A 45071-nucleotide genomic window follows, 5' to 3' on the forward strand; every position below is an offset into this window, starting at 1 on the left:
ATCGAGGAAGGCAAGCGTCTTCTGCGCCTCGGCAGCCTTGCGCTCGATGTTCTGCTTGACGTACTGGTCGCCCACGGCATTGAGCACACGCGTCAACTTGAAAGGGTCGGTGTCCTGCAGCGATACGTTGACGATGCCGGAGTTCTTGCCGCGCTCCTGGAGGACCAGGCTGGTCTGCAATCCGATGGTGGTCGGCAGCTTCGCGTAGCGGTACAGGTTGAACAGCGCGCCCGGCTTGCCGGCGAGCTGGTCGATCTGCAGCGTGATCGGCCCCTCGGGCGTCTCTGCCCTCAGCAGTGTCCCGACGGTGCCCTTGACCTGCTGCATGCCGGGGTAGTCGAGCGTGTATTGGTTGTTCGCCGCGGCGGTCACGGTGAAAAGGCCGCCTTCCATGATGGTCGGCACGTCGAACTGCGAGACGAGGATGCGCTCGGTCCCGGACACATAGCCGTCCAGCCAGAGGAAGCCAGGGTCCGACAGGCCGTTGGCACGGCGTGCCAGCCAGCCGCCGATATAGGGCACGTACCGCGGTCCGGAAGAAATGTAGAGCTTGGTGGCCTCTACCGCCTGGCCCGCGATCATGCGCGAGCGAATGATCTCGATCTCGGCGCTTGCCGGCGTCTTCACGTCGACCAAGCCACCCGCTTCAGCCAGGATGCCCTTGCCGCCGGACTCCGTGTCCTCGACCTGGATCACCATGTTGGACTCGTAGATGGGGCGCTCCAGGAAGGCGTAACTCGCGCCGATCACGAACACGACGAGCGTGATCGCCGCGATCAGCCACTTGTTGGAGACCAGGACCTCGAGGTAGCGCCCGAGGTCCAGGTCTTCCTCGTCCGCCGCGCTTGCCGGGGAGGGATTCGTCTTGGTAATGATTGAGGAAGTCATCAACTGGATACTCTTGAGATGCGTTGGGCCCACTGCCTGGCGCCGGATTCGATAAGCTGGAGCGAGTGCTCGAAGATGCTGCGATCTTCGCGATAAGGATCGGGCACATCCTCGTCGCTGAACTCGCAGAGACGAAACACCTTTCCGGAAGCGAACAGATAGCGCTCCTGAACCGCGCGGCGTTGCTCGCGGTCCATCACCAGGATCAGGTCGGCCCGCTGGCACAGCTCGACGCTGAGTTGCTGGGCGCGGTGCCCGCCGATGTCGATGCCGCGCGCCTCCAGCAGTTCGCACGCGGTGGGGTCCGCAGGCTTGCCGACCAACGCATGCAGGCCGGCCGAGTCGACCTGGACGTCGGGCAGGTCGGCAGCCATCACCGCCTCCGCCATCGGACTGCGGCAGATGTTGCCGGTACACACGACGAGAACGTTCTGGATGGCCACTACCTGCCGCCCCCGGTGCTGCGCGAACCCAGATCGCGATAGGAGGTCGCCGTCGTGGCGGTCGGAAGAATCAGGCTCAGCACGCGGTTCCATTGCACCAGCGGGACCGGGTCGACATAGACCACGTCCTTGGGCCTGAGCGCGAAGCCCTCGGCCATGGCAATCGCCGTCGGCGTGCGGGCGTCGAGGTGGAAGATCGACAAGCCGTTTGTTTCGTTGCGGATCACGTAGATCTGGCGCGGATTGGCGGTCCCGAGATTGACGCCGCCGACTTCGGTCAGCGCGTCGTTCAGGCTGAGCCGGCCGTTGCGCATCATCACGCCCGTCTGCACGTTCACCTCACCCATGACGGTGACCTTGCGTTCATCGCGACTGCGCACCATGACCAGGTCCCCCGACCGGAGCGGGATGCTGGTGGGCGCGATGCCGGCCTCGGCCATGGACATCAGGTCGAGTGTGACGGTTTTGCCGTCCCGGGTCAGGGTCACGGCAGAGCGGTCACCGTTCCCCGACAAACCTCCCGCGCGATTGATCGCCTCTGCAAGCGTCATTGGGATGTCCGTGAAGATCTGCAGGCCCGGCGTGCGCACTTCTCCTTCGATGTAAGCGCGCTTGCTGCGGAAGGCGTTCACCCGCACGCTCAGCTGCGGGCTCTTGAACACCCTCGACAGCCTGTTGATCAGCGTCTGCTCCAGCTCCTGGATCGTCATGCCGTCGGCCTTGATCTGGCCTACGTAGGGGAAGCTCATGTGGCCCGTGTTGGAGACGATGAAGCCCGGAGCCGGCGAGACGCTCGCCTGATCGGCAACCGTCGTGGCGGGGATTCCGCTGAACACGATTTCCGGATGGTCATAGACCACGACGCTCACCACATCGCCAGGACCGATCTTGTAGACCGGCGCCTCCCCCACGAGTGCCCGCACTTCGGGCGGGACGTTATTGCCGACCGCGGCACGCTGTGCCTGGATCAGCTGGGGCGTGATTTCGGTGATTGCGCCGGCAGGCGGCGGATCGATCTCCGAAGTGGAAAAGCCCGAAGGCGATACAGCCTGGGCACCGTCGTTGCTCGCCGAGCGAAAGCCCGGCGCCAAGGGCGCACAAGCCTGTAACAGCAGCCCAGCCGAGGCGAACAAAGTGGCATGTAGTAGGAAACGTTTCAAACCCAACTCCGAGTCATGACCCTGAATGAATACTTTTGCAAACAGTTACGACTGTACATCAGCAACGCGCTAGGCTCAAATCTTTCTTGGCCTACGGCGTTCGGCAGGGTAAACGGGTGTGGCGTCCGATGGGGTAAGCGTGCTCCTACACAGCGCAATTTCAGGCCGGAATTGGAGCTGCAGCTATCGAAAAGATAGCGATAGTCGGAACGAATCAGGCCCCTCAGGGGGTTTCGATCTGTGCGGCACGCTTCCAGGCGGCCGAGGCCTGCTCACTGTCGTCGCGAGCTTCCGCGAGTTCTGCCAGTGCCTGCCAAGCCCGTCGATGCAAAACGGGATCTTGTAACGCCAAGCCGGCGTGAGTGAGCAATTGTTGCGACTTGCCCCAGAGCTGGCGCTTCATACAAGCCATGCCGGCCAGGTACTGCAGGTTGGCGTCGCGGGGATTGTTCCGCTGCGCAGATTCGATGCGCGCCAGCCAATCGGCGTCGACCGAGTCCAGGCCAGCCTCGAGCGCCCGCACCAGCTTGACGCGCAACGATTCGTGCAGGCTGCGAGGTTGCTCGATCATGCGGTCCCAGACCGGGAGCAGCCAGGCGCGCGCCAGGGTCAGGTCGCCGCGCAGCGCCACCATGCGTTGTGCCGCGTGGATGGCGACTTCAGGCATCTCGCGTTCCTCGCCCTCGAGCTCTCCCCAGGCCCGCAGCAGTTGGGTGGGATCATGCGCGCCGGAGAGCAGCTCCGTCGCCAAGCCTCGAATGATGCTCTGTGCGGCGGCGTCGGAGAAGGCGCGATGCTTGGCCAGCAGGCGGGCGGTTTCCAGCGCCTCCTGCGTACGCCCATCCTGGCGCGCAGCCTTGAGCCGCAGGCGCAGGGCAAGCGTGCGGCGCTGCGCACCCTGGGGGAGCTCCTCCAGCCGGGCCAAGGCGGCAGGCGCGTCGCGGTCGTCGAGCGCCCACCGGGCCGCGCGCAACTGCACGCCCTCGCGCGTCTCCGGGCTGGCGAGCACGCCGCGGTCCGCGCTCTCGCTGAGCGCCTGCTGCAGATGCGCGTCGCGCGCGCCCCGGTCCTGCAGCGCCTGGGCGCTCTCCGCAGCGAGCAGGTGCGACAACACGCGTATCTGCTGCGCCTGCGGCAGCCTTGCGTCCAGCGCGGCCAATGCCTGCTCCTGCAAGAGCGCCGCCTGCGCGGCCTTGCGCGAGCGGGAGAAGCGGCCGGCCAGTTGCTGCGCAAGAGCGTCGAGCAGCGCCGCGTGCAGAGAGCGCTCCTTCTGTTGCAGGCGCCATTGGCGAGCCTGCCGCGGCAGGGAGAACAGCGCCGACAGTGCACGCAAGGCCACGTGCAGCAGCCCGAAGGCCCCGAGCAGGATCAGCAGCGTGAGGTTCAGCGAGAGGTCGACTCGCCACGGCGGCCAAAAGACAGTAACGGTACCGTGATTGTTGCCGGCGAACAGCGCCACCGCCGCCGCGATGCCGAACAAGGCAAGGAGCCAGAGTGCTGCGCGCATGCCGGAAGCCTATCGCCCCGCCGCAGCCGTGGTGAGCGCGGCCAGCGTCTCGTCGATGCGCGGCGGCTCGCTGGTCTTGATCTGGGCCTGCAACTGCTGCAACAGCGTGGCGGCCGCCTGCACGCGACGCGAGGCCGGATCGAAGTAGCGGTTGAGGGAGGCCGACACGGTGGCCAACTCATTGCGCGCAGTGTCGAATTGCCGGGACAGGAGGGCCAGTCGCGCGTTGAGCAGTTGCAGCTTCAGGTTCTCGCGCAAGAAGAAGGTCTGGTCGGGCGACAGCAGCACGGCCTCGGGTCGGTCGATGCGGCCCACGCGCAGCAGCGAGCGTGCCTCGTTGCGCACCATCAGCAGGACACGCTGCCACCATGGCGCATCGTTCGGCATCGGCTCGGCTTGCCAGGGGTTGAGGCCGGCGCCGGGCGTGGCCACCGCGTTGAGCGGCGGCAGCCCATCCACCATGCGCACCAGGTCGTCGAGCTTGCGCAGTGTCTCGCCGCTTTCGGCGGTGGCGCCGGCCTGCAGACGATCGATGTCGCGCTGCATCGCGCGCTGCAGAGGCGCCAGCCGCGGCTGCGCGGCGCGTGCGATGCGCAGGTCACCGGCCTTGAGGGCGGCCAGCAGCGGCTGCACGTTGCCCGTGACCTCGGCCTGCTGCAGCGCAAGGCGGACTGCGGCCTCGATGTCGACCACCAGGTTCTCGTCGCGCGAGCGCGACAGGCTCTGCATCAGCTCCTCGAGCTGCGAACGCTGCAGCGCCACTTCGGCGACACGGGTCTCGTTGAGGGCCAGGCGAGCCGCCGTGTCTCGCACCGTCTCCTGCGCCTGCCGCGCCAGGGTACGGGCCTCCAGGGACTGCGCCATGGCGTCGGCGCTCTGCCGGGCCAGTTGCTCCTGCATCCCGCTGACCTTCTGCCAGAGCACCAGTACCGTCGCCAGCGCCAGCACCGCGGACGCGGCCAGGAGTCCAAGCAGAATCTTCGAGAGCGTGGCTGCGGGGAGCGGTGCCGCCTGAAGCTGCGCCGGCACTGGGGCGCGCGCCACCGGTTCCTGCAGGCTTTCGTTCAAGACGGAGGCGTCGCTCATGCGAAGGATTCTATCGACGCGACCAGCGCGTCCAGCACCGGGGAAGAGACGCGCACTGTCCCGAAACCCGCGGCCCGCGCGGCTTCCGCGATGCGCGGATGGGTGGCAACCACCCGCGCGGACGTCCATGCCGTGCCGGGCATCGCGGCGCGCAGACGGGCGATGGCCTCGGCGCTGCTGAAGAGCCAGGTCGCCTCGCCGCGCGCACCCTCCGCAGCCAGTGCCCGCGCGGCCACGTCGAAGGGTGGAGCGATACGACGGTAGGCGACGACAACGTCGCATGCGCCACCAGCCGCGACGATCTCGTGCGCCAGCCAGGCGCGTCCGGCGGGCTGCCCCGCTGCATCGCCGCCGCGCACGATCAGCACACGTGCGCCCGGGCTGACCTGCGCCTGGACCTCTGCCCACAGCGCCTCCGAGTCGAACTGCTCAGCGTCCTCGCCCGGCGCATCGATGGCGGTGGCAGGAACGCCGGCCTGCTGCAGGGCGCGTACGGTACCAGGACCGGTGGCCCAGCAGCGCGCATGCAGGTTGGCAGCGATGGCATGGGCACCGTCGAAGAAATGCTCGGCCGCCGAGGCGCTCACGAACATCAGGGCGGCATAGTCGCCCAAGCGCTGCCGCGCCATTTGAAGGTCCTTGGTATCGGTCACCGGAGCAATCTCGACGAGTGGCAGGGGTTGTGCATCCAGCCCGGCGGCGCGCAGGGCGGCGACCCAGCGCGCCGCCTCGCGAGCCGGGCGCGTGACGATCACTTTCTGCGCCGGCATCTCGTTCAGTGCGCGCCCGCCTGGCGCAGCAGGCGGGCGGCGCCGTCGCCGAGCGCGACCGCCTGCGCGGGATCGGTGACCTCGGCCTGCGCGTGAACCTGGACCAACTGCGCGGCGCCCTCCGGATCGCCCCAGGCCGCATCGATGCGCAGACGATCGCCGTCCTGCCAGCGCGCGTGGGCAGCCAGCGGCATCGAACAGCTGCCGCCCATGGCACGGCTGACAGCCCGCTCGGCAGCAGTGGCCAGCTGGTCGCGCTGGCTGGCGAGCGGCGCCAGCAGCGCTAGCAGGTCGGTGCGGTCGGCGCGCACTTCGATCCCCAGCGCGCCCTGCCCAGCGGCCGGCAGCATGACCTCGGGTTCGAAGACGGCGCGGATGCGATGTTCGAGGCCCAGTCGCTTGAGGCCGGCAGCCGCCAGCACAATCGCGTCGTATTGCCCGTCGTCGAGCTTGCGCAGCCGGGTGTCCAGGTTGCCGCGCAAGGGCTCGATGCGCAGATCGGGACGCAGCGAGCGCAGCAGGACCACGCGCCGAAGGCTGGAGGTGCCGATCACGGCCCCCTGCGGCAAAGCCTCGAGCGACGCGTAGCGCGGGGACACCAGCGCATCTCGCGGGTCCTCGCGCTGCAGCACGCAGGCCAGCGCGAACCCTTCGGGCAGATCCATGGGCACGTCCTTGAGCGAGTGCACCGCGATGTCGGCATGGCCCTCTTCGAGCGCCAGCTCGAGCTCCTTCACGAAGAGGCCCTTGCCACCGACCTTGGAGAGCGAGCGGTCGAGGATCTGGTCGCCGCGCGTGGTCATGCCGAGCAGGCTGACTGCGTGACCTCTTTGCCGAAGCAGGGATTGCACATGCTCGGCCTGCCAAAGGGCCAGGCGACTCTCGCGCGTGGCGATCACGATGTTGCTCAAGGGGACCGTTTCCGTTGCTGTGGGGGACCTTGGGAATGCTAGCATTGTTGCATCGCAGCAACGCAGCGCCGACCCGGTTGAACGAGGAGATCTTTGGCATGAAAAGCAACCCCAGCCCCGCTTCCGCCACGAGGCGCCGCAACAGCGACGAACAACTGCTGATCGACGACATCCGCCTGCTCGGACGCATCCTCGGCGATGTGATCCGCGAGCAGGAGGGCGAGGAGGCCTTCGCGCTGGTGGAGAAGATCCGCACCCTGTCCGTCGCCTTCCGGCGCGACGCCGATCATGCAGCCGACCGCGCGCTCAAGAATCTCCTCAAGGGACTCAGCGCCGCCGAGACGGTGCGCGTGATCCGGGCGTTCACCTACTTCAGCCACTTGGCGAACCTGGCCGAGGACCGGCACCAGATCCGCCGCCGTACCGAGACCGAGCGTACGGGCGAGAGCGCCGCCGGCAGCCTGGAGATGGCGCTCGCGCGCATCCGCAAGGCGGGCATCACGCCGGCAGCGGTCGTGGAGTCGCTGGCCCACAGCTACGTGTCGCCGGTGCTCACAGCCCATCCAACCGAAGTGCAGCGCAAGAGCATCCTCGATGCGGAGCGTGCCATCGCGCAGCTGCTGACCGAGCGCGACGACATCAAGCTGCGCCAGCAGTGCTTCGCCGGCACCCGGGACATGCTGACGCCCATCGCGTTGGGCGAGAACGAAGGCCGCATGCGCGCACGCGTGCTCCAGCTCTGGCAGACGCGGCTGCTGCGCTTCTCCAAGCTCACGGTAGCCGACGAGATCGAGAATGCACTCAGCTATTACGAGGCCACCTTCCTGCGCGAGATCCCTCGTGTCTACGCCGAGCTCGAAAAGGCGTTGGGCCGCAGCGACATTGCGCCTTTCCTGCGCATGGGCCAATGGATCGGCGGGGACCGCGACGGCAATCCCAACGTGACGGCCGAAAGCCTCGAGTACGCGATGCGCCGCCAGGCCGAGCTGGCGCTGCGCTACTACCTGACAGAGGTGCACTACCTCGGCAGCGAGCTGTCGCTGTCTGCCACGCTGGTGGACGTGTCGGTGGAGATGCAGGCGCTCGCAGAGCGCTCGCCCGACCACAACGAGCACCGCCAGGACGAGCCCTACCGGCGGGCGCTCACCGGCATCTACTCGCGCCTTGCCGCCACGCTGCGGGAGCTGACCGGCGGCGAGGCCGCGCGCCACGCGGTCGCGCCGCAGAATCCTTATCAACGTGCCGAGGATTTCCTGGCAGACCTGCGCACCATCGCGCAATCGCTGCTCGACAAGCACGGCGCTGCGCTGGTGGGCCAGCGCCTCGGGCCTCTGATCCGCGCCGTCGAGGTGTTCGGATTTCATCTCGCGACAGTGGATCTGCGCCAGAGCTCCGACAAGCACGAGGCCGTGGTTGCCGAACTGCTCGCCACGGCGCGCATCGAGCCCGACTACGCGGCGCTGGCCGAGGAAGCGAAGCAAGCGTTGCTGTTGCGCCTGCTGGACGACGCGCGCCCGCTGCGCGTGCCGGACGCCGGCTACTCGCCGCTTGCGCAGAGCGAGCTCGCGATCTTCGCAGCAGCGCGCCGGGCTCGCACACGCTACGGCGCGGCGGCGATCCGCCACTACATCATCAGCCATACCGAGACGGTCAGTGATCTGCTCGAGGCGCTGTTGCTGCAGAAGGAAGCAGGGCTGCTGCGCGGGACCTTGAGCCATGGCGTCCCGCCCTCGCCAGCTCCGAACAAGCGGGCGCCTGCCGGCGGAGGGCAGCCCGGCGCCGAAATCGGCAACGCCACCTGCGACCTGATCGTCGTGCCGCTGTTCGAAACCATCGAGGACCTGCGCAATGCCGCGCCCATCGTGCGCGCCTTCTACGCCTTGCCCGGCATCCAGGCACTGATTGCACGCTCGGGCGCCGAGCAGGACGTGATGCTGGGCTACAGCGACAGCAACAAGGACGGCGGTATCTTCACCAGCAACTGGGAGCTCTATCGCGCAGGCACTGCACTCGTCGCGCTGTTCGACGAGCTCAACAAGAAGGCCGGGACGTCCATTCGCCTGCGCATGTTCCATGGCCGCGGCGGCACGGTGGGGCGCGGCGGCGGTCCGAGCTACCAAGCCATCCTGGCACAGCCACCCGGCACGGTGCGCGGCCAGATCCGCCTGACCGAACAAGGCGAGGTCATCGGCTCCAAGTACGCGAACCGCGAGATCGGGCGGCGCAATCTTGAGACGCTGGTTGCCGCCACGCTCGAGGCCACGCTGCTGCCGTCGGCCAAAGCGGCGCCGCCTGCCTTCCTCGCCGCGGCCGACGAGCTCTCGGCCGCCAGCATGGCGGCGTACCGCGCGCTGGTCTACGAGACACCCGGCTTCGGCGACTACTTCTTCAGCGCCACGCCGATCCGCGAAATTGCCGAGCTGAATATCGGTTCGCGGCCGGCCTCGCGCAATCCGAGCCGCCGAATCGAGGACCTGCGCGCCGTACCCTGGAGCTTCAGCTGGGGGCAGTGCCGGCTCACGCTGCCTGGCTGGTACGGCTTCGGCTCCGCGATCGAACGCTTCCTGGCTGCTGCGGGCAGCGCAACGGCCCGCAAGGAGCGGCAGGCACTGCTGCAGCGCATGGTTGCGCAGTGGCCCTTCTTCAGCACCTTGCTTTCGAACATGGACATGGTGCTGGCCAAGAGCGACCTCGCCCTGGCCACGCGCTACGCCGAACTGGTGGAGGACCGCAAGTTGCGCCAGAAGGTGTTCTCGATGATCGAGGCCGAATGGCACCGCACCTCCGACGCCCTGGCGCTGATCACCGGCGCGAAGCAGCGGCTGGAAGGCAACATCGAGATGCAGCGTTCGATCCGCCACCGGTTTCCCTATATCGATCCGCTGCACCACCTCCAGGTGGAACTGATGCGCAGGTGGCGCGCCGGCCAGCAGGACGACGAGCGCCTGCAGCGCGGCATCCACATGTCGATCAACGGCGTCGCGGCCGGCCTGCGCAACACGGGCTGAGCAAGCTGAAATTTTCGGGTCGCCGCACAATGCGCGACTGACATGGACAGCCTAGACCTCCTCAAGACCTTCCGCGAAGTCGCCGCCTACGGCAGCTTCTCCCGTGCGGCCACCCGCCTCGACATGTCCAAGGCCACCGTGAGCAAGTACGTGGCGGAGCTCGAAAGTCGCTTCGGCGTGCGCCTGCTCAATCGCTCGACGCGTTCGGTCAGCCTCACGGACGCCGGCGCGCTGCTGCTCGAGCGCAGCAAGCCGGTCATGGAAATGGTGGAGCTCACCCAGGCCGAACTGCAGGAGCATGCAAGCCAGCCGCGGGGCCGGCTTCGCATCTCGGCGCCCCACGGCATGGGACAAGGCGACCTGCCCAAGCTCCTGGCCCAGTTCATGGGCTACTACCCCGAGGTCAGCCTCAGTCTGCACCTGAGCAACCGCCAGGTCGACATGGCCGAGGAAGCGATCGACCTGGCGCTGCGTGTCGGACCCATCGAGGACGACAATCTCATCGTTCGCAAGCTGACGCTGCTGAAGCTGGTGGTGTGCGCATCGCCCCAATACTGGAAAAAGCGCGGCACGCCGGCGCATCCGGCCGAGCTGGCGCAGCACGATGCGCTGACGCACTCCCGCCTCGGCGTCCATCCGCAGTGGCGCTTCGAGGTCGACGGCCAAGCGCAGGATGTGCCGGTCAAGAGCCGCATGGACGCTTCCGAAGCCGGGCCGCTGATCGAGGCGGCATTGATGGGCTTCGGCGTTCTCTACCTGCCGGCTTTGCTGGTCCAGACTTACGTGGACCGCGGCGAGCTGGTCGCGGTGCTGCAGGACTGCGTGCGCAACGACATGTGGCTGTCGGCCGCCTACCTGCAGCGGCGCCACAACAGTGCTGCCCTGCGCGCGCTACTGGATTTCCTGCAGACCCGCTTCGAGCAAAACTTCGCCTCCGGCAAGCGCCGGACCTCTTGAAGCAACCCAGCACGAGCGGGTGCGCTGCCGTGCATCGAGTCAGGCTGCAGATGCGCCCCGCGATGCAGATCAGGCAGTACCGTCCAGGCATCCCCTGTCTAGAAAAGCGAAGCGGTGATCGGGAGCGCAGCGGCACGCGATTGCGATGCCGATCCACCTTGCACCGGCGTGCGCGTTGCCTCCACGCTGCCCGCCTTCACCAGTGCCCCGACGCGCACGCCCAGCAAGCGCAGCGGCCGCTCCAGCGGTACGCGCTTGAGGCAGCGTCCGGCCGCTTGCCGGATTGTTTTCGCGTCCGAGGTGAACTGCTCGATGGTCTGGTCGCGCGTCGCGGTCTTGAAGTCGTCGTAGCGCAGCTTGATCCCGATCGTTTTGCCCACGTAGCCCTTGCGTTGCAGATCTTCTGCCACCTTCCCGCAGAGATGCGTGAAGATGGCGCCGAGCTCGGCCCGGTCGCGCACTGCGTGCAGGTCACGCTCGAAGGTGGTTTCGCGACTCATCGAGACCGGTTCGCTTTCGGTCACCACCGGCCGCTCGTCGCGCCCCCAGGCCATCTCATGCATCCAGGCGCCGGTGGCCTTGCCGAAATTTTCGATCAGCCAGTTGCGTTCCCGGGCCGCGAGCTCGCCCACGGTGCGGATGCCCAAGCGCTGAAGTTTCTCGTCGGCCTTGGGCCCGATGCCATTGACCTTCCGGCAGGGTAGAGGCCAGATGCGCGTCTCCAGGTCGTGGTCGTAGACCACCGAGACACCGTTCGGCTTGTCGAACTCGCTCGCCATCTTCGCCAGCAGCTTGTTCGGCGCAACGCCGATCGAACAGGTGAGCCCGGTGGCATCGAAGATCGAGCGCTGGATCAGGCGGGCCAATACGCGCCCGCCCTCCCGCTGGCCGCCAGGCACCTGGGTGAAGTCGATGTAGACCTCGTCCACTCCGCGGTCTTCCATCAGCGGCGCAATCTCGGTGATCACCTTCTTGAACATGCGCGAGTAGCGGCGGTACTCGTCGAAATCGACCGGCAGGATGATGGCCTGCGGACACAGCTTCGCAGCCTTCATCAGCCCCATCGCGGAGCCGACACCGAAAGGCCGCGCGGGATAGGTCGCGGTCGTGATCACGCCGCGCCCCACATAGTCCCTGAGCAGCGGGAAGGCCTCGACCGGGATGTCGGCCAGGGTGCTGCCTTGCGGCAACTCACGGAGGGCTTCATCCACCTTGCGCCGGCCGCCTCCGATCACGACGGGGAGCCCCTTGAGTTGCGGATAGCGCAGCAGTTCCACCGAGGCATAGAACGCATCCATGTCGAGGTGGGCAATGCGGCGGATTGGAGCGGCGGTCACGCGCTGGATTTTGCCGTCCCGGGGCGGGCACTGGTGCGCTGGGGGCTTCGATGCCATCATCGGGCCCATGCAAATCGTAGCCACCATGTTCTGGCGCCGGCTCGACCTGCCCGGCCATGACGCCTGCCGCCTCGAGAAGCACGGCGACGGATGGCAGCTCGATGGCGCCGCGGTGTTTCGCGGCGAGAACGGCCAGCCCGCCCGTCTGGACTACCGCGTGCACTGTGACAAGGCCTGGCATGCGAAGTGGGCGCGCGTACGCGGTTGGGCCGGTAGCCTCCCGGTGGACTTCGCGATCGCGCGCGCCGGCAACGGCGAATGGTCGCTCAACGATCAGGTGGTGTCAGGCCTGGCCCACTGCACGGATCTGGATCTGGGCTTCACCCCTGCCACCAACCTGCTCCCATTGCGTCGCTTGAACCTTCGGGTCAGCGAGAGCGCCGAGGCCCCCGCCGCCTGGCTCGATCTTCAGGATGAAGGCCTGAGTGCGCTGGCGCAGCACTACGAACGCCGCAGCGAGCTCGAGTACTGGTACCAGTCTCCGCGCTTCGACTATGAGGGTCTGCTGCTGACAACGCCGGACGGCTTTGTCACGCACTATCCGACACTCTGGCAGCCGGGGGACTGAGCGCAAAGCGGCGGGCTCGCACGTGCACGCCTAGCTGCGTCCTACAGGCAGGCGGCGCCGCCGCCATCTCGCCGGAAAGTTTGCGGCAATGCACGCTTGCCTGCAATCTCTTTCAAGCGCATGGCTGACGCTGCAATTTCCAAACCCGTGCCCCTCACCAACGGCCTCGTGTATGTGAATGCCGGCATGCCCGGCTTCACGCGTGTGCGGCGTGGCCAAAGCTTTCGCTATAGGGACACGGAGGGCCGCTGGTTGAATGACGCCGATGAGCTTGCCCGCATCAGGCAGCTGGCCATTCCCCCCGCCTACACGGACGTCTGGATCTGTCCATTGGCCAATGGGCACCTGCAGGCCACCGGAATGGATGCGCGCGGCCGCAAACAGTACCGCTACCACGCCGAATGGCGCCTGCTGAAGGACGAGACCAAGTTCGAGCGCCTGGAACAATTCGGCCGCGCGTTGCCGAAGATTCGTGCACGGGTGGCGCGCGACCTTCGAGCAGCTGCCAAGGAACGCCTGCCCGGCCGTGCGGCCGTGCTGGCGACGTTGGTTCGCTTGCTCGACATCACCTTCCTTCGAGTGGGCAATGACGAATACGCCAACAGCAACCGCTCCTACGGCCTCACGACCTTGCGCAACCGGCACGTGGATGTTCGCGGCACCTCGCTGAAGCTGCGCTTTCGCGGAAAGAGTGGCGTGCTGCATGAAGCGAAAGTCGATGATCCACGAGTCACGCGCGTGATTCGGAGGTGCCAGCAGTTGCCGGGTCAGGAGCTGTTCCAGTTTCAGGGGCCTGATGGCGAAGCGCATAGTGTCTCGTCCTCTGACGTCAATGACTACTTGCGAGAGGCGGCGCAGGACAATTTCACCGCAAAGGATTTCCGAACCTGGCATGGAACAGTGCAGGCACTGGAACTGACACGCCTTGCGTGCAGCGCCGAAGCGGGCGAATCGACCCCCACGCGCGTCAGCGCCAAGGAGATTCTGGGCGCAGTGGCCTCGCAGCTCGGCAATACGCCAGCAGTCTGCAAGAAGGCCTATATCCATCCTGCCGTGCTGACGCTGGGAACGAAACTGTCCTCAGACTCGGGGGCAATGACCGAGATCTGGAAGGAGCTCGCAAGCGCTCCTCAAAGTGTGGGGCGGCTTCACTCTGCAGAGGCGCGACTGCTTGCTTTCCTCCGGCAGCATCGCCTGGCGGCTCGGCGCGCCGAGAAGGCGATTTACGCGGCGAAGCAAAAAAAGGCTCAGCGCTTGTGAATCAAGAGACCGGCCTGATGCGCCGCGCCATCCAAGTGTTCGCCCGGACCCGTCGAACGGGCTCCCATGCGCAGCCGCAGCGGAGGCGCGAGCGCAAGCACCCGTCCAAAGACGCCGATCGGGAAGAACACCACCACCACCACGAAAACGCCGCCCAGGAGCAGCAGCCAGAAGTTGCCGAAGCGCTCGGAAAGGGCTGATTCGACGCTGCGCACCAGGATCGCCCCGAGGAACGCGCCCATCAGCACCCCGCGGCCCCCTACCGCCACCCAGATCAGCACCTCGGTCGATAGCGAGAAGCCAATCAGCGTGGGCGAGACGAAGCCGAAGAACTTGGCAAACATCGCGCCGGCCAGCGCCGACACCATGGCCGCCAGCACGAAGGCGATGTTCTTGTGCATCGCCACGTCGAAGCCGAGGAAGGCAGCGCGCCGGTCGTTGTCCCGAATCGCCGCCAGCACCGTACCGAAGGGCGTGCGGGAAAGCCAGCGCAGCAGCGCATACACGCCCAGCGCGACCCCGAAGGCCAGCAGGTATTGCGCCGTCGAATCGGGAATGCGTTCGGCCAGGAGAGGCGGCAGTTCGAGCGGCGCGATGCCGAAGAGGCCATTGTTGCCACCGACAAAGTCCCAACGCCCGGTGGCAGTCTCGACGATGACCGCCGCGCAAAGCGTGACGATCCCGAAGTAGGCGCCGGCGAGGCCGCGGCCGTAGAAGAGCATCGATCCGAAGATCGCCGCCGCCAGCCCGCTCGTCGCGAAGGCAAGCAGCAGGCCGTTGAAGGTGCTCGGCGCGATACCCGGCACCATGCCGAGCGAGGTCAGTCCCATCGAGTAGGCGCCGAGGCCGAAGAAGATGGCCTGCCCGAAAGACAGCACGCCCGCATGGCCCCACAGGAAACCAAGGCCCAGCGCGAAGATGCCGTAGGTCATGAACTGGGCAAGCTGCGACTGGGCCCATTCGCCGAGCGCGAGCGGCGCGAGGCCCAGCAGCAGCCAGATGGCCGGCGTCGACCAGGATGCCCAAGGAGAGAAGCGGTTCATCTTGAGCGCCGTCCGAAGAGCCCGTTGGGGAACAGCCGGATGATCACGATGGCCAGAGAAAACACCACGACCTGGGCGAACACCGGATCGCGCAAGGCCGACAGTCCGGTGCTGCCACTGGAGATGAGGCCTGCGCCGATGACCACGCCGAGGAAGCTGCCGGTCCCGCCCACCAGGATCGACAGGAACGAGGGGATGAGGAAGCCCGCGCCCATCTGCGGATCGACGCTCATCAGGGGCGCCATGACGGCGCCTGCGAAGCCGGCCAGCGCCGCACCCGCCATGAAAGTGCTTACGTCGAGCCGCCGTGTGTTGATGCCAAGCGAGGCCGCCATCGCGCGGTTGGCAATCACGCCGCGGATAGTGAGGCCGATGTGGGTGCGATAGAGCAGCACGAACGTCAGCGCCGTCAGCGCGATCGAAGCCGCCATGACGAACAGCCGATAGCCGGGGTAGGCCATGCCCAGGAGGTTCACCGTGGTGGCCAGCGGATCGGCCACGCTCTGCGACCGCGGACCGAAGATGATGACGATCAACTGCTTGAGCATCAGCGACAGACCCCAGGTGGCGAGGATGGAGTCGATGAAGCGCCGGTAGACGAAGCGCACCACCGCCTGCTCGACGATCCAGCCGACCCCCGCCAACACCAGTGGCGCCAGCAGCAGCGCCCACCAGAAGGGCCAGCCGGCGCGTGTCACCGACACGGCTGTGTAGGCGCCGATCAGGAAGAACTCGCCATGCGCCATGTTGATGACGTTCATCAGGCCGAAGATGATCACCAGCCCCAGCGCGACCAGCAGGAGGACCAGGAAGAAGCTGGTGCTGTCGAGGACCAGCGCGAGGATGTCGGTCATGTCGTTGCTCGTCTCTCGGTCAGGCCGACAGGTAGCGGCGAATCACGGGGGCCTCGGCGTGCAGCGTGGCGACATCGGCCTCTTCCGCGATGGTGCCGCTTTCGATGAACAGGCAGCGCCCGGCCATGGCACGCACCAGGTCGAGGTTCTGCTCGACCAGCAGCACCGCCAAGCCCTGCTCGGCCGCGATGCGCCGTATCGTCGCGCCGATCTCCATCACGATGGAGGGCTGGATGCCCTCGGAGGGCTCATCGAGCAGCAGCAGCTCCGGCCGACCGACCAGCGCCCGCATGATGGCCAGCTGCTGCTGCTGGCCGCCGGACAGGGTGCCCGCGCGTTGGCGGCGCCTTTCGGCCAGCACCGGGAAGGTGCTCCAGGCCCAGTCGGGCAACGTCTTCGGCAGCTTCGACTTGCCCAGCACGCCCATCATCAGGTTCTCTTCGACGGAAAAGTCGGCGAAGATGTCGCGGCCTTGCGGAACATAGCCCACGCCAAGCTGCGCCACCTGGAAAGCCGCTCGCTTGGTGAGCTCGCAATCGTGCAGGCGCATGGAGCCGGCGACGTGCGGCAGATGGCCGGTGATGGCCCGCATCAGCGTCGTCTTGCCCATGCCGTTGCGCCCCATCAACGCGGTGACGCTGCCGCGCGCGAGGGTGAGCGTGACATTGCGCAGCACCTGGCTGCCCTTGAGGTATCCGCCGCTGACTCCCGAGGCTTCAAACATGGCTGGCCGCTCCCAGGTACGCTTCGCGGACTTCCGGGTCGTTGCTGACCTCCTGGTAGCTGCCGCGGCGCAGCACCTTGCCGCGCAGCAGCGCGATCACCTCGCACTCCAGGCCGGCGACGAAATGCATGTCGTGCTCGATCGCCAGAATCGTGCGCTTGTGTTCGGTGGCGATGCGCTTGATGAGCGACACGGTCTGCTGCGTCTCGCGGATGGTCATGCCGGCGGTAGGCTCGTCCAGCAGCAGCACGCGGCTGTCGCCGGCCAGCAGCATGCCGATCTCCAGCCACTGCTTCTCGCCATGCGCGAGCTCCTCGGCCGTCAGGGCCGCGCGGTGATACAGGCCGATCACGTCCAGCAGTTCTTCCAGTCGTTGCAGGTGCCGGCCGGCGCCGAGGCGACGCCAGGGCGGCACGCCCACCATCAGCGCGGCCTCCATGTTCTCGGCCACGCTCAGGGCCGGACAGATGCTCGGCGCCTGGAACTTGCGCAGCACGCCGAGGCGCGCGATGCGCGGCGGTGGCAGGCCGGTGATGTCGCGGCCGTCGAACCAGACGGTGCCTGCGGTCGGAGCGAGGTCGCCGCTGATGACGGCCAGCAAGGTGGACTTGCCGCAGCCGTTGGGTCCGACAATGCAGTAGACCTGCCCGGCATCGAGCGACAGGTCCACCCCTTCGAGCGCCCGCACGCCGCCGAAGTGCTTCTGCACGCCGCGGACCTCAAGCAATGCGGACACGCTCAGGCCTTCTTGCACTGCGAAGGCGCGACCACGCGGCCGACATCCTGCAGCAGGTCCAGGCTGCCGCCCTTTGCTACCGAGATCACCGTGTTGAGGTCGACATGGCGGTCGCTGGCGCGAAGCAGCACCTCGCCGTTGCCCGTCGCCAGGGTCTGGCCGAGCATGGCATCGGTCACGCGTTCCTTGTCGGCCGTCTTGGCGCGCTGCACGCCGCCGAAGTAGAAGCGCATCAGGTTGTAGTGCGCATAGAGGTTGTTCGACACGATGGTCTGCGGACCGAAGCGCTCGCGCACCTTCTTCACGAAGTCGGCCGCCTCCGGCTTCTTGAGCGTCGAGGTGAAGCTCGAGACGGTCACGATGTCGTCGGACTCCTGCGTCGACAGTCCGGCGAGGTAGTTCTCGCTGAAGCCGAAGAACAGCACGCGCAGCTTGCGCTTGAGGCCGGCGCCGGCGAACTGCTTGATCAAGGTCACGGCGTCCGCTCCGACGACGCTGACGACCAGCGTGTCGGCGCCAGAGGCCTCGATCTTGCGCAGCGTGCTGGCGTAGTCCTTGATGCCGAAGGGCACGTACTCCTCGCCCAGCACGGTGGCGCCGTTCTTCTGCGCCGACGCGCGCACCGCCTCGTTCATGCGCTTGGGCCAGATGTAGTCGCTGCCGATGAGGTACAGCTTCTTGCCGACGTTCTTGCTCGCGTAGCTGATCAGCGGCTCGACCCAGGCGGCCGGAAGGGCGGAAAAGCAGGTGATGTAGCGGCTGCAGGTGCCGCCTTCGTAGTCGGTGGCATAGAGCAGCGGCACCTTCGCACGCTCGATGGTCGGACGCACGGCATCGCGCTCCGCGCTGGTGAGCGGGCCGAGGATCGCATCGACGCCGTCGCGACGAATCAGCTCCTGCGCGCGCTCGACCGCGGTCTTGGGATCGGTGCGCGTATCGGCCCGCACCAGTTCGACCTTGTGGCCCAGCAGGCCGCCGGCTTCGTTGATTTCATCGATCGCCATCTTGCCGCCCTGGAAGCCTTGTTCGCCCAGCGCTTCGAGGCCCCCTGAGAAGGGTTGCAGGATGCCGATCTTCACGGGGCCGCCGGCAGCGGCGTGGACGAGGCCGGGCAGGCCGAGCGTTCCGGTGGCCAGCGCCGCGGCACCGGCACGAACGAAGATGCGCCGGCGCGGCGAGATGACGAGTGGGGCATGCATGCGAGAAGCTCCAGAGGTTGAACGCTGAAGAGAAGAAACCCGGGCCATGCAGGCGCCGTTCGGATGGACCGCCGGCGCGTCAGGCGAATTCGAATCGATTGCCGACCAGGCCGCCGCCGGAATAGGCGCGTGCCACCTCGGTCGAATCGGTGACCCAGCCGAAACTGGTGGCGATGTCGAAGAGCGAAGACGTCTGCTCGCGCGCCGACGGTGCGGCCACGCAGTCTTCGGGCACGAACACGCGGTAGCCGAGGAAGAAGGCGTCGTGTACCGTCGACCGCACGCAGATGTTGGTGACCACGCCCATCACGACGACGCTGTCGACTTCGAGGTCCTTCAATGTCATGTCGAGGTCGGTGCCGAAGAAACCCGAATAGCGGCGCTTGATGACGTAGTGGTCGTCGGGACGCGCCTTCAGGGCATCCACCACGCGCGCGCCCCAGGTGCCTTCGATGCAATGGCGGGACCGCTTGAGGAACTCGCGGTCGCGATGCACCCCCGGGCGGTGCGCATCGGTGATGAACACGATCGGGCCTCCGGCCTCGCGCGCCGCGTCGATGACTGCGAGCTGTGGTCCGATCAGCTTTTCGTAGCCGGGCAGCACCATGGCGCCGCCTTCCACGCAGAAGTCGTTCTCCATGTCCACCACGAGCACCGCGGTGTTGCGGGCCGTTATGGCCGTCGGCTCTGAAATTCCCTTGGCCGAGAACGCGTCGACCGCTGTGTTCGGAATCATCGTCGGGCGCCTTCCAGTTGGGTGGCAGTCAATTCCAGTTCATGTAGCCTTCGCTACATTTTCATGAAGTGCATACTACATATCGCGCAAACGGGTGACAAGCCCTTTTTGCCCGCACATCGGAGCTGGCCACGGACCCTTGCGGATCGTCATCAGCCCTCTCCCCTGCTTTGACGCCGCGCCGAGAATTTCAGGCCCAGGCACAGCGGCAAAGCAATGGCGGGCAACAGCGCCATTAGCAGGAAGCCGCCGGCTCCGAGGCGTGCATAGAGCATTCCGGTCGACATGGTCAGAAGCGCTGTCACCAGTCCTGGTCCGAGTGCATACATGGCTTGGCCGGTCGCGGCAAGATGCCGAGGCACGGTGGTGCCCATGAGGCGCATACACGCGAGATGCAGAAGCGCAAACGTCAATCCATGCAGGGGCTGTACGAGTGCCAGCGCCCAGGGATCGGTCGAAGACGCCACCACGAGCCATCGCACGACAGCCGCCGTGCACGCGATCGCAGCTGCACCACTCGACCCGAGCGAATCGAGCCATCGAGGTCCGATGAACACGAAGACCAGGACCTCCGCGACAACGGCTTCGGACCACAGGACACTGATCGTGGCCTGGCTCACGCCTGCTGCGTTCCATCGGATGACAGCGAATGCGTCATGCATGGCATGGCTGCCGTAGACCAGGGCCGCGATGAGGAGCATGCGCCGGAACACGACGATCCCCAGCAGTTCCCCGATGGCCGCGAAGGATGATCGTTCAGGGGCGACGCGGGTGTTGTCACCCCGCGCTGGCAGCAGCATGGTGCTTGCTGCTGCGAGCAGAAGGAGTGTCCCATGCATCCATGCGATCGATGTGAGTGCCGTCCAGCCGATGACTTGGCCAGCGACCAGCGTTCCGAACACGAAGGCGGCCGATGCCGCACCTCGTACCCAGCCATATTCGAACCTCGTTGCGGATGAAGCGGCCGACTTCGAAGCATCCAGCGCCAAGGCGTCGGCAAGCGACGTGGTTGGTGTGAGCGCAGCTTCATGGCAGAGCCGGACGACCAGAAAGATCCAGAACCCGCCGACCCAGGGAAGCCCAAGTGCAAGGCAGGCAGCAAGGGCCGCAGCGGCGGCCAGCACGTGACTCAACCGCTCCAAGCGATCTGCCAGGCGCGCTGCAACCGGGCCGGCAATCAGCCGTACGATGGTCCCGAGTCCCAGCAGAAGCCCGATCTGCTCGGGTGACATCCCTCGCGTTTCGAAAAAGCGAGGCCAGAAGGGCGACGCCACCCCGAATGATGCGTACAGCAACACATAGAGAAGGATGAAGGATCGCAACGCGTGAGGCTGGGGCGTTCGCATGGCGCATGTTCGGGTTTCAGGTGCGCATCGTCACAGAACGCGGGGAGCGTCGGGGGCGGGATTACCCAAGCGCCGAGCGCCCCGCCGGATGCGGGTACCCGGCGCGCAGAAGCGCTTGGCGGTGCGGGCCGCGCCCTCTACAATCTGCCTCACTGCAGGAGAGCGGGCCGCTGCGAGGCGGCCCCACCGAAGGCGCAAACTCCCATAAACGCTCAGGTCCGCTCGCAACAACGAGCCTGTACTGCATCAACTGTCAAAGCCGTCTGGAGAGCCATCACACCACGTGATGCACCGAAGGAGCAAACCCGCTGCGGGCGCAGCGGGCGAATCTCTCAGGTACCGAGGACAGGGGGAGCGGCAACTTGGACGCATGGTCCGGTTGCTTTCTTTTCGAGCTTCCGTTTCCGTTGCGTTCGAGCGCTGCAACCTCAAAGGTGCATGAAATGCGCGTGATCGTTCTTGGTGCCGGCCTGCTCGGCGTGACTTCCGCTTACTACCTCCAGCAACTCGGCCACGAAGTGACCGTGGTCGACCGGCAGGCCACACCGGCTGCCGAAACCAGCTTTGCCAATGGCGGCCAGATCTCCGTCAGCCACGCCGAACCCTGGGCCAACCCGAGTGCGCCGCTCAAGGTGCTGCAATGGCTCGGCAAGGAAGATGCGCCGCTCCTGTTCCGCATCCGGGCAGACATGCGCCAGTGGCTCTGGGGCCTGCAGTTCCTGCGCGAATGCACGCCGGCGCGCACGCGCCACAACATCGAGCAGATCGTGCGGCTGGGCACCTACAGCCGCGAAACGCTGCAGCAGTTGCGCCGCGAAACCGGCCTTGCCTATCACCAGCGCACCCAGGGCATCCTGCACTTCTATACGACGCAGAAGGAATTCGATGGGGCGTTGAAGCCGGCTGAGCAGATGCGCGCGCTGGGCTGCGAGCGGCAGGTGATCTCGGCGGACAAGGCGGTGGAGATCGAGCCCGCACTGGCCCACATCCGCTCTCACCTGGCGGGGGCTACCTACACGGCCGAGGACGAATCAGGCGACGCCAACCGCTTTGCGCGCGAACTGGTCAGGCTTGCGTCCGCGGCCGGCGTGAACTTCCTCATGAGCCACACCGTGACCGCGCTGCGCGAATCCGGCGGCAGCATCGACCATGTGGAAGCGACGGACGACGAAGGCCGCTTCCAGCGCATCCGCGGCGATGCCTTCGTGCTGGCGATGGGCTCGCTGAGCCCGCTGTACGCCGCACCGCTCGGCATCAAGCTGCCGATCTACCCGGCCAAGGGCTATTCGGTGACGCTGCCTGTCAAGGACGCATCGAAAGCGCACCAGGTCTCCCTGACCGACGACGAATACAAGCTGGTGTTCTCGCGCTACACCTCCGAGAGCGGCGACCGCCTGCGCATCGCCGGCACGGCTGAGCTCAATGGCTACGACCGCGACCTGAACCGCGTGCGCTGCGAAGCCATCGTGCGGCGCGTCGAAGAACTGTTCCCGGGCGCCGGCGATACCCGCCAGGCCCAGTTCTGGACTGGCCTGCGGCCGGCAACGCCGAGCAACGTGCCGCTGATCGGAAAAACAAAGCTGCCGAACCTGTTCCTCAACACCGGCCATGGCACGCTGGGATGGACGCACGCCTGCGGCTCGGGCAAATCGATCGCGCGCATCGTGAGCGGGCTCGCGCCCGAGGTGGACTTCGCGTTCACCGGGCTGCACGACGGGACGAAAGGCATCCGGCAGCCTGCCTCATCCACCCCTTGGCTGCAGCGCTGACGACCTGCCTGCTGCACGCACGCGGTTCAACACGTGCGTGCAGCTTGACTGCTCTTACTCGATCGCCTTGCCCATGTCCTCGACCACCTTCTTGGCGTCGCCGAAGACCATCATGGTCTTGTCCATGTAGAACAGCTCGTTGTCCAGCCCGGCATAGCCCGCGGCCATGCTGCGCTTGTTCACGATCACCGTCTTGGCCTTGTAGGCCTCCAGGATCGGCATGCCGTAGATCGGCGTGCCCTTGGTGAGCGCGGCCGGGTTCACCACGTCGTTGGCCCCCAGGATGATCGCCACGTCGGCCTGCGCGAACTCGCCGTTGATGTCCTCCATCTCGAACACCTGGTCGTAGGGCACCTCGGCCTCCGCCAGCAGCACGTTCATGTGCCCCGGCATGCGCCCGGCCACCGGGTGGATCGCGTACTTCACCGTCACGCCCTTCTCGGTGAGCTTCTGCGCCAGCTCGTTGACCGCGTGCTGCGCGCGCGCCACCGCCAGCCCATAGCCGGGCACGATGATCACGGTCTCGGCGTTGGAGAGCATGTAGGCCGCGTCGTCGGCGCTGCCGCTCTTGACCGGGCGCTGCTCCTGGGCCGCGCCCGTGGCCGTTGCCGCCTCGCCGCCGAAGCCGCCCAGGATCACGTTGAAGAACGAGCGGTTCATCGCCTTGCACATGATGTAGCTCAGGATCGCCCCCGAGCTGCCCACCAGCGAGCCCGCCACGATCAGCATGGCGTTGTTCAGGCTGAAGCCGATGCCCGCGGCCGCCCAGCCCGAGTAGCTGTTGAGCATCGACACCACCACCGGCATGTCCGCCCCGCCGATCGGGATGATGATCAGCACCCCCATCACGAAGGCCAGCAGCAGCATCAGGAAGAAGGCAGTCCAGCTCTCGGTGGCCATGTACACCAGCCCCAGGCCGATGGTCGCGAGCCCCAGCACCAGGTTGAGCATGTGCTGGCCCTTGAACTGCACCGGCGCACCCTGGAACAGGCGGAACTTGTACTTGCCCGAGAGCTTGCCGAAGGCGATGACCGAGCCGCTGAAGGTGATGGCGCCGATGGCCGCGCCCAGGAACAGCTCCAGCCGGTTGCCCGCCGGAATCGCCCAGCGCGCCAGGCCGTCGACCACGTAGGCACCCTCGGGCGTGTTGCCCCCGATGAGCGCAGCCACCGGAGGCGGCGTGATGCCGAAGGCCCACGGCTCGACCACGGCCGCCACCGCGATGAAGACAGCCGCCAGACCGATCATGCTGTGGAAGAAGGCGACCAGCTCGGGCATCTGGGTCATCTCGACAGTCTTGGCGCGGTAGGCGCCGTAGCCGCCGCCCACCACCAGGCCCAGCAGCACCCAGGCCATGCCCTGGCCCCTGCCGCCGGCGAGCTGCACGATCAGCGCCGCGGTGGTCAGGATGGCGATGGCCATGCCGGCCATGCCGAACATGTTGCCGCGGATCGAGGTGGTCGGATGGCTCAGGCCCTTGAGGGACTGGATGAAGCAGACGCTGGCGACCAGGTACAGCAGCGTGACGACGTTCATCGACATGGTCAGTGGCCCCCCGCCTTGGCCGCTGCAGCAGCCGGGGCCTTCTTGTCCTTCTTCCTGAACATCTCCAGCATGCGCCGGGTGACGAGGAAGCCGCCGAAGACGTTGACCGCTGCCAGGGCCACGGCCAGCACGCCCATGCCCTTGCCCAGCCAGGTGGTGGTGAGCGCGGCCGCGAGCATGGCGCCCACGATGACGATGGCGGAGATGGCGTTGGTCACGGCCATCAGGGGCGTGTGCAGCGCGGGGGTGACGGTCCAGACCACGTGGTAGCCCACGTAGATGGCCAGCACGAAGATGATCAGGTTGATGACGGTATGGGATACCGGGTCCATGGCTTTCTCCTCGTTCGGCTTGTTCTTACTTGCGGGTGAGCTGGCCGTCGCGGCTCATCAGGCAGGCAGCGACGATGTCATCTTCGAGATCGATCTTGAAGCCGCCCTCCTTGGGGAGCACGAGCTTGAGGAAGTCGAGCACGTTGCGCGCGTAGAGCGAGGAGGCGTCGGCGGCCACGAGGGCGGGCAGGTTGGTCTCGCCCACGAGGGTGACGCCGTGCTTGACGACGGTGCGCCCGGGCTCGGTCAGGGGGCAGTTGCCGCCTTGGGGGGCGGCGAGGTCGACGACGACGGAGCCGGGCTTCATGGCCTTGACCATGTCCTCGGTGACGAGCACGGGGGCGGGCCGGCCGGGGATGAGCGCGGTGGTAATGACGACGTCGGCCTGGGCCACGCGCTTGGCGACTTCGGCTTTCTGGCGATCGAGCCAGCTCTGGGGCATGGGGCGGGCATAGCCGCCGACGCCTTCGGCGGCTTCCTTTTCTTCCTGGGTCTCGTAGGGCACGTCGATGAACTTGGCGCCCAGGGACTCGACCTGCTCCTTGACGGAGGGGCGCACGTCCGAGGCCTCGATGACGGCACCCAGGCGCTTGGCAGTGGCGATGGCCTGCAGGCCAGCGACGCCGACGCCCAGGATGACGACGCGCGCGGCCTTGACGGTGCCCGCAGCGGTCATGAGCATGGGAAAGAAGCGCTGGTAGCGGTCGGCGGCGATCATGACGGCCTTGTAGCCGGCGATGTTGGCCTGGGAAGAGAGCACGTCCATGCTCTGGGCGCGGGTGGTGCGGGGGGCGGCTTCCAGCGCAAAGCCGGTGAGGCCGGCCTCCGCGAGCCTTTGCAGGCCCTGGGCATCGAAGGGGTTGAGCATGCCCACCACCACGGTGCCAGGCTTCATGAGCGCAGCCTCGGCGTGCGTGGGTGCACGCACCTTCAGCACGAGCTCGCAGGCAAAGGCGCCAGCGGCATCGGTGATCTCGGCACCGGCACCCTGGTAGGCGGCATCGGTGAGCGACGCAGCAACGCCGGCGCCGGACTGCACACGCACCGTGTGCCCCTGCGCGACAAGCTTCTTGGCCGTCTCCGAAGTCACGGCCACTCGGGTTTCGCCGGGCACAGTCTCGGCCGGCACGCCTATCAGCATGGGGAAGTCTCTCTCGTTGGATCACACGCGGCGATGCATCGCCCGCAGGGCATTGCATCGCTGGCAGAAGGAGCCCACGCCCACGCGGCGGCGGGCAATGAAGCTCAGGCCGTCACGCCGACCTGGTACAGCTCGACGCGCGTGCCGTCGGGATCGGTCACGTAGATGGTCAGGCCGTAGGGCCCGTCATGCAGGTCCTGCTGGAACTCGACATCCGACTTCTTGAGCTTGTCGCGCAAGGCTCGCACGTCGTTGACCTCGAATGCGATGTGGTCGATCTGACGATGCGACGGCGCGCGCCCGGCCACGACGGCCATGCCTTGGTGAAAGGCAGTGAAGGGACGACCGTCCGCAAGCGGCTTCGCCGGCCGAATCGAAAAACCCAGCTGGTCGACATAGAAGCCGACCGAGCGCGGCACGTCCTGCACCATCAGCAGCATGTGGCCGAAGCCGAGCGTGCGCGGGGCCGCCTTCTCTTCGACCCACGCCCGCATCTCCTTCGAATCGGAAATTTCGCAGAAGTATTGCTTCCAGACCTTCTTGGCCGTCTGCTCCCACTCGCCGTTGACGCCCGAGATGCAATCGTCGAGCGCGACCACGTCGTAGTCCCGCAGATAGGCCTCGCGGATGCTGGTCTCCACGCACGCATTGGTGGTAGTGCCCGCCACGAACAGGGTGCGAGTGCCCAGCATCTTCAGCATCATCTCCAGCCGCGTCTCGTAGAACGCGCCGAAGCGGTGCTTGCGGATCACATAAGCCGGATTGACTGCAGCGAGCGCCTTGAGCTCCTCGACGATCTCCTCGTCCCAGCTTCCCGCAAGCGCGGAAACCTGCTTTCGCCGCGAGGTGTGGCCGGCGAGCTTCTTGCGGGCCCGGCTCGCATCGACGGCGAAGTGTTCCTGCACGGTCCAGATCACCGGAATGCCGGCGGCCTGGCAGCGGGGGATCAGTTCGGCCAGCGTCGGCACGATCGCCGAGAGGCGCTTGGTGTCGACGCCCGAGATGCCGAGCGTGCCCTTGTCGTGGATGAATGCGTTCTGCAGGTCGATGACCAGCAGGGCCGAGGTGCGGGGATCGAGGTTGTCGAGGGTCATTTATTTTTCCTTCATGTCGATGCCGAGCACGCCATTGCGCCCCCAGCTGTCCTTGGGCGTGTCGTGGATCACGACGTGCAGGTGATCGGGCTTGCAGTCTGCATGGTCGACCATGGCCTGCGTGATGGCCTTGACCAGGTTGCGCTTCTGCTCGACCGTACGGCCTTGCCACATCTCGACGATCACGAATGGCATGTCATTTCTCCTTGGGTTGGTTGCTGGCCCATCGGGGCACCGGCGGCGAAAAGCCTGTGACGAAATCGCTGCTGGCCCGGTCTTCTCCGCGCACGAGCCAGAGCGGACGGGTCGTGTAATTGATGAGCGGCTGCTCCTCCATCGCGACCCAGTTCGCGAGCGCCCGGCCGTCGCGCACGAAGTGGCTCGTCCCCGGCATGTAGCGAAGGACATAGAGCGGCGACGCCAAGTCCAACGCAGGCAGATCTTCCGCAACCCGTGCGAGGTCCACGCAGGCCAGCGGCCGCGCCGCGGCCACCAGCACCACCGCACCCGCCAGCGGCATCGCCGGCCAGTAGCGCCCCTCGCGGCCTTCCTCCACGAAGCGCTGGTAGGCCGCGGCCTCCAGGTACAGCTCGGTGTCCCACAGGACGATGTCGGGGCCGACCAGCGCTTCCACGCCGTCCACGACCGCGGGGTCCTCGCAGAGGTCCAGCAGCAGCCAGGGATCGACCAGCGGATCTCCGTGGCGCCAGGGGTTGTGGAGGCCCGACAGCCGCTCCCGCCGCGGGCGCCGCGCACGCTGCGCGAGCTCGAGTGCAGCATCGTTCAGCGCGTCGAGACGCTCGCCGAGACTGCGCGCGACAGGCGCGGCACTGCCCCTGATCGGCGTGTCCAGTCCGGTTTCCATGTGGCGCGCCGTCAGGCCGGAACGGTGAGGCAGCGCCCGCGGCCGAAGTGGCTCTCGTCGACCACGCCGTTCTCGTAGAGCACCGCACCGCGGGACACGGTGAGCACCGGCCAGCCCTTGAGCTTCCAGCCTTCGTAGATGCAGGTGCCTTTGCCGGTGTGCTCGACGGTGCGCTCCTCGTCGAGGTCGACCAGCACCAGGTCGGCATCGAAGCCGACCTCGATGTTGCCCTTGCGCGGCCAGAGGCCGAAGCGGCGTGCCGGATTGGCGGAGTTGATCTGCACCAGCCGCGACAGCGGCAAGCCGCGCTGGTGCACACCGAAATGCAGCATCAACGAGAGTTCCCAGGGGAAGGACACCACGCCCGGCAGTTCGGTCCAGAGGTCTTCGAGCTTCTTCGGCAGGAAGGGCACATGGTCGGTGCCCAGGCTGTAGACCGAGCCGTTCAGCACGCCGCGCCAAAGGCCCTCCTGCTCTTCCTTGTCGCGCAACGGCGGCGAGATCTTCGCGCGCATGTCCAGGTCACTGTCGTAGGCGGTGCGCGTCAGGTAATGGGGGCAGGTCTCGACCGTGACATGCACCCCGCGCGCCTGCGCCTCGGCGGCGAGCACGGGGCCCATGCCGACGGAGGTATGGACCAGATGCAGCGAACAGCCGGTGCGCTCGGCCAGGAAGATCATGCGGCGGATGGTCTCCACCTCGCAGAAGGCGGGGCGGGATTCGGTATAGGCGCCCAGGTCCTGCCGGCCCGTCGCCTTGATCTCGTTCTTCAGCCACGAAGCAATCTGCGTGTTCTCGCAGTGCACGTTGATCAGCGCGCCGGGAATCTTCGACAGGATGCGCATCGCCGCGTACACCCAGCCGTCGGTCGCGGGAACGATGCCAATCGGGTTGTCCGGCTCGTAGCCGAAGTAGCACTTGAACGAGCGCACGCCGGTCTTGGCGACGATCTCGGGGATTTCGGCGATGTGCTCCTCGCGCTGGATGCCGAAGTGGAACCCGAAATCGATCATCGAGTTCTCCTCCCCGACCGCCTTGCGCTCCTCGTAGAACGGCAGGTAGGAAGGCTTCAGGTTGCGGATGTACAGCAGCGCCGTGGTCACGCCGCCCGATGCTGCGGCCGCCATCTCCGTGCGCATGTCTTCGGCGTAGGGGTATTTGACCCCGAGGTGGCAGTGCGGGTCGATGACGCCCGGCATCAGCACCCGGCCACCAGCGTCGATCTCGCGATGACCCTTGGGCAGGGCGCTGTCGGCGCCCGTCATGATGATCTTTCCGTCCTTCACGGCCACGCCGCCGTGGAACTCCCCGTCATGGCGCACCACTCGCGCGTTGCGAATCACCAGATCGGCTTGGCTCATTGCTTTCTTTCCTTCAGGATGTTGTCGATGCGGCGGTGCACGCCGCTCCATTGGCTGCGGCCCACCGTAATGGGTGCGCGTGCACCGAGGCCGCGCGCCCAGACGAACCTGAGCCCGAGTTCCTGCGCGGCATCGCGGTCGATGCCCCCGGGGGGCGCGGCCAGGTCGACCAGCAAGGCATGCGGGGGAAGCCTCCGGAGATGCTCGCGCCCGAGCACGCGCGCCGGCACGCTGGTGATGACGATGTCGGTGCCGGGCAGGACGTCCGCCAGGGCGGACAGCTCGTGCGACTCGGCACCCGCCGCATGCGCAGCGGCGCGCTGCACGGCATTGCGTGCCGCGACGTGGACGCGTGCGCCGAGCGCCAGCAGCGTGCGCGTGACCAGGGTCCCGATGGTGCCCTGCCCCACCAGGCACACCTTGGCCTTGTGGATGGTGATGTCGGTGTTCTCGATCAGCACCTTGAGCATGCCCTCGACGATCGCCGGGCCGCGCAGCAGCATCAGGTCCTCGTCCCACTCGTACTCGTGCAGCGTGATGCCGAGGGCCTCGCAGTGCGCCTTGAGCTTGGGGTCGGCCCAGCCGAGGACGATGTGGCCCGGACGGCGCATGGCGCCGAGCATGGCGGCGTCGGGAATGATGCGCTCGGCGCACTGGGGCGCGAACAGCGCGCCGTCGGGTGCGATACCGGGGATCGGGAACAGCGCGATGTCGGCGCCTTCCAGCGCCTCGCGCGCGTTGGCGGTGTGGCGCACCCCTTCGATGCCCTGTTCGGGCCACGGGAAGCCATAGGCCCGCACCTCGGCTCCCGCGGCCACTGCGCAACGCGCGATCTCCTGTTCGCGTCGATCGCCGCCGACGATCGCGATAACGGCCTGGTCCCAGTTCATGGCTGCTGCCTCACATGTTGTAGAAGTTCATTTCTGGACATTCCCGCGATGCCCATTGCACCGGCGGTGCGACCGCCCTGGGCATAGTCGATGCCGACCAGCGCCTGCGCCAGCGTAAAGAGCGATCGCGCCACCGGCGTCGCCACGCCGGCGATGGCCGCCAGCTCCAGGAAGGGCAGCAGGCCATGCCCGAAATCCTCGCGGTAGTAGCGATGCTGGAGCGAGTCGGGGCCCTTGATGCGCCTGTTCGCTTCGCCGCCGGCGATCGCGGCCATGAAGTCCTGCGTGTCCTCGACGGAGGACTCCACGGTGCCGATGAGCTTCATCTCCTCGATGAGGTTCGGCAGCCGATGACCGAAGGCAGCGGCAACCGCCAGGCGTTCGTCGTCGAGTGCGCGCATGGTGCGCGAGACGCCGGGAGTCATGGCCTGGACGTAGAAGGTGAAATCGCCCTGCGTCGCCTCGACCCACGCCGCCGCGAGCACTGCGCCTGGCGGGTGCAGCACCAGGTTGGCATTGGCAAGGGCGGAGGCGAGCACGTCGCCGACCGGCGAAGCGCCGGGAAAGAGCATGCAGGCGGCGGCCAGCGCCGCATCGCCGCCGGGCAGCGCCGCCGCGCGGACCTGGCGCGCACGCCCGGTGACGGTCACGCCGTCCGCCTGGTATTTGCGCGCCACATAGGTCAGCGTGGAAAACTCGGCGATCGGCGGCAGGTCGGCACGCACCTCGCGCCACGCGTGGGCGAACTCCAGCGCGCCTCCGGTATGGCCCGGGTTCAGGACGACCGGCCGGTTCGCAGGCCAACCCGCGGTTGCCAGGGCGCGCGCGACCGGCGCGTGAGAAAAGGTCGGCAGCGTGACGACCGCGACGTCGGCGCCGTCAAGGGCCGACTTCAGGTCGGCAGTGATGAGGCGCGGGCGGGCAATGCCCGTGCCCAGCACACCTTCGTACCGCACCCCTTCCAGCGCCTGGAAAGGCGCGAGCGTTGCGGCGGAGCGGTTCCAAAGAACCACCTCGTGGCCGGCCAGCGTGAGTTCGGCCACGGCGGCGGCGCCACCGGCGCCGCCGCCCAGAATCGAAACTTTCATGGTGTGTGCCTCAGTGAGCGACCAGGACGCCCTTGGCTTCGAACATCTCCCGCACTTGCCGCACGTGGTGCTGGAAGGCGGGGTTTTCGTGGATGCCGCTCCAGCGGCGCGGGCGCGGGATGTCGATGGCCAGATCGAGGTCCACGCGGCCGGGCCGCGGGGACATGACGATGACCCGGTCGGCGAGAAACACCGCCTCGTCGATGCCGTGCGTGATGAACAACACCGTGTTGCCCAGCCGCAGCCACATCGACTGCAGGTCCATGATCATCTGCTCGCGCGTCAGCGCATCGAGCGCGCCGAATGGCTCGTCCATCAGCAGCAGGCCCGGCTCCTGGATCAGGGCGCGGCAGATGGCCACGCGCTGGCGCATGCCGCCCGAGAGCTCGAACGGGAACTTGTTGTCGAAGCCCGCCAGGCCCACCTGCGCCAGCAGCTCGCGCGCACGGCTCGTGGCGGTGGCCCGGTCCTTGCCCTTGATTTCGATGGGCAGCAGCACGTTGTCGATGATGCTTCGCCATGGAAGCAGCAGGTCCGACTGGAAGACCACGCCCGCCTTGGGGTGCGGCTTGACGACCTCGTCGCCGTCGATGCGCAGGCGGCCGGAGGACACCGGGGTCAAGCCCGCCAGCAGCGACAGCAGCGTGCTCTTGCCGCATCCGCTGGGGCCCACGATGGCCACGAAGCTGCCGGGAGCGATGTCGAGGTCGACCCGATCGAGCGCCTTCACATCGTCGCCGGCGCGCACTTCATAGGTCTTGGAGACACCCTCGATCCGCACGTTGGCTGCATTGCTCATTTGGCACTTTCGCGTTGATAGGAAACCTTGGACTCGACCAGCGCCAGCACGAAATAGAGCAGCACGCCGAGCAGGGAGATGGTGACGACGGTGGCGAAATTCAGCGTCGTGTCGAACTGGGAGTTCGCCTGCAACTGGAGATAGCCCAGGCCCCGTTCCGCGGCGATGTACTCGCCGATGATGGCGCCGATGACCGCCAGAGAGATGGCCACCTTCAGGCCACCGAAGATGCTCGGCATGGCCGCCGGCAGCCTGACCTTGAAGAAGGTCTGCCATTCCGTCGAGCCCATCGAGCGGACCATGTTGACCAGGCCCTTGTCGAGCGACTGGAGACCCACCACCGTCGAGATGACGATGGGAAAGAATGAGATCAGGAACGCGAGGCTGATCTTGGGCCACCAGCCATAGCCGAGGTAGAGCACGAGCAGTGGAGCCAGCGCGATCTTGGGCACCGTCTGCAGCGCCACGAGCAGCGGATAGACGGCGCGCTCGAACGCCTTCGAATAGAAGATCGCCAGCGCCAGGGGAATCCCTATCAGCACCCCGGCGAGGAAGCCCGCGAGTACTTCGAGCAGCGTGATGTACGAATGGGCGGCCAGCAGATCGAAATCCGTCACGATCCGCTTGCCGATCGCAAGCGGCGTCGGCAGCACGAATTCGGACAGGCCCAGCAGCGGGACCGAGAACTGCCAGACGAGCAGGATGACCATGGCGAGCAGCACGGAGGCGTAACGCTCCGTGAAGCTGCCGCCGGCGCCTTTCTTCCTGGTCTTGGGCGCGGTGGGCATCGGTACGGCTTGGGTGTGATTGAGTTCAGTCATGCGTCGGGCTTTTCTTACTGAGCGGGCAACAGGTCGTTCGTAAAGAAGGTCTCGACGGGCTTGGGTGTCCCGATCGCCTCGTCCGTCTTGAGAAGGTCCAGCGCCTGCGAGATGGCCTTGGCATCGATCCATCCGACCGGCTTGCCGGAAGCGGCGGGAACTGCGTCCATCGTCGCGCGCACCTGCGCCTCCACGACCTCCGCTGGCGGGCTGCCCTCCCAGGTTTTCATCAAGGCTGCCGCTGCTGCCTTCGGGTCCTTGCGCGTCGCGGCGATGCCTTCGTTGACCGCCGCCAGGTAGCGCCGCAGGACGTCGGGTCGCTTGGCGATGGCCGCATTGCTCGACACCGCGGCCAACCCGGGAATTGCAAGGCCATGCTGCGCCAGGTCGAGGACCGGGAATTTGGTGCCGACCTTGGCCTCGAGCACCGGAAGGTCGCTCGTGCGGTAGACGCTCACCGCGTCGACCTGCTTCTGCAGGAATTGCGGAACGCGCGACTGCGCGTCCATCTGGATCTTCTTGACCTTTGCGCAGTCGATGCCATTGACCGCACAAAAGACGGACAGGTAAGAGGTGCCGGTTTCTCCGACCGAGTGGGCGATGGTCTTGCCTTCCAGGTCCTTCGGCTGCGCAATGGGCTTGTCAGGCTGCGAGATCAGCACCACCGGCGTACGGGGGTGGTAGAGCGCGACGATCTTGACCGGCATGCCTTTCTGAATGGCAGAGACCGCGAAGATGGCGGGCATCACCACGACATCTTCCTGTCCTTGCAGCAAAGCGCCCAGCGCGGCAGGCGCCCCGGCGCCCTCGCCCATGCGCACGGCCAGGTTCTTGGATGCATAAATGCCCTGCTCCTGGGCCAGGTAGAGGTGCGCGTACTCGCCCTTGAGCTTCCAGCTGAAGCGCACGTTCACCGGGTCCGTCGCCCACGCGGCGGAGGTCGAGACCAGGAGCGCTGCCAGGGCAGCCTTTCTGAGATGTGAGCTCATGGAAATGCCGGATCGCAGGAGTCGCATGGAATACCGCCCGTGAGGTTGAGTGAGTAAAGAAACCAGCCCTTGCCCTCATAGCCCCAGAGGCTTAGGGTTCGGATGGCGTGGATGTAGACTCGTCTTGATCACAGAGTGTGATCACAGCTATAATCACACACAATCGGGTTAACCCTCATCACGGCAACCAACGGGAGAGTCCATGGAACAGATCGCCGAACGCCTTCGACAACCCACCTCCGAGGCACCGAGCAAACGCGCACGCGGCAGCGTCCCCGAGGAAGTGTTCCAGCGACTTCGGCGCGGCCTGATGGTGGGTGCCTTCGCGCCCGGCCAGGTGATGAGCCTGCGCAAGCTTGCAAGCAGCTTCGGCACCAGTCCGATGCCGGTCCGGGACGCGTTGGCACGGCTGGTGGTGATCAATGCGCTGGAGGCCACTGCCAGCGGATCTGTTCGCGTACCGAGACTCACGCCGAAGAAACTGAAGGAGCTTTTCGCGGTGCGGGAGCTGATCGAGGGCATGGCGACCGAGATGGCGTGCCGCAATTGCACGCCGGTGTTGCTGAGCACGCTGACCGCGATCAACGATGAGTTGCTCGAGGCCATCGCGAGGCGCAATCTGCTCGGCTGCCTGTCATCGAACCAGCGCTTTCATTTCACGCTCTACGAGGCGTCGGGCACCGAAGTCGTCATGCCGCTGATTGAATCGTTGTGGCTGCAGTTCGGCCCGACGATGTACCTGTCGCTGCTGTCGCCGAGTACTCCTTGGGACGCTTCGGCACACGTCGAGATCCTCGAAGGCCTGCGCACCAAGAAGCCCGCGATGGCCAGGCAAGGCGTGCTGCGCGACATTCGCAGCACGGGCAGCACGCTCGCCCCTGCCCTCAGCGAGCCGAACGCCGACGACCTGCTCTCTGCCCCGCTGGACGACCTCTATTTCGGCAACTGACCCCTACTCCCAAGGACACCAGAGAATGACCCCCCAAGGAATTGAAGCACGCCTGGCCCAACTCGGCATCGAATTGCCGAACGCCGTTGCGCCGGCCGCAAACTATGTTCCGACACGCAGGAGCGGCTCGCTGATCTACATCGCAGGCCAGGTCCCGACCGCCGGCGGCAAGGACCAGTACGTCGGCAAGGTCGGTCAGGATGTTTCGATCGAGGATGCTCAGAAAGCAGCACGCCTGTGCGCGATCAACATTCTTGCCCAGCTGCGTACGGCGTTGGGCGGCAGTCTGGATGGCGTCGCGGGCTGTGTGCGCCTCGGCGGCTTCGTCAACGCCACGCCCGAATTTGGCGACCACCCGAAGGTGATCAACGGCGCCTCAGACCTCATGGTCGAGGTGTTCGGCGATGCGGGCAGGCATGCGCGCGCTGCCGTCGGCTGCAACTCGCTGCCGCGCAATGTGGCCGTCGAGGTCGACGCGATTTTCGAGCTGGCCTGACGATGACGCCCACCGCGCCCGAGGCCGACAACCGCGTGCCGATCCACGTGCTGACGGGCTTCCTCGGCAGCGGCAAGACCACCCTGCTGCGCCATCTGCTGGGCGATCCCGGCCTGGCGGACACTGCGGTGGTCATCAACGAGTTCGGCGAGACAGGACTCGACCACCTGCTGGTGCGCGAGGTGGCCGAGGACGTCGTGCTGCTGAGTTCCGGCTGCCTTTGCTGCTCGGTGCGCGACGACCTGGTGTCGACGTTGGCCGAGCTGAACGCGCTGATGGGCGCCGGCAGGATTCCCGCATTCACCCGGGTCGTGGTCGAGACCACCGGGCTGGCCGATCCGGCGCCGATCATGCAGGCGATCCTGAGCGAAGCAACCCTTGTGTCCTGGTCCCGCCTGGGCCTGGTGATCACGACCGTAGACGCCGTCAACGGCGAGCAGACGCTGGGCCGGCATCGCGAGGCCAGGCAGCAGCTGGCAACGGCCGACCGGCTGATCCTGACCAAGACCGACCTGGTCGGAGAAGCCGAAGGCGAGGCGCTGCGCGGCAAGCTCCGTGCGATGAATCCGTCGGCGAGCCTGCTCGTGTCCCGCAAGGCGCAGCTGCCCGCGGCCGACATTCTCCGGGAGCCGGACGGGCCATGGAGGACGCCTGCGCCGCCCCAGCTCGGCCCGATCATCGACTCCGTCATCGGTGCGCAGCCGAAGGCGCAGCCGCAAGGGCACGGGGGCTCGCACGACGATGCGATCAAGACCTTCACGGTGGCGCTTCGGCAACCGGTGGACTGGCCGGCCTTCGTCGAGTGGCTGGAGCTGTTGCTCGCCAGCCGCGGCGATTCGATCCTGCGCGTGAAGGGCCTGGTGGCCCTCGACGATGACGAACGCCCAGTGGTCGTCCAGGGCGTGCAGCACGTGCTCTACCCGATCGAGCGCCTGCCGGCGTGGCCGCAGGCGACCACGGCGCCGGGTTGGATCGTCTTCATTGCGCGCGACCTGACGCAACGGGCGATCGAAAACTCAATCTCCAGCGTCTACGAGACCCGCGTGGCCTGACAGCGGCGCACTCGCACCGGCGATGGCATCGATGGTGCGCCCTCGGCGCAGCAGCACTCGCCCGTCTGGGCGCCTCGCGAGCGCGTCGTCGAAGGACGATGCCGGGATCAACAGCAGGTCCGCGACGTCGCCTGGCTCGATGCGCCGCCGGCCGCCGCAGACGAGCGCAGCAAGGTCCTGCGCCGCATCGACGTGCGCGGCCATCGCACCGACGAAGCCGGTCTCGAGCATGTCGCCGTCGCCAAAGGGAAAGAACCAATCCCTGACGTTGTCGGTGCCGAAGCGCACCGCCACGCCCGCCTTCAGTGCCTCCAGGACCGGCGCCAGTCCGCGCAGGCGCGGTGCGCCGTCGCCCCGCGACTGGAGGTACAGATTGAGTTCAGGCAGCACCACCAGCACGATGCCCGCCTCTGCCATCCGGTCCAGCAAGCGCCGGACTTCGTCGCGCGGCATGGCCGAAAGCACGCAAGCATGGCTGACCGTGACACGGTTTTGCAGCCCACGCGTCAAAGTGGCGTCCACCAGTTGATGGATCAGCGCATTCGACGCTTCGAGGTGTTCGTCGAGGTGGATGTCGAGTGATACCTCCAGCGCGAGCGCCGTGTCCAGCAGTGCCTCCAGTGCGGCCTTGGGTCGGGCACTGAGCGCGGGGACGGCACCGATGAACGAGGCGCCCCGCTCTACCGCCTCGGCGAAGAGTGCCCCTGTCTCCGGCTGGCTCGGATCTGCTGCCGCACTCGCAAACGCGACGACCTCGACGTCGAGCGACGTGCGCACTTGCGCCGCAGCCGCCAGCACGCCTTCGACAGCGACCATACCGCTGACGGGATCGACATCGGTATGTGTGCGCAGCGAACAAACGCCATGCGCGATCGACCTGTCGAACAGCCTGGCGGCCCGCGCGCGCACGTCCTCGATGCTGACGTTGGCCCGTTCGCGCTTCGCCGAGGCCACGGCATCGCTCAGGGAAGCCGGTCGCTGCGATGACGCCGCATACGCCCGGTTCGCGTGGGCGTGCAGATTGACGAGCGAAGGCATGGCCAGCCAGCGTGGCGCCGCTGCACTGGCGGAGGGCGAAAGGGCTCGTACGCGCTCGCCCTCGATCTCCAGGTCGAAACTGCCGGCGCGGTCGATCAGCGCAACGGAGCGGATGACCCGCATCAGTTGCCGCTGTCGTACAGCGTGGTCGTGGTCTCGACGTTCTCGTCGTGCAGGCCCGCACGCTCGACGGCCGCAGCGGCGAGCTCCCTGGCCCTGCGGCGCAGCGCCGGCTCGTCCACACCATGCACCTTGCCTTCGCTGTAGAGCGCCTTGCCGTCGACCCAGGTCTGCGTGATCGAGGCGGTCGACGCCGAGAAGACCAGTGCCTGCAACGGATCATGGAACGGGGTCCACTCGACATGATCGAGGTCGAAGAGGATGAAGTCGGCCTTCTTCCCGACTTCGAGGGAACCGATCTCGTGGTCCCACATCGCGGCCTTGGCGCCTTCGATGGTGGCCGCGCGCAGCGCCTGGCGAGCGGTGAACACGTCGGGCTTCATGCGTGCGTCCTTGAACATGCCGGCGACGATCAGCATCTGGCGCATGAGGTTCATGTTGCCGGCCGCCGATACGCCATCGGTGCCCAGTCCGACGGTGACACCAGCGGCGACCATCTCCGGATACTTGCCGATCGCGGTCGCACCCTTGCCGAGCTTGAAGGACGAGCACGGGCAGAACGCGACCTTGGCACCGCGACTCGCCAGCAGCTTTACTTCCTCGTCGCTGACGGCCGCGCCGTGCGCAATGACGAGGTTGGAGCCGATACCGCCAGCGCGGTCGATGCGCGTGATCGGCCAGCAACCGTACTTGTCTTCGCAGACCTTCGCCTCTTCGATGGAGGTCGCGAGGTGGTAGGTGGTGCCGACGCCGAGCCGCTCGGCCAGTTTCTGCGCGCCGACGTGGAGTTCCAGCGTGCAGGGCTCCTTCCCTTCGATGTTCACCCAGCATCGCACGCGGCCGTCGAGGGCGCCGTCGTATTTGCGCACGCAGGCCTCCAGTTCAGCCAGGGCGGCCTCGGCGTTCGGGAAGAAGTGGTGCCGCGCCATCTCTTCGGTCCACCCTCGCGGCAGCTCGGGGGGCGGATTGTCCGCCGCATGCCGGCCAGTTATGCCGCGAATGCCGGTCTTCTCCATCGCCCGGACAGTGATGCCGGGGTCGTATTGCGACCCCATGTCGATGAAGCAGGTGGTGCCATTGCGCAGCATCTCCGTGATGCCAAGCAGCGCTCCCCAGTACTCGTCTTCCTCGGTGATGTGCGCGTAAAAGGGCTTGGCCCAGTGGAAGACCCAGGCCCTGGTGTTCAGGTTGTCGGGGAACACGGCGCGCGACAACGTCTCCGACAGATGAACGTGGCTGTCGACGAAGCCAGGGCAGATGCCGAGCATGCGCCCGTCCATCACTCGGTCGAAGTGCTCGCCGCGGTGCCGTGCCGCGACGTCGGCAGCGGGGCCGATATCGACGATGCGGTCCTTGTCGACCAGGATGCTCGCGTTGCGCACCACCGTGTCGTCGGCGTCGACGAGGAATGCGAAATCAAGGTGCTCGATGAGCGTGCGCATGAAGATCTTCCCAAGTTGCAGTTGTCGGGTCGCCGCTCAGCCGTTGATGACCAGTAGCTTGTCGGTGTTGGCATAGTCGGAGAGCAGCTCGCAGCCATTGGCCGTGACCAGCAGCATGTCCTTGTTCTGCATGCCGAAGCCGTGCCCCGTTTCATAGCACAGCGGCTCGAAGCCAAGCACCATGCCTTCTTCGATGAGCGCGTCGCTTCCGGGCCGCCCCAGCACCGGCGTCTTGCCCAGGTAAGGATCCTCGTGCAGGTGCAGGCCGATGCCGTGGCCGACGAAGGAGATCGGCGGCAGGTCCATCTCGGAGAGCTTGGCGATGAAGGCGTCGTAGATGGCGCGACAGCTCGCGCCGGGCTTCACCATCTCCATGATCTGGTATTTGCAGTCCACCAGGTGCTGCCAGATGGCTTCGGCCTTCGGCGGCGCTTCGTGCACGACGGCAGTGCGGCACACGCCCGCCTGGTAGCCGTCGATCACGGAAAAGATCTCGACCCGGCAGACGTCGCGCGGCTTGAGCCTGCGATCGCTCGGACCGACATTGGGCAGCACGCTGCGCTCGCCTGTCGCGATGATCATGAGCTTGAAGTGTTCGGCCCCCAGTGCGTACACATTGCGCGTGAGGTGCCCGGCGATGTCCATTTCCGAATCGCCTGCCTTAACTGAGGCGAGCGCATCGGTGATCGCTTGGTCGGCGATGCGCGATAGGCGACGCAGCAGCGCGATCTCGTCAGGTGTCTTGATCTGGCGCAGCCGCGCGAGGATCTGCTCGCAGTGCTCGAAGCGCGCTTCGGGGAGCGCCTTCTGCAGCCGCGCCAAGTCCCCAGAAGGCAGGTAGTCCATCTCGATGCCGATGCGGCCGCGCGCAAGACCCAGCTTGCTGAGTTGGTCGGCCAGCACAAGCATGGCGTCGTCGGTGAACTCGGCCCAGATGCGTGTCGGGACGTCCGCCGCGCGGCGCCTCACAGTACTGGCTTCCATGTCGACGGAGAACAACTCCACGCGTGCGTCGGACGTGACGATGGCCATCGCGTGGCGGTGCCTGATCAGCGGCTGCGACGGGACGACGAAGCCGGTCGCATAGGCATAGTTTTCGGGGGAGCACGACACCATGGCGTCGAGTCCGTGCTCGGCGATCGCCTTGACTTGCCGCTCGATGATTGCATTGCGCATCTGGAAACCCTCAATGAATGTTTGTGTGTCGGCAGCGGCGTTCAGTCGCGCACCGTGTACTTTTCGACCTTGGCGAGATCGACGTCGATGCCCATGCCGGGCGCGGTCGGCACCTCGATGCCGCCATCGACCAGTTGCATGGGCGCGACGATGAGGTCGTCGCGGTAATAGATGCCGCCGACCTGGCCCTTCTGCCACTCGGCGGGCGTCGACACGGGGACTACGCAAGACAGCGTGGCCGCCGGCGCCGCGGCGGCAAGGTGGATGTTGGCGAGGTTGCCGACCCCGGTCTCTACCGAGCCGTTGACGTTGCAGATGATGCCCGCCGCGCGGCACACGGCCGCGACCTCCATCGCTTTGTAGAGCCCCCCCGGCTTGGTGGTGTAGATTGACACGATCTGCGCTGCGCGCTGCTCGCTGATCTGGATCGCATCATGCGCATTCCAAGCCGATTCGTCGGCCATCACGGGCGGATCGATGGCACGTGCGACCTCCGCGATGCGCTCAATGCCCATCACCGGCTGCTCGACATACTTGAGCCTGTACGGCTCCATCGCGCGCACGGTGGCGATGGCCTCGCCTGGCGTGCGATAGCCTTCGTTGGCGTCCACGCACAACTCGACCGAATCGCCCACCGCGGCCCTGACGGTGCGCACCATGTCGATGTCGCGCTTCGCATCCACGCCGATCTTGATCTTGATCGTCTTGATGCCTTCGGCCGCAACCTGCGCGACCTCTTTCTCGGCCTCGGCGATCGGGATCAACCCGATCGAGTGGGTCACCATGATGCGCGAGCGCGCCTTGCCGCCGAGCAGCATGTGCACCGGCAGGCCGAGCCAGCGGCCCGTGACGTCGTAGGCGGCAAACTCGACCGCGGCCTTGGCATAGGGATAGCCGCGGATCACTGCGTCCATACGGGCATGCATCTCGGCAAAGTTACCCAGTTCGACCCCGACAAGCGCCGGCGCGAGGTACTTCTCGATGACCGTGTTTGCAATCGCCGTGGACTCGCCGAAGTAGCGGCCGAACTCGCCGCCCCAGTCCTTCAATGCAGGAGCCTCGCCCCAGCCGATCCGGCCGTCACTGTCGACTATGCGTGTCAGCAGGTAGCGGCCGATGGACTCCGTCAGCCCCGTCCATCTGTGCTCCCGCCGCGTGGGAAGTTGGACCAATAGCGTGTCTATGGACCGGATTGTCGGCATCAGTGGAACTCCTCGCATGTGTGTCAGGTGCCGGCAGCCCATCTGTCGCACCTTTACTGTGATCACAGTGTGTGATCAAATAATGTGATTGTCAATAGAGTCAGCACCCGCGTGGAATTTCGCGGCAAGACGGCTTGTCTGGGCAAGGAGGCCCTTCGCCATGGTCATTGAGATCACCAACTACTACGCGTTGCCCGGCAGTGTGGAAGCGGTGCTGGCGCAGCGTCGTCTGGCCACCGAGATCCGGGCGCAGCTTGGGCTACCGCCGGGACGGATCTTCAGGAAACTGGAGGGCGCTGGCCCCGATGTAAGGTGGGAGTGCGTTTTCGATTCTCGCGAGGACTATGAGCGCGACATGGCTGCGCGTGGCGCCTCGGGCGAGTTCGCGCGCGCGCGACAGGAAATGCACACACTTCTGGAGCGTTTCGAACGGCACCTGCAAGAAGAGGCTGAGTAGCAATTGAAGGTTTTTGGGTACCGGGGGGCGGAGCTACCGCTGAGGCTGGCTAGCCGTCTCCCACCGCGCCCTGTAGCGCGCGCGACTGCGTGCGCGCGAGCATGAGCCCAGGTCCTCGTAGAACCACCATCGAGCGCAAGACTGAGTAGAGGTGATGCTGCAGCCCGAGCATTTCGCGTTGTCGGCTGATCTGGAGTGCAGCAGGAGCCTTGCCGCGGCGGATATCGCAGCGCCTCTTCATCGGAAGGGACGCGAGGGTTCAGCGGCCGGGCCACCACGCGCTTGTGGCCATCTGCGCCGTGAGGTCCTTGCTCAAAGCGTGGCAACGGTGCGCTACAAGACGCTGCTGGGCGATCAGTTGCAGATCGACTTCGGCACCGTGCGCGTGACGGTGGGCGACGAGCCGCTGAAGGTGCATCTGTTCGTCGCGACGTTGGGCTACCCTCCGGCACCTTCGTTGCCATGTTCCTGCACGAGCGCCAGTCGGCGTGGCTGCAAGGCATGGAATGTGCCTTCAGGCACCTCCAAGGCACGGCGAAGGAGGTGCTCGTAGACAACGCGAGCCTCCGGCGCAGCGCTTCGAGCGCGACGAATGCCAGGCGCTTGCGCCGTTCGCCGCGCGGGCTCCCTTCCTGCAGGTGAGCGAGCTCACCCGGCGCGTCACAGCGACGCCTGCATCGAGTTGGACACCGATCGCTTCAGCGTGGCACGGAAGCTCGAGAGCGTGGCCGTCGTCGCGGCCGAACGGCTGGTCCGGGTCCTTTACGCGGGCTAAGAGGTCGCCTGCTATGCGCGCTGCGCTTGGCGTAAATCCAGTTTGGTAGGGTACATGGTCCTCGTCTTCTTGGGCATGAGCCGGCAGTGCGCCGTGCCGAGCACCATCGCTCGATCGTGCTCATACATTACGTCGCATTCGTGAGGACTCGGCCCTTGCTGGCAGCCGACCTAACATTGCAAAGCCCGCCTTCGTCAGATGTGTTGTTCATCAGTTCGCCCCTTGCATACGATGAAGCGTGTCAGCGGCTGGCTGGGTTGAGGCTGTAGTTGATGGCGTTGGCGAGCGACAGGGGGTGCGGGCAAAGGGGCGGGCTAAAACAAAAAAGCCCAACCATTGCTGGTTGGGCTTTTCGTGGCTGTAAGAGCCTGACGATGACCTACTTTCACACGGGAACCCGCACTATCATCGGCGCTGAGGCGTTTCACTGTCCTGTTCGGGATGGGAAGGAGTGGGACCACCTCGCTATGGTCATCAGGCATAAAGGGTAGCCATCTTGGTGTTGAGGTCAAGATGGCGAATTCATAGAGTTAAATCAGCTTGGTATTTGACTGCGTCACTTGGCATAACACCTTGATCAGGGAGATCAAAGTTATAGGGTCAAGCCGCACGAGCAATTAGTATCGGTTAGCTTAACGCATTACTGCGCTTCCACACCCGACCTATCAACGTCCTGGTCTAGAACGACTCTTCAGGGGGCTCGAGGCCCCGGCAGATCTCATCTTGAAACGAGTTTCCCGCTTAGATGCTTTCAGCGGTTATCTCTTCCACACTTAGCTACTCGGCAATGCCACTGGCGTGACAACCGATACACCAGAGGTGTGTCCACTCCGGTCCTCTCGTACTAGGAGCAGGCTTCCTCAAATCTGCAGCGCCCACGGAAGATAGGGACCAAACTGTCTCACGACGTTTTAAACCCAGCTCACGTACCTCTTTAAATGGCGAACAGCCATACCCTTGGGACCGGCTACAGCCCCAGGATGAGATGAGCCGACATCGAGGTGCCAAACACCGCCGTCGATATGAACTCTTGGGCGGTATCAGCCTGTTATCCCCAGAGTACCTTTTATCCGTTGAGCGATGGCCCTTCCATACAGAACCACCGGATCACTATGTCCTGCTTTCGCATCTGCTCGACTTGTCAGTCTCGCAGTTAAGCACGCTTATGCCATTGCACTATCGTCACGATGTCCGACCGTAACTAGCGTACCTTCGAACTCCTCCGTTACGCTTTGGGAGGAGACCGCCCCAGTCAAACTGCCTACCATGCACTGTCCCCGATCCAGATGATGGACCTAGGTTAGAACCTCAAACACACCAGGGTGGTATTTCAACGTTGGCTCCATGCAATCTAGCGACTGCACTTCAAAGCCTCCCACCTATCCTACACAGATCTGTTCAAAGTCCAATACAAAGCTACAGTAAAGGTTCATGGGGTCTTTCCGTCTTTCCGCGGGGAGATTGCATCATCACAAACATTTCAACTTCGCTGAGTCTCAGGAGGAGACAGTGTGGCCATCGTTACGCCATTCGTGCAGGTCGGAACTTACCCGACAAGGAATTTCGCTACCTTAGGACCGTTATAGTTACGGCCGCCGTTTACTGGGACTTCAATCAAGAGCTTGCACCCCATCATTTAATCTTCCAGCACCGGGCAGGCGTCACACCCTATACGTCCACTTTCGTGTTTGCAGAGTGCTGTGTTTTTAATAAACAGTCGCAGCCACCGATTTTTTGCAACCCTTTCATGCTCCGTTGTTCACTTCACACTAATAGGGCACACCTTCTTCCGAAGTTACGGTGTCAATTTGCCGAGTTCCTTCTCCTGAGTTCTCTCAAGCGCCTTAGAATACTCATCTCGCGCACCAGTGTCGGTTTGCGGTACGGTCGTGTGCAGCTGAAGCTTAGTGGCTTTTCCTGGAACCTCGTTCAGTCACTTCACCAGCAAGCTGGCTCGATCGTTGGCCTCGGTATATGTGCGCCGGATTTGCCTAACGCACGCCTACTTCCAACTAAACCGGGATATCCAACACCCGGATGACCTATTAAGATCCGTCCCCACATCGCACTACACATCGGTACAGGAATATTGACCTGTTTCCCATCAGCTACGCATCTCTGCCTCGCCTTAGGGGCCGACTCACTCTACGCCGATGAACGTTGCGTAGAAAACCTTGCGCTTACGGCGAGGGGGCTTTTCACCCCCTTTAACGCTACTCATGTCAGCATTCGCACTTCTGATACCTCCAGCACGCTTTACAACGCACCTTCACAGGCTTACAGAACGCTCTCCTACCACGCACAGTAAACTGTGCATCCGCAGCTTCGGTAACTGGCTTAGCCCCGTTACATCTTCCGCGCAGGACGACTCGATCAGTGAGCTATTACGCTTTCTTTAAATGATGGCTGCTTCTAAGCCAACATCCTGACTGTTTTAGCCTTCCCACTTCGTTTCCCACTTAGCCAATTTTAGGGACCTTAGCTGGCGGTCTGGGTTGTTTCCCTCTTGAGTCCGGACGTTAGCACCCGGTGCTCTGTCTCCCAAGCTGTACTCGTCGGTATTCGGAGTTTGCCTTGGTTTGGTAAGTCGCCATGACCCCCTAGCCAAAACAGTGCTCTACCCCCGACGGTAATACTTGAGGCACTACCTAAATAGTTTTCGGAGAGAACCAGCTATTTCCAAGTTTGTTTAGCCTTTCACCCCTATCCACAGCTCATCCGCTAGTTTTGCAACACTAGTCGGTTCGGACCTCCAGTACCTGTTACGGCACCTTCATCCTGGCCATGGATAGATCACTTGGTTTCGGGTCTACACCCAGCGACTAGACGCCCTATTCGGACTCGATTTCTCTACGGCTTCCCTATTCGGTTAACCTTGCCACTGAATGTAAGTCGCTGACCCATTATACAAAAGGTACGCCGTCACCCTTGCGGGCTCCGACTTTTTGTAAGCATGCGGTTTCAGGATCTATTTCACTCCCCTCCCGGGGTTCTTTTCGCCTTTCCCTCACGGTACTAGTTCACTATCGGTCGATGATGAGTATTTAGCCTTGGAGGATGGTCCCCCCATCTTCAGA

Annotated in this window: 41 protein-coding genes, 2 rRNA genes and 2 riboswitches (2 of these 45 running past the window's edge); of the genes, 10 read left to right on the forward strand and 33 right to left on the reverse strand. The window is 65.5% G+C overall.

Annotated features, from left to right (window positions below):
• The 7 genes from E5CHR_RS24310 to hemC all read right to left on the reverse strand — a co-directional run.
• Positions 1-888 carry the beginning of a polysaccharide biosynthesis tyrosine autokinase gene (locus E5CHR_RS24310; RefSeq protein ID WP_162582214.1) on the reverse strand. Its footprint begins 1362 nt before the window's first position, so only the first 888 of its 2250 coding nucleotides appear in the window; it begins with the start codon at positions 886-888; its stop codon lies beyond the left edge, outside the window.
• A complete protein-coding gene (locus tag E5CHR_RS24315) occupies positions 888-1325 on the reverse strand; it encodes a low molecular weight protein-tyrosine-phosphatase (RefSeq protein ID WP_269474089.1) in 438 nt (145 codons plus the stop codon). Before E5CHR_RS24315 ends, E5CHR_RS24310 begins: the two co-directional genes overlap by 1 nt.
• Positions 1326-1330: 5 nt before the next feature.
• Positions 1331-2422 carry a polysaccharide biosynthesis/export family protein gene (locus tag E5CHR_RS24320; RefSeq protein WP_232062179.1) on the reverse strand — a complete coding sequence of 364 codons (1092 nt, stop codon included), beginning with the start codon at positions 2420-2422 and terminating at the stop codon, positions 1331-1333.
• 292 nt (positions 2423-2714) lie between these two features.
• Positions 2715-3998, reverse strand: a complete 1284-nt coding sequence (locus tag E5CHR_RS24325; RefSeq protein WP_162582217.1) for a heme biosynthesis HemY N-terminal domain-containing protein — start codon at positions 3996-3998, stop codon at positions 2715-2717.
• A 9-nt stretch (positions 3999-4007) separates the two neighbouring features.
• Positions 4008-5084, reverse strand: a complete 1077-nt coding sequence (locus E5CHR_RS24330; protein ID WP_162582218.1) for a uroporphyrinogen-III C-methyltransferase — start codon at positions 5082-5084, stop codon at positions 4008-4010.
• On the reverse strand, positions 5081-5854 hold the full coding sequence (locus tag E5CHR_RS24335) for a uroporphyrinogen-III synthase (protein ID WP_162582219.1): 774 nt from the start codon (positions 5852-5854) through the stop codon (positions 5081-5083). The genes E5CHR_RS24330 and E5CHR_RS24335 overlap by 4 nt, the downstream gene beginning before the upstream one ends.
• 5 nt (positions 5855-5859) lie before the next feature.
• Positions 5860-6810 (reverse strand): hydroxymethylbilane synthase, encoded by a 951-nt coding sequence (gene hemC / locus E5CHR_RS24340; RefSeq protein WP_162582220.1) that lies wholly within the window; start codon positions 6808-6810, stop codon positions 5860-5862.
• Positions 6811-6863: 53 nt separating this feature from the next.
• Between hemC and ppc the strand changes: the two genes are divergently transcribed.
• Both ppc and E5CHR_RS24350 read left to right on the forward strand, forming a co-directional pair.
• Positions 6864-9773, forward strand: coding sequence for a phosphoenolpyruvate carboxylase (gene ppc, locus E5CHR_RS24345; protein ID WP_162582221.1), 2910 nt, complete (start codon positions 6864-6866; stop codon positions 9771-9773).
• A 42-nt stretch (positions 9774-9815) separates the two neighbouring features.
• Positions 9816-10730 (forward strand): LysR family transcriptional regulator, encoded by a 915-nt coding sequence (locus E5CHR_RS24350; protein WP_162582222.1) that lies wholly within the window; start codon positions 9816-9818, stop codon positions 10728-10730.
• A gap of 98 nt (positions 10731-10828) precedes the next feature.
• On the opposite strand, the gene dinB is transcribed toward E5CHR_RS24350, so the two are convergent.
• Positions 10829-12028: a DNA polymerase IV gene (gene dinB / locus E5CHR_RS24355; protein WP_232062321.1), complete on the reverse strand. Its 1200-nt coding sequence runs from the start codon at positions 12026-12028 to the stop codon at positions 10829-10831.
• A 106-nt stretch (positions 12029-12134) separates the two neighbouring features.
• Between dinB and E5CHR_RS24360 the strand changes: the two genes are divergently transcribed.
• Together E5CHR_RS24360 and E5CHR_RS24365 are read left to right on the forward strand one after the other, a co-directional pair.
• Complete coding sequence (locus tag E5CHR_RS24360) at positions 12135-12695, forward strand: putative glycolipid-binding domain-containing protein (protein ID WP_162582224.1); 561 nt, start codon at positions 12135-12137, stop codon at positions 12693-12695.
• A 120-nt stretch (positions 12696-12815) separates the two neighbouring features.
• Entirely contained in the window at positions 12816-13955 is a 1140-nt protein-coding gene (locus E5CHR_RS24365; RefSeq protein ID WP_232062180.1) for a DNA topoisomerase IB, read from the forward strand.
• Here E5CHR_RS24365 and E5CHR_RS24370 read toward each other — a convergent pair.
• The 7 genes from E5CHR_RS24370 to E5CHR_RS24400 all read right to left on the reverse strand — a co-directional run bounded on the left by E5CHR_RS24370 (position 13943) and on the right by E5CHR_RS24400 (position 20593).
• A complete protein-coding gene (locus E5CHR_RS24370) occupies positions 13943-14998 on the reverse strand; it encodes a branched-chain amino acid ABC transporter permease (protein ID WP_162582225.1) in 1056 nt (351 codons plus the stop codon). The two genes, E5CHR_RS24365 and E5CHR_RS24370, sit on opposite strands and share 13 nt — an antisense overlap.
• Entirely contained in the window at positions 14995-15852 is an 858-nt protein-coding gene (locus tag E5CHR_RS24375) for a branched-chain amino acid ABC transporter permease (RefSeq protein ID WP_162582226.1), read from the reverse strand. The genes E5CHR_RS24370 and E5CHR_RS24375 overlap by 4 nt, the downstream gene beginning before the upstream one ends.
• Before the next feature lie 19 nt (positions 15853-15871).
• Entirely contained in the window at positions 15872-16576 is a 705-nt protein-coding gene (locus tag E5CHR_RS24380) for an ABC transporter ATP-binding protein (RefSeq protein WP_162582227.1), read from the reverse strand.
• On the reverse strand, positions 16569-17312 hold the full coding sequence (locus E5CHR_RS24385) for an ATP-binding cassette domain-containing protein (protein ID WP_232062181.1): 744 nt from the start codon (positions 17310-17312) through the stop codon (positions 16569-16571). The genes E5CHR_RS24380 and E5CHR_RS24385 overlap by 8 nt, the downstream gene beginning before the upstream one ends.
• Before the next feature lie 2 nt (positions 17313-17314).
• Complete coding sequence (locus tag E5CHR_RS24390; RefSeq protein WP_162582228.1) at positions 17315-18511, reverse strand: substrate-binding protein; 1197 nt, start codon at positions 18509-18511, stop codon at positions 17315-17317.
• A 79-nt stretch (positions 18512-18590) separates the two neighbouring features.
• Positions 18591-19247 carry a cysteine hydrolase family protein gene (locus E5CHR_RS24395; protein ID WP_162582229.1) on the reverse strand — a complete coding sequence of 219 codons (657 nt, stop codon included), beginning with the start codon at positions 19245-19247 and terminating at the stop codon, positions 18591-18593.
• Between the two features lie 152 nt (positions 19248-19399).
• Positions 19400-20593 (reverse strand): MFS transporter, encoded by a 1194-nt coding sequence (locus E5CHR_RS24400; RefSeq protein ID WP_162582230.1) that lies wholly within the window; start codon positions 20591-20593, stop codon positions 19400-19402.
• Between the two features lie 145 nt (positions 20594-20738).
• A riboswitch (glycine riboswitch) is annotated at positions 20739-20842 on the forward strand.
• A 4-nt stretch (positions 20843-20846) separates the two neighbouring features.
• Positions 20847-20952, forward strand: a riboswitch (glycine riboswitch).
• Positions 20953-21036: 84 nt separating this feature from the next.
• Between E5CHR_RS24400 and E5CHR_RS24405 the strand changes: the two genes are divergently transcribed.
• Positions 21037-22362 carry a D-amino acid dehydrogenase gene (locus tag E5CHR_RS24405; RefSeq protein WP_162582231.1) on the forward strand — a complete coding sequence of 442 codons (1326 nt, stop codon included), beginning with the start codon at positions 21037-21039 and terminating at the stop codon, positions 22360-22362.
• 54 nt (positions 22363-22416) lie between these two features.
• Here E5CHR_RS24405 and E5CHR_RS24410 read toward each other — a convergent pair whose 3' ends face one another.
• The 12 genes from E5CHR_RS24410 to E5CHR_RS24465 form a co-directional block, all read right to left on the reverse strand.
• On the reverse strand, positions 22417-23904 hold the full coding sequence (locus tag E5CHR_RS24410) for an NAD(P)(+) transhydrogenase (Re/Si-specific) subunit beta (RefSeq protein ID WP_162582232.1): 1488 nt from the start codon (positions 23902-23904) through the stop codon (positions 22417-22419).
• Between the two features lie 2 nt (positions 23905-23906).
• Positions 23907-24239: an NAD(P) transhydrogenase subunit alpha gene (locus E5CHR_RS24415; protein WP_162579642.1), complete on the reverse strand. Its 333-nt coding sequence runs from the start codon at positions 24237-24239 to the stop codon at positions 23907-23909.
• Positions 24240-24264: 25 nt separating this feature from the next.
• Positions 24265-25380 (reverse strand): Re/Si-specific NAD(P)(+) transhydrogenase subunit alpha, encoded by a 1116-nt coding sequence (locus E5CHR_RS24420; protein WP_162582233.1) that lies wholly within the window; start codon positions 25378-25380, stop codon positions 24265-24267.
• A 104-nt stretch (positions 25381-25484) separates the two neighbouring features.
• Positions 25485-26474: an isochorismatase family protein gene (locus tag E5CHR_RS24425; protein WP_162582234.1), complete on the reverse strand. Its 990-nt coding sequence runs from the start codon at positions 26472-26474 to the stop codon at positions 25485-25487.
• Positions 26475-26669, reverse strand: a complete 195-nt coding sequence (locus tag E5CHR_RS24430; RefSeq protein ID WP_162582235.1) for a tautomerase family protein — start codon at positions 26667-26669, stop codon at positions 26475-26477.
• Between the two features lies 1 nt (position 26670).
• A complete protein-coding gene (locus E5CHR_RS24435) occupies positions 26671-27339 on the reverse strand; it encodes a resolvase (protein WP_162582236.1) in 669 nt (222 codons plus the stop codon).
• 11 nt (positions 27340-27350) lie between these two features.
• A complete protein-coding gene (locus E5CHR_RS24440) occupies positions 27351-28700 on the reverse strand; it encodes a dihydroorotase (protein ID WP_162582237.1) in 1350 nt (449 codons plus the stop codon).
• The gene (locus E5CHR_RS24445) at positions 28697-29590 is read right to left on the reverse strand and encodes a dipicolinate synthase subunit DpsA (RefSeq protein ID WP_162582238.1); all 894 of its coding nucleotides are present in this window, start codon (positions 29588-29590) and stop codon (positions 28697-28699) included. Before E5CHR_RS24445 ends, E5CHR_RS24440 begins: the two co-directional genes overlap by 4 nt.
• On the reverse strand, positions 29587-30678 hold the full coding sequence (locus E5CHR_RS24450; protein WP_162582239.1) for an NAD/NADP octopine/nopaline dehydrogenase family protein: 1092 nt from the start codon (positions 30676-30678) through the stop codon (positions 29587-29589). The genes E5CHR_RS24445 and E5CHR_RS24450 overlap by 4 nt, the downstream gene beginning before the upstream one ends.
• Positions 30679-30688: 10 nt before the next feature.
• Positions 30689-31477: an ABC transporter ATP-binding protein gene (locus E5CHR_RS24455; protein WP_162582240.1), complete on the reverse strand. Its 789-nt coding sequence runs from the start codon at positions 31475-31477 to the stop codon at positions 30689-30691.
• Positions 31474-32298: an ABC transporter permease gene (locus E5CHR_RS24460; RefSeq protein ID WP_232062182.1), complete on the reverse strand. Its 825-nt coding sequence runs from the start codon at positions 32296-32298 to the stop codon at positions 31474-31476. The genes E5CHR_RS24455 and E5CHR_RS24460 overlap by 4 nt, the downstream gene beginning before the upstream one ends.
• A gap of 14 nt (positions 32299-32312) precedes the next feature.
• Positions 32313-33287: an ABC transporter substrate-binding protein gene (locus tag E5CHR_RS24465; protein WP_162582241.1), complete on the reverse strand. Its 975-nt coding sequence runs from the start codon at positions 33285-33287 to the stop codon at positions 32313-32315.
• A gap of 202 nt (positions 33288-33489) precedes the next feature.
• Between E5CHR_RS24465 and E5CHR_RS24470 the strand changes: the two genes are divergently transcribed.
• Genes E5CHR_RS24470 through E5CHR_RS24480 form a run of 3 tightly spaced genes read left to right on the forward strand, consistent with a single transcriptional unit; the run spans position 33490 to position 35784 of the window.
• On the forward strand, positions 33490-34236 hold the full coding sequence (locus E5CHR_RS24470; RefSeq protein ID WP_162582242.1) for a GntR family transcriptional regulator: 747 nt from the start codon (positions 33490-33492) through the stop codon (positions 34234-34236).
• A 25-nt stretch (positions 34237-34261) separates the two neighbouring features.
• On the forward strand, positions 34262-34732 hold the full coding sequence (locus E5CHR_RS24475) for a RidA family protein (protein WP_162582243.1): 471 nt from the start codon (positions 34262-34264) through the stop codon (positions 34730-34732).
• Positions 34733-34734: 2 nt separating this feature from the next.
• Positions 34735-35784 carry a CobW family GTP-binding protein gene (locus tag E5CHR_RS24480; RefSeq protein ID WP_162582244.1) on the forward strand — a complete coding sequence of 350 codons (1050 nt, stop codon included), beginning with the start codon at positions 34735-34737 and terminating at the stop codon, positions 35782-35784.
• Here the strand turns inward: E5CHR_RS24480 and E5CHR_RS24485 are convergent.
• From E5CHR_RS24485 to E5CHR_RS24500, 4 genes are read right to left on the reverse strand one after another with little or no spacing between them, the layout of a single operon-like run.
• Entirely contained in the window at positions 35749-36945 is a 1197-nt protein-coding gene (locus E5CHR_RS24485; RefSeq protein WP_162582245.1) for an amidohydrolase family protein, read from the reverse strand. The genes E5CHR_RS24480 and E5CHR_RS24485 overlap by 36 nt on opposite strands.
• A complete protein-coding gene (locus tag E5CHR_RS24490; RefSeq protein ID WP_162582246.1) occupies positions 36945-38384 on the reverse strand; it encodes an amidohydrolase family protein in 1440 nt (479 codons plus the stop codon). The genes E5CHR_RS24485 and E5CHR_RS24490 overlap by 1 nt, the downstream gene beginning before the upstream one ends.
• A 36-nt stretch (positions 38385-38420) precedes the next feature.
• Positions 38421-39560 (reverse strand): M24 family metallopeptidase, encoded by a 1140-nt coding sequence (locus tag E5CHR_RS24495; RefSeq protein ID WP_162582247.1) that lies wholly within the window; start codon positions 39558-39560, stop codon positions 38421-38423.
• Positions 39561-39601: 41 nt separating this feature from the next.
• Positions 39602-40762 (reverse strand): mandelate racemase/muconate lactonizing enzyme family protein, encoded by a 1161-nt coding sequence (locus E5CHR_RS24500; RefSeq protein WP_162582248.1) that lies wholly within the window; start codon positions 40760-40762, stop codon positions 39602-39604.
• A gap of 160 nt (positions 40763-40922) precedes the next feature.
• Between E5CHR_RS24500 and E5CHR_RS24505 the strand changes: the two genes are divergently transcribed.
• Positions 40923-41219, forward strand: coding sequence for a hypothetical protein (locus E5CHR_RS24505; RefSeq protein WP_162582249.1), 297 nt, complete (start codon positions 40923-40925; stop codon positions 41217-41219).
• Between the two features lie 154 nt (positions 41220-41373).
• The gene (locus E5CHR_RS24510; RefSeq protein ID WP_162582250.1) at positions 41374-41772 is read left to right on the forward strand and encodes a hypothetical protein; all 399 of its coding nucleotides are present in this window, start codon (positions 41374-41376) and stop codon (positions 41770-41772) included.
• 588 nt (positions 41773-42360) lie between these two features.
• On the opposite strand, the gene rrf is transcribed toward E5CHR_RS24510, so the two are convergent.
• Positions 42361-42473, reverse strand: a 5S ribosomal RNA gene (rrf, locus tag E5CHR_RS24515).
• 117 nt (positions 42474-42590) lie between these two features.
• Positions 42591-45071, reverse strand: a 23S ribosomal RNA gene (locus E5CHR_RS24520); it runs 390 nt beyond the window's last position.

Origin of the sequence: Variovorax sp. PBS-H4, from assembly GCF_901827205.1 — a bacterium.
Lineage (GTDB): Bacteria > Pseudomonadota > Gammaproteobacteria > Burkholderiales > Burkholderiaceae_C > Variovorax.

What these genes read in the sequence shown, in the direction of transcription:
- E5CHR_RS24325 (WP_162582217.1), bottom strand. Translation starts at nt 3,998, where the DNA reads ATGCGCGCAGCACTCTGGCTCCTTGCCTTGTTCGGCATCGCGGCGGCG.
- E5CHR_RS24330 (WP_162582218.1), bottom strand. Translation starts at nt 5,084, where the DNA reads ATGAGCGACGCCTCCGTCTTGAACGAAAGCCTGCAGGAACCGGTGGCG.
- E5CHR_RS24335 (WP_162582219.1), bottom strand. Translation starts at nt 5,854, where the DNA reads ATGCCGGCGCAGAAAGTGATCGTCACGCGCCCGGCTCGCGAGGCGGCG.
- hemC (WP_162582220.1), bottom strand. Translation starts at nt 6,810, where the DNA reads ATGCTAGCATTCCCAAGGTCCCCCACAGCAACGGAAACGGTCCCCTTG.
- ppc (WP_162582221.1), top strand. Translation starts at nt 6,864, where the DNA reads ATGAAAAGCAACCCCAGCCCCGCTTCCGCCACGAGGCGCCGCAACAGC.
- E5CHR_RS24350 (WP_162582222.1), top strand. Translation starts at nt 9,816, where the DNA reads ATGGACAGCCTAGACCTCCTCAAGACCTTCCGCGAAGTCGCCGCCTAC.
- dinB (WP_232062321.1), bottom strand. Translation starts at nt 12,028, where the DNA reads ATGGATGCGTTCTATGCCTCGGTGGAACTGCTGCGCTATCCGCAACTC.
- E5CHR_RS24360 (WP_162582224.1), top strand. Translation starts at nt 12,135, where the DNA reads ATGCAAATCGTAGCCACCATGTTCTGGCGCCGGCTCGACCTGCCCGGC.
- E5CHR_RS24365 (WP_232062180.1), top strand. Translation starts at nt 12,816, where the DNA reads ATGGCTGACGCTGCAATTTCCAAACCCGTGCCCCTCACCAACGGCCTC.
- E5CHR_RS24370 (WP_162582225.1), bottom strand. Translation starts at nt 14,998, where the DNA reads ATGAACCGCTTCTCTCCTTGGGCATCCTGGTCGACGCCGGCCATCTGG.
- E5CHR_RS24375 (WP_162582226.1), bottom strand. Translation starts at nt 15,852, where the DNA reads ATGACCGACATCCTCGCGCTGGTCCTCGACAGCACCAGCTTCTTCCTG.
- E5CHR_RS24380 (WP_162582227.1), bottom strand. Translation starts at nt 16,576, where the DNA reads ATGTTTGAAGCCTCGGGAGTCAGCGGCGGATACCTCAAGGGCAGCCAG.
- E5CHR_RS24390 (WP_162582228.1), bottom strand. Translation starts at nt 18,511, where the DNA reads ATGCATGCCCCACTCGTCATCTCGCCGCGCCGGCGCATCTTCGTTCGT.
- E5CHR_RS24395 (WP_162582229.1), bottom strand. Translation starts at nt 19,247, where the DNA reads ATGATTCCGAACACAGCGGTCGACGCGTTCTCGGCCAAGGGAATTTCA.
- E5CHR_RS24400 (WP_162582230.1), bottom strand. Translation starts at nt 20,593, where the DNA reads ATGCGAACGCCCCAGCCTCACGCGTTGCGATCCTTCATCCTTCTCTAT.
- E5CHR_RS24405 (WP_162582231.1), top strand. Translation starts at nt 21,037, where the DNA reads ATGCGCGTGATCGTTCTTGGTGCCGGCCTGCTCGGCGTGACTTCCGCT.
- E5CHR_RS24410 (WP_162582232.1), bottom strand. Translation starts at nt 23,904, where the DNA reads ATGTCGATGAACGTCGTCACGCTGCTGTACCTGGTCGCCAGCGTCTGC.
- E5CHR_RS24415 (WP_162579642.1), bottom strand. Translation starts at nt 24,239, where the DNA reads ATGGACCCGGTATCCCATACCGTCATCAACCTGATCATCTTCGTGCTG.
- E5CHR_RS24420 (WP_162582233.1), bottom strand. Translation starts at nt 25,380, where the DNA reads ATGCTGATAGGCGTGCCGGCCGAGACTGTGCCCGGCGAAACCCGAGTG.
- E5CHR_RS24425 (WP_162582234.1), bottom strand. Translation starts at nt 26,474, where the DNA reads ATGACCCTCGACAACCTCGATCCCCGCACCTCGGCCCTGCTGGTCATC.
- E5CHR_RS24430 (WP_162582235.1), bottom strand. Translation starts at nt 26,669, where the DNA reads ATGCCATTCGTGATCGTCGAGATGTGGCAAGGCCGTACGGTCGAGCAG.
- E5CHR_RS24435 (WP_162582236.1), bottom strand. Translation starts at nt 27,339, where the DNA reads ATGGAAACCGGACTGGACACGCCGATCAGGGGCAGTGCCGCGCCTGTC.
- E5CHR_RS24440 (WP_162582237.1), bottom strand. Translation starts at nt 28,700, where the DNA reads ATGAGCCAAGCCGATCTGGTGATTCGCAACGCGCGAGTGGTGCGCCAT.
- E5CHR_RS24445 (WP_162582238.1), bottom strand. Translation starts at nt 29,590, where the DNA reads ATGAACTGGGACCAGGCCGTTATCGCGATCGTCGGCGGCGATCGACGC.
- E5CHR_RS24450 (WP_162582239.1), bottom strand. Translation starts at nt 30,678, where the DNA reads ATGAAAGTTTCGATTCTGGGCGGCGGCGCCGGTGGCGCCGCCGCCGTG.
- E5CHR_RS24455 (WP_162582240.1), bottom strand. Translation starts at nt 31,477, where the DNA reads ATGAGCAATGCAGCCAACGTGCGGATCGAGGGTGTCTCCAAGACCTAT.
- E5CHR_RS24460 (WP_232062182.1), bottom strand. Translation starts at nt 32,298, where the DNA reads ATGACTGAACTCAATCACACCCAAGCCGTACCGATGCCCACCGCGCCC.
- E5CHR_RS24465 (WP_162582241.1), bottom strand. Translation starts at nt 33,287, where the DNA reads ATGAGCTCACATCTCAGAAAGGCTGCCCTGGCAGCGCTCCTGGTCTCG.
- E5CHR_RS24470 (WP_162582242.1), top strand. Translation starts at nt 33,490, where the DNA reads ATGGAACAGATCGCCGAACGCCTTCGACAACCCACCTCCGAGGCACCG.
- E5CHR_RS24475 (WP_162582243.1), top strand. Translation starts at nt 34,262, where the DNA reads ATGACCCCCCAAGGAATTGAAGCACGCCTGGCCCAACTCGGCATCGAA.
- E5CHR_RS24480 (WP_162582244.1), top strand. Translation starts at nt 34,735, where the DNA reads ATGACGCCCACCGCGCCCGAGGCCGACAACCGCGTGCCGATCCACGTG.
- E5CHR_RS24485 (WP_162582245.1), bottom strand. Translation starts at nt 36,945, where the DNA reads ATGCGGGTCATCCGCTCCGTTGCGCTGATCGACCGCGCCGGCAGTTTC.
- E5CHR_RS24490 (WP_162582246.1), bottom strand. Translation starts at nt 38,384, where the DNA reads ATGCGCACGCTCATCGAGCACCTTGATTTCGCATTCCTCGTCGACGCC.
- E5CHR_RS24495 (WP_162582247.1), bottom strand. Translation starts at nt 39,560, where the DNA reads ATGCGCAATGCAATCATCGAGCGGCAAGTCAAGGCGATCGCCGAGCAC.
- E5CHR_RS24500 (WP_162582248.1), bottom strand. Translation starts at nt 40,762, where the DNA reads ATGCCGACAATCCGGTCCATAGACACGCTATTGGTCCAACTTCCCACG.
- E5CHR_RS24505 (WP_162582249.1), top strand. Translation starts at nt 40,923, where the DNA reads ATGGTCATTGAGATCACCAACTACTACGCGTTGCCCGGCAGTGTGGAA.
- E5CHR_RS24510 (WP_162582250.1), top strand. Translation starts at nt 41,374, where the DNA reads ATGCTGCAGCCCGAGCATTTCGCGTTGTCGGCTGATCTGGAGTGCAGC.